The following is a 57671-nucleotide window of genomic DNA, read 5'->3' as shown; positions in this document are numbered from 1 at the left end:
TAATAACCTTTTAAACAAATACCCAATGAAAACAACAAAAATTATTTTTTGGACTACTACAATTCTTATTTTTTTATTTGAGGGCGTGATGCCAGCTTTAACTTCTCAATCAGAAATGGCTAAGGAAGGAATCAGACACTTAGGTTATCCTGAATATTTTGGAAATGCTTTAGTTGTGTTTAAAATTCTTGGAGTTTTAGCTTTAATTATTCCGCAAGTGCCAGGACGCATAAAAGAATGGGCTTATGCAGGATTTGCTTTTGACTTTATTTTTGCATCTATAAGTCACTTTGCTGTTGACGGAATAGGTTTTCAAGGTTTCTTTCCTCTAATCGTTTTTGCAATTTTAATAGCATCTTATGTAACATATCATAGAATACACCGTTATAAAAACATAGCGCTCTAAAAACCAAAACTTTATGATTGAAGTTTTTAAAACAAATGTTCAAGAAGAATCTCAATGCTCGATAATCATTGAGAAGCTTCTTGAACATTATCCAAACAGCTCGATCAACTTCGATTTAGAAGATTGCGACAAAATACTGCGCATTCATGCACCTACCTTTTCTAATACAAAAATTATAGACATTGTTAATTCGCACGGTTACTTCTGCGAAGCGCTTCCTTAAAAAATTAACACTTATCAAATACTTGATTTACAATATTTTAATATTTTTTATTGTATATTTGAAAGAGTATCATTTCCCCTAATTTCTATAAATTTAATTTCACAGATAATGCACTGAGGTTTTTAGCAAACCAATCGGTAAACACGAACTGTCGAATTTTCTATTTCTAAAATTAAAAAAAATGAAGAGCGCTATTCAAAATACCATACTTGAAACCTACAGTAAATTGCACGATTTAGTTTCTTCCTTTTCAAAAGAAGAAATCAATATTGTTCCGTTTGAAGGGAGCTGGACTGCTGGGCAAACCACTCAGCACATTATTCTGGCCTGCTCTGGCTTGACCATGCTTTTTGCAGGAAAAACAGAAAAAACAACCAGAGAACCCGATGAAAACGGATGAAAACGTAAAAACTCTTGATAATATATTTTTAGACTTCACTACCAAATACCAATCGCCCGAAAACATAAAGCCTCCTGATATTGAATATGAAAAAGGCACACTGCTGGCTTCCATCAAAAAAATACAAAATGATTTATTTGAAGCAGCAGAAACTTACGATTTAACATTGACTTGTTTAGATTCTAAAGTGCCTGGATTTGACTTTTTCACGATTTATGAATGGCTTCATTTTGCAATTGTGCATACGAAGAGACACACTCATCAGTTAAAATCGATTTATGAGCATATTAAAAAACAATAGATTAGTATTTAACTCAAAATTACTTTTATGAGATCAAAAGTTAGAACCATTATTTCATCTGGTTTAGTTGCAGGCACATTAGATATTACTGCCGCTATTTTGATTTATGCAGGAATACTACATAAAACAACAGCCGAAAAAATTTTACAATCTATTGCAAGTGGCATTTTTAAGAAAGAAGCTTATACAGGAGGATCAGAAATGACTCTCGTTGGGTTGGGACTTCATTTTCTAATTGCTTTTATTTTTGCCTGGTTTTATTTTAAGATTTTCCCATACATCCCTTTTTTCAAAATAAATACCTTATTATCTGGCATTTCTTATGGTTTCTTTATTTGGGTTGTAATGAATCTCTTGGTTCTGCCAATAGTATTTCCGGTTTTACCAGAGAAGAATTTAGATTTCCCGCTTTTGCTTTCTATTCTCATTGTAATTTGCTGTGTCGGAATTCCGATTGCTTTTATAACAAGAAAATATTATGCAAAATGGTATTAAATAAGGTACAAAGTTACAAAGGCTCAGAGTTGCAAAGGTTAAAAACTTTGAGCCTTTGAATCTTAAAAATTAAACTTTTCTTCTGCCTGTAATCAATGAAATAATAAACAGGACTAAAAAGATGAAGAATAAAATTTTTGCGATGCTTGCAGCTCCGGCAGCAATTCCGCCAAAACCAAAAATTCCAGCTATAATAGCAAGAATTATAAATATAACTGTCCAACGTAACATAATATTGATTTTTTAAGTTCTTAATACGACTGTTTTATAAGCCTTTTTTGTCTACTTCAAAGTTCTTTTATTCCTACAAATCCTGTTAACTCTATACACTTAAATATTATCCCAATAAAACCAAACCAAAGCTAGACTACGCGCCACTTTCACGATTATTTACCAGCCTTACAGAATTACCATGTTTATGCTTTTGAGTTAATTTTTTAATGGATTGCATTAATCATCGCTTCTATCTCAAAGTAATTTTAAATAAAATTTATACGCATAATGGAAGAAGCTAAAAAACATGGCGTCATTTTACAAAAAACAGATCGAACTTTTGAGGAATTAGGCGTTTTAAATCCTGCCATATATCAAGACGGAAATAATGTGCACATGTTTTACAGAGCGGCCAAAAAAGGAAACTTCTCTACTATTGGTTACTGTCGTTTAGAAGGACCGACAACTTTGGTAGAAAGACGTTCAAATCCGATTTTTCTTCCAGAATATATTTATGAAATTCATGGTGTCGAAGATCCCAGAATTACTAAAATAGATGATCTGTATTATATGACTTATGTTACTTATGATGGTCTAAATGCCTGTGGCGCTTTGGCTGTTTCTAAGGATTTGGTGAAATTTAAAAAGAAAGGAATTATTACACCGAGATTCATTCTAAACGAATTTACCAATCTTATTAGAAAGCATTTACAAAACCCCAGCATTGCAAGAATATTGGCGTTTAATACAGAGAGGAATTATCCGTTAACGGAAACAATGAAAGAACATTTGTATGTCTGGGATAAAAATGTAGTTCTTTTTCCGAAGAAGATAAATGGAAAATTTGTTGCTCTACACCGCTTATTTCCATCTATTCAAATTCTTACGTTTGAAAAGAAATCAGAATTAACAGAAGATTTTTGGAAAGAGTATTTAAAGAATCTTCCAGATCACATTGTAATGGAACCAAAATATGATCATGAAACTAGTCATATTGGTCCAGGAGCTCCTCCGATCGAAACGGCAGACGGATGGCTTTTAATTTATCATGCTGCCGAAAAAAGAGTAAAAGGTTTGGTTTATCATGCAGCTGCTGTTTTGCTGGATTTAGAAGATCCAAAAAAAGTAATTGGAAGATTGCCAAAACCCATTATTACTCCATCCGAATATTATGAAAGACATGGTTATGTCAATTACGTAGTTTTCCCCACAGGAACTGCCATTTTTGACGGCCAACTATATATTTATTATGGCGCTGCCGATGATGAGATTGCGGTGGCATCTTTGAACCTAAGCGAGTTATTAACCGAGCTAAAAAAGAATCCTCATGAAGACAATATCAAATAAATCAAAAATCGTTTTTTTATCAACTTTTCCGCCAACGCAATGCGGCATAGCAACTTATACACAAGATACCATCAAAGGAATTACAGATGTTTACGGTAAATCTATAAAATGCGAAATATGCGAACTGGTTACTGAGCCTATTGAAGAACCAACGCAAGCATTTACTTTAAACACAAAAAATAGAGCAGAATATACTACAGTAGCAGAAGAAATCAATAACGATGAAACTGTGAAATTAGTTCATATTCAGCATGAATTTGGTTTGTTTTCAGGAAATTATGGAGATCATCTTTTAGATTTTTTAAATGTTATTAAAGCCCCTGTCACTTTTACTTTTCATAGCGTAATTCCAAATCCGAATGACGAATTGAGAACGTTTGTAAGACTGCTGTTAAGCTACAGCAACTCGGTTTTTGTAATGACTAATAAATCCAAAGAAATTCTAATCAACGACTACGACATCAATGAAGAAATAATTACTTGCGTACCTCACGGAACCCACATTGTAATATATGAAACTCCAAAACAGGCAAAAGAAAAATTAAACATTGAAGATCGATTAGTGCTTTCTACTTTCGGACTTTTGGGCGAAGGTAAAAATATAGAAACAGGCTTACAGGCTTTACCAAAAATTATCGAAAAGGCGCCAAATGCTTTATATCTAATCATTGGCAAAACGCATCCAAACTTAATCAAAGATGGTGTTGATGCTTATCGTGACAAATTAGAAGGTATCGTCAAAGAATTAAACCTTCACAACAATGTTCGATTTATCAATCAATATTTAGATACCGATGAACTTTTAGAATATCTGAAAGCGACAGATATTTATATGTTTACCTCAAAAGATCCCAATCAGGCAGTGAGTGGCACTTTTGCTTATGCTATGAGTTGTGCTTGTCCAATTGTGGCTTCTAAAATTCCGCATACAAGAGAAGTATTAACTTCAGATTCTGGAATTTTGTGTGATATTGGAAATTCCGATCAATTTGCGGAAGCAGCCATTAAATTAATCGAAGATGAAAATTTAAGACATGAAATGGGTATTAGTTCATTTACAAAAATGAGAGCTTCTTCATGGGAAAATGTTGGAATTACTCAAATGAATACTTATCAAAAACTGATTAAAAATCCATCCGAAATTAAATACAGCTATCCTCCTATCCAGTTAAAACATATCAAAAAACTAACTACCGAATTAGGAATTATTCAGTTCAGTAAAATTTCTATTCCAGATTTAGATTCAGGATATACTTTAGATGATAATGCAAGAGCTTTAATTGCGTTTTGCATGCATTATAAACTAACTCAGGACAAAGATGATCTAGCATATATTTTAATCTATTTAGATTTTATTCAACGTTGCCAAAAACCAAAAGGAGATTTTATCAATTATGTCGATCAGGAAAACCGCGAGCATATTGAGCAAAATGCCGAAGTAAATTTAGAAGATTCAAATGCCAGAGCTATTTGGGCTTTAGGAACTGTCGTTTCAATGTCAGACATTCTGCCTGAAGCAATTACCAAAAAAGCTACAAGATGTTTATTGAATTCTTTAAAATGGGCAGAAAATATTCAGTCGCCTCGTTCAATTGGTTTTGCTACAAAAGGTTTGTATTTATACCATTCAACCATTCCTAATTTATACGTAGCAGCAATCATCAATAAATTGAATGCTAAACTTCTAGCAAATTATGAAGATACAGCAACAGAAGACTGGCAATGGTTTGAAAATTATCTGACTTACGGAAACAGCATTTTGCCAGAATCTATGCTTTATGCTTATTTAATTACCAATAAACCGGTTTACAAAAAAGTAGCATTAGATTCATTAGATTTCCTAATTTCTAAAACGTTCAAAGAAGGAACTTTCAAAGCCATTTCGAACCAAAGCTGGCATCATAAAGGTTCTGAGCCACATGAATATGGAGAACAGCCAATTGATGTTACATACACCATTCAGAGTTTAAATGCTTTTTATAATGCCTTTAAAACTCCAGAATATAAAAAGAAAATGAAAGCTGCATTTAATTGGTTCTTAGGTAAAAATCATTTGAACCAAATTATGTATAATCCTGTAAGCGGCGGCGGTTACGACGGACTTGAGAAACACAATGTAAACTTAAATCAAGGTGCAGAATCTACTGTTTGTTATCTGACTGCAAGATTATTAATGGAAAAACTAGCCATGTCACAATCACGCGTTATTCCGTTACTAAAATCTCGAAGCGGTATTGCCATAAATTTATAAGAAAAGATACTGAAGCTAACCAAACACTTCACTTTTTTAAACCCTGAAAATCCCTTTCTTAATGAAAGGGATTTTTTGTTTGCGGTCACTAACGTCAAACTGTTTTAATTATTGTGAGTTTATGAAAATTATATAAGGCTGCTAAAAAGTTGTGTAATATATTTTAACAAGTATTGAGCTAACTTTCCTATATCATTTAATGATTTGAAAAAAATGTTAAATAATTGATTTTCAATTCACATCATTCACCTTAAAAACAGAACATTTTGATCCTTGCTATTAAAAATACATTCGCCGAAATTGGAGAAACCACAATATTCGCCAAAAGGTTTTTTAAGGAGGTTTTTATTCCGCCTTATGAAACTCGAGAGTTCCTAAAACAATGTTATGTTATAGGATACAAATCTCTGCCATTGGTTGCTATCACCGGTTTTATTATGGGCTTGGTGCTTACGCTTCAATCTCGTCCGACTTTGGTAAAATTTGGAGCAGAATCTTGGCTTCCGGGAATGGTGGCGCTTTCGCTGATTAGAGAAATTGCTCCTGTAATTACAGCATTGATTTGTGCAGGAAAAATTTCGTCAGGAATTGGTGCCGAATTAGGATCTATGAAAGTAACTGAACAAATTGATGCTATGGAAGTTTCAGCTGTAAATCCATATAACTATTTAGTGGTAACTAGAGTTTTAGCCTGTACTCTGATGGTTCCTATCCTAGTATTTTTTGCTGATGCGATTGGAATCATTGGCGGATATGTTGGAATAAACATTCACGGAGATGTCAATTTTTACCGTTTTCTAACTCAAATCATTCAATCCTTAGAATTTCTAGATCTGTTTCCAGCAACATTAAAGACTTTCTTCTTTGGATTTATTATTGGAATTATTGGCTGTTTTAAAGGTTTTAACGCTTCGAACGGAACAGAAAGTGTAGGACGAGCAGCAAATTCTGCAGTAGTTACAGCATCATTAAGCATTTTTATAATTGATATGGTTGCTGTTCAAATAACCGATTTATTCTTTTAAAATGATGAAGGAAAAATTACATAAAGAACCTAAAACGAAAGAAAAAGATCTGACTCCGATTATTGAGATTAAAGATCTGCACAAAACTTTTGGAAAAGATAATGCCGTTTTAAAAGGCGTAAATCTCACTTTGAATAAAGGTGAAGATTTGGTGGTTTTAGGACGTTCAGGCTCTGGAAAATCGGTCACGATAAAATGTATCGTGGGATTGATAGAACCAGACAAAGGAGAAATTAAAGTTTTTAATGAAAACGTTCTTAATATTTCAAAAAGCGAGCTGAATGAGATTAGAGTCCGAATCGGATTTTTGTTCCAAAGTGGAGCACTCTACGATTCGATGTCCGTTAGAGAAAATCTCGCTTTTACATTGACTAAACACAAACGCGATCTAAGCAGTGATGAAGTTGAAAACGAAGTAATGGAAGCTTTAGAAAATGTAGGTCTTGCCGAAGCAGTTGACAAAATGCCTTCTGAGCTTTCGGGCGGTATGAAAAAGAGAATTGGTCTCGCAAGAACTTTAATCTTAAAACCAGAAATCATTTTATACGACGAACCCACAACTGGTTTGGACACGATAACGTCAAGAGAAATTAGTGAATTGATTTTAGATATCAAACACAAACAAAAAACCTCTTCGATCATTATCACTCACGATATGGCCTGCGCAAAAATGACTGCCGATCGAATTGTAGTTTTAAAAGACGGAGTTATTCATGCCGAAGGAACATACGAAGAATTAGAAAAAGACGAAGACGAATGGGTACGCTCATTTTTTGAATAAGCAAAATAAATAATAGAAATCATGAAAAAGGAATCTGGATATACTTGGAAGCTAGGAATGTTTGTAACAATAGGTTTACTGCTTTTTATAATGGCTGTATATTTCATAGGAAAACAGCAGAATCTTTTTGGCTCAACTTTTCACATTAGCTCTCAATTTAAAACGGTGAGCGGTTTAGAAGTCGGAAACAACGTTCGTTTTTCTGGAATTAATGTCGGCACAGTAGAGCAAATTCAGTTAAAAAATGACTCTATTGTTAGGGTAGTTTTGGTAATGAAAGAAGAGGTTCGAAAATTCATTAAAACAGATGCCACAGCCAGTATCGGTTCTGATGGTTTAATGGGCGACAAAGTTCTAACTATTTCTCCTGGCAACAAATCTCAAAAAATGATTGAAGACAACGGGCAGATTGCTTCTATTGACGGAATTGAAATGCAGGACATCATGAAAAGCGTGAAGAAAAGCGTAGACAATATTGGCGTGATTTCAGACGAAATAGCCATTTTCAGCCACAGCATGAACAACGGAAACGGAGCTTTGGCAAGACTGGTTAAAGATGATAAAATGGCAAACAGCGTTTCCAACACACTTTCTAATCTAGAAACAGGAACAAAAGGTTTCAGCGAAAATATGGAAGCTGCAAAAAGCAATTTCCTATTTAGAGGCTACTTCAAGAAAAAAGAAAAGGAGAAAAAGGAAAAGCAAGAAGAAAGAAAAGAGAAACAAGAAGAAGCTAAAAAAGAAAAGGAAGAGAAGAAAGAAGCAAAAAAAGAGAAGCAAGACGAGCAAAAGTAAGAGGAACAGCAAAAACAAGAAGAAGCTAAAAAAGCTGAAACTGAGAAAAAGTAAATATGTGTTAAATCTCAAATTCCAAATTCCAATTCTCTTTTGATGTCTTCCTGAGTGAAGTCAAAAAATAAGCATTAGAAAAAATCCAAATCCAGCATATCACAATTCACAACTCACAATTCACAATTCACAATTAAAAAAAGTATATGCCTAGTTCATTCAAACATACCGCCTTAAAAGTTTTAAAAATTACTGGAATTACGATTGCGGTAATTTTGTTTTTGCTGTTTATTATTCCGTTGCTATTTCCTGGAAAAATTGCTTCGGAAGTGAAGAAAATTGCCAATGAACGTCTGGATACCAAATTGGAATTTACTAAATCTAAACTTTCGTTTTTTACACATTTTCCTTCATTGACCGTTTCGTTAGACGATTTGTCTTTAACGGGATCTAAGCCATTCAGCAATGATACTTTATTAAAAGCAGATCAAGTTGCTTTTGGAATTGATATTAAAAGACTGCTTTTTGATAATGAAGTTAAAATCAATAAACTTTATGTTTCTGATGCTTTAATCAATGTAATGGTTAACGAAAAAGGTCAGGCTAATTATAATATTTATGTTGCTCCAGAAGACAGAAAAAATGAGAAAGAAGATCCAAATGCTCCAGAAGAAGGAACAGCAATTCGACTAGAACGTATTGATTTACAAAATTGTCATGTAAAATATAATGATCGTTCTGCAAAAATTCTAGTTGATGCAAAAGGCTTTAATTATATCGGAAAAGGAAATCTAAGCGAAGACATATTTGATCTTGCAACTGATGCCAAAATCGATAATCTTGATTTCTATTATGACCGAACAGGTTATTTAAGACGAAAAAAAGTGAGTGCAGATTTAATTACTCGAATCAATACGCATGCGCTTACTTTTATTCTGCAGAAAAACGAACTTCACATTAATAAATTGCCATTAAAATTTACGGGAATATTTAGCATTTTAAGAGATGGCTATAAAATCAATATCAAGGCAGCTTCAGAAAATACCACTGTAAAAGATTTACTTTCTGTAATGCCTCCTGAATATTTGACTTGGTTAGAAAAAACAGAAATTTCTGGAAGAAGCGATTTATTGCTTACTTTCAAAGGAGATTATAATGTTTCAAAAAAACAAAAACCAAACTTAGCTTTCAATTTAAAAATTAATGAAGGTTCGGTAAATTATAAAAATGCGCCAGTTCCTTTAACCGATTTTCAAATGGATTTGAATGCGATGCTTCCGTCTTTGGACACCGAACAATTGCTCGTTAATTTGAGAACCTTGAAATTTAAAGTAGGCGAAAAAGATTATTTTAATGCTTATCTGCACAGTAAAGGTTTAAGCGAAATGTCGATTAATGCAAGTATAAAAGGTGCATTGGATCTTGCTGTTGTTGACGCTGCATTAGGATTGGAAAATATTGATTTAAAAGGAATTGTAAAAACCGATATTCAGGCACGAGGAGTTTTTAGCACTTCTAAAAAATTATTTCCAAAAACGATCGGCGGTATTTCTTTAAGAAACGGATGGCTGAAAACGAAATATTATCCAAATCCTATTACCAATATCACTTTTATAGCCAATATGCTGAATAAAGCGGGAACCTATCAGGATTTGATTGTTGCCGTAGCGCCTGCTTCTTTTGTTTTTGAAGGAAACCCTGTCTATGTAAATGCTACATTGTCTGATTTTAGCGATCTGGCTTATAATTCCAAAATTAAAGGCGAACTGAATGTCGGCAGAATCTATCAGGTATTCTCTCAAAAAGGTCTTGATTTGACTGGTTACGCCAAAGCTGATCTTTCATTAAAAGGAAAACAAAGTTATGCCACAACTGGCCAATATGATAAACTCGATAACAAAGGGACTTTATTGCTAAAAAATATAAAAGCAACATCTGAATTGTTTCCTAAAGCTTTCTTTATCAAAGAAGGACATTTCCGTTTTCAGAATGAGAAAATGTGGTTTGAGAAATTTAATGCTTTGTACGGAAAATCAGATTTTGATATTAATGGTTATCTCTTAAATACGATCAATTACTTTTTAGAATCGAAAGGGACTTTGAGCGGAAACTTCAACCTAAAATCAAAACTAATTAATGTTGATGAATTTATGGCGCTTGAAGACGGCGAAAACAAGGATCGAAACCTAGAAGTAGAATATGCCAAAGAAGATCACCCAAAAATGAGCGGTGTTGTAATTATTCCAAAAAACCTTAATGTCAATTTAGATGCCAGTGCAGACAAAATAGAGTATAACAAATTGGTTTTTAACAAATTAAACGGAAAAATAGGAATAAAAAAAGAAGGATTTTACTTAGAAAACATTACCTTTAATATCATTGATTGTGTTTTAGGAATTAATGCATTATACAAAGACGAATCTCCAACTTCGGCACATTTTGATGCTCGTTTTACAGCAAAAGATTTTGATGTTCAAAGAGCATACAAAGAAATTCCGATGTTTCATGACATGGTTACTGCTGCTGAAAAAGCGCACGGAATAGTTTCTGTGGACTACAGTGTAAAAGGAGATTTGAACGGAAATATGGGACCAATTTATGAATCGATGCAAGGCGGAGGAACAATAAATTTGCGTGATGTAAAAATTAAAGGTCTCAAACTTTTTGACGGAATTAGCTCTAAAACAGGACAAAGCGGTTTGGACAATCCCGATATGAAAGGAATTGAAATTAAATCGACTATCGACAAAAACCTTATAAAAATTGAGCCATTTACTTTTAATGTAGCCAGCTTTAGGCCCACCATTAAAGGAACTACAAGCTTTGACGGACTTTTGGATCTTAGAATGCGCTTAGGACTTCCGCTTTTCGGAATCATAGGTTTTCCAATTGTAATTACTGGAACGCATGAAGCTCCCAAAATTAAAATATTCAGTAAAACTGGGCAGGAAATTAATCCTGCCGTTTATGATGAAAAAAACAATAAAGTAATTCGAAAAGAAAAAGTCAGCAAACCCAAAACAAAATAAAATGAATTCTATATCTCAACATAAAAGCAGCGCTTTCGAAAAGTTTGCTTCTAAAGTTTCAAAAGCTGCCGGAAGCACACCAGCCTTTATTGGAGCTCTTTTTCTTGTTATCGCGTGGGCTGCTTCGGGACCAATTTTCAATTATTCCGAAACTTGGCAATTGGTTATTAATACAGGTACAACCATCATTACTTTTTTGATGGTTTTCTTAATTCAAAAAGCGCAAAATAAAGATTCGCTTGCTATTCAATTAAAACTAAACGAATTAGTGGCATCCAACGATTTATCGAGCAATAGTCTTGTTGATATAGAAAACATGACTGAAGAAGAAATGATCATTATTCAGAAATATTACCATCACCTTAGCAAATTGGCAAAAAAAGACATCACTATAAGAACATCTCACTCTATTGCGGAAGCAGAAGAAGTTCATAGCCGTAAAAAAGAAAAAAATAATAAACCAAATAATACTAAAAAACCTGCCAAAAGCACCACTAAAAAAATAACCAAAAAATGAAACTGAGCTCTACTGAAACCTATTGGCCTTTAAAAAATGCCATAAAACAAAGTTACCCTTCAATAGATTCTGATATCCATACCGACATTTTAATCATCGGTGGTGGCATAACAGGAGCTTTAACAGCATATAAATTATTAAATGAAGGAAAAAAAATTGTTCTTGTAGACCGTCGCGATGTCTGCGGTGGAAGCACTTCAGGCAGTACGGCCTTATTACAGTACGAAATTGATGTTCCGTTGCATCAACTAATAAAACTTCGTGGTGCTAGATGTGCTATAGATAGTTATCAAAACGGAAAAAAAGCCATTTTTGATCTTCGAAACATAATTGATACTGTTGGTTGCGATTGTGGTTTCGAGTTTAAAAAAAGTGTTTATTTCACTACTTTAAAAAAAGATGTTCCCTATTTAAAAAATGAATTCAAAGCCAGAAAACAGCATGGTTTTGAAATAAGCTGGTTGAGCAGATCTGAATTGCAAAAAATGGGATTGAATGCAATTGCTGGGGTAGAATCTAAAACAGCCGCTGTTATGGATCCTTTTAAACTGGCAACCGATCTTTTATTTCATTGCCATGAAAAGGGAATGCAAATTTTTGACCGAACTAACATTGCTTCCATTCAGCATCAAAAAGGCAGAATTCTTGCCACTACAGATTCCAAACATACTATTACTGCCGATCACATCATACATTGCACCGGTTATGAAAGCACAGAAACTTTAAAAGAAAAAGTAGTCGATTTAAAAAGTACTTATGTTATCACTTCTGAAAGTCAGTCTGATCTTCCAGAGCATTTTAAAAACACTATTTTTTGGGATACCGCTTCTCCATATCATTACATTCGAACTACAGAAGATAATCGTATCATAATGGGCGGCGGCGATGAGGATTTTAAGGATACAACAAAACGAGATAAATTGCTTCCTAAAAAAGAAGCGTATCTTTTAAAGCAATTTTTTAAAAGGTTTCCAGATTTAGATTTTAAAATTGACTATTCTTGGGCAGGCACTTTTGGAGAAACCAAAGATGGTCTTCCTTACTTTGGAAAACCTAATCCGAGAAAAAATGAACATTATATTCTAGGCTTCGGAGGAAACGGAATTACTTTCAGTGTAATCGGAATGAATTCAATCCTGGATTCTCTCAATAACAAAAAAAATACAGATTTAGATTATTATCGATTTGGAAGATAGAAAAGATTCTAAGATACTGAGATACTAAGGTTCTAAGTTTTTTTTCTTAGAGTCTTAGTATCTCAGAACCTTAGCAACTTAAAGCACTAACTCCATCTGGATATTACATCTTTTGTACGGAGTTTCAAGACCGAAAACTTTTTCGAAGCCTAATTTATAATATAGGTTTATTGCAGGTTTTAAGATTGTATTACTCTCTAAATATATTTTTTTTGCTCCTAGTTCTTTTGCTTTTTCGGCAATTGCTTTTCCTAAAAGCCAACCAATACTTTTTCCTTGTGCTTTTGGAGAAACGGCCATTTTTGCCATTTCAAAATCATATTCGGAATTGTTCATTTTAATCAAAGCACAAACTCCTACAGGTTCATTTTCATATAAAGCCACAAGAATTTTTCCTCCTTTTTTCAAGATATAATCTTCAGGATTATCCAACGCTTTATAATCGGCTTCTTCCATTTCAAAATATTTCGAGATCCACTCTACATTCAATTCTCTAAAAGCTTGCTGATATTCTGGTTTATATTCTACAATTTTTACATCTTTGCTTTCTCTTTTTTTCTTTTGTTCGCTAACTCTTTTTATTAAAGATTTTTGCTCTAGTAAAAACTCCCATTCTTCCAATGCTGCCCACAAATTATGCTTGCTTTCAGTAATTATCCCTTCAATTGCAACATCAATATCTTCTAGCTGCTGCTTGATTTTCTTCGAAATTAAAATTCCTTTTTCAGTAAGTGCTACATTATTCTTACGCTTATCATCTGTTTTTGCGCTTTCTTGAATTAATCCTGCACCAATCATTTCCTGAATGATTTTGCTGACAGAAGGCTGAGAATGACCAATTTCATTGGCAATTTCAGTAATGGTTATTTCACGTTCTTCTGCCAATGTATAAAATACAGGAAACCACTTCGGCACAAAATCAACTCCATACAATTCATATATTTTCGCAGCATCATCGGTAACAATAGCAGTCATTAAACGCAAACGGCTACCTAATGCCGCTTTTCCAACTTTATCAAAAAATTCCATAACAAATAATTAATTATATAACTAGTTATGCAAATGTATAAATTTTTTAGATAATAAGAAACTAAGGTTCTAAGATTCTAAGTTTTTTTTGAAAACTATAGAATCTTAGAACCTTATTGTATATATAATGTGCTTTAGAGCTAGCGACAGTACTTTTTTTTTGAGATACTAAGTTGGTAAGATTCTGAGCTTTTCCAAAAACCTTAGAATCTTAGCGACTTAAAATATAATTATGCTTTTGAGCTAGCGACAGTTTTTTTATGCTAAACCATAAGTTCTCTCAAAAAAACTTAGAACCTCAGAATCTCAGCAACTCCGACCGCTAGGCCGTAATAGCCAAAGAATTCAAATTAAACTTATACTCTTTTGGGCTGCAGTTGAATTTTTGTTTAAATATTTTAGAGAAATAACTTCTGCTGGTGAAACCAATGCAATACACTATTTCTGAAATATTTAGATCGGATGTTCTGATTAGGATTTCGGCTTTAAGAACACGCATGTGTGTAATATAATCGTTGACAGTACGATTGTGAATCATTTTAAAGCCTTCTTGAAGTTTGTTTGGCGATAATCCAGATTTTTTACTCAAAGATTTGATTGAAAAGGCTTCTTCCGGGCTTGTTTTTATGAATTCTGAAAGTTCTTTTATTTCTTCCATTTCTCTCAAAGTCAATCCGTTTGACTCATTTGCAAAAGCATATAAATCATCAGAATGTTGTTGTATTTCCATTGCAAGAATAATTCTCATTATTCCTTCTTTCAACAAATTTCTAACAATTCCTTTTTGTGTAATAGAATTAAGCTGTTCTATTTTTTCTGCAATCTGCAAATTATATGATCCTATATAAAAGAAATCTGTTACTTGATTATTCTCAAAAAAAGTATCTTTTACTTGCTGACTTAAAGAATGGGCTTGATTGGTATCATCAATCTCAGTTCCGACAATAATTAAGGTGAGTTTTGTTTTTTTTCCTTTCTCAAAAAATAAAACATTATCTTGATTTTCTTTTGATGTTACTATTGCAGTCTGAAAGGTTTTCAATTTTCGCTCTTCTCCACTTAACCCAAAACTATGCGAAAGATTACCTTTAGAACAATAAGCAAAATAAATAGGTGACGATTTTACATTTAGAAAATCTAGTCTGACATCTCCAGAAAATGTCATATCAAACTGAACGTATGAGATATTATCATTAAAGGAAGCTCCAATAATAGAACCTTCTGCAAAGTCGTTTTCTACTTTAAGTGCATATTCGTCTAAATCAAAAGTCACCTTTCCGCCAAAACTAGTCTGAAGTTCATCAAATATATTTTGAGTTTTTTCTGTATTTATAGTAACAATTTTCATGGTTCGCCGGATTTTAAAATTCTATAATTCCTTAAACAGATTATTTGCTAAAAATCTGAGAATCAAAGTTCGCTTAAAGACAGGCCAAAAATGTTATATAATTTTTCAGTTTTGTTTTATAATTCCTTATAAATGTTTATTTTAACATAAGCCATTATTTATTAAAACATGAAAAGTTTTTCCTTTGCTCCTATTAGTTCTCCAAATTCTAAAATTCTGATTTTAGGCACTATGCCTGGAACAAAATCTTTGGAACTCAATCAATATTATGGTCATAATCAGAATAACTTTTGGAAATTAATGTTTCAGATTTTGGGAGAAGAATTTTCTAATGATTACGAAATACGAAAAAGCTTATTAATTAAAAATGATATCGCATTATGGGATGTCTTACAATTTTGCGATCGTATTGGAAGCTTGGACAGTGCCATAAAAAACGAAATCGCAAATGATTTCGAACATTTTTTAGCAACTCACTCTAAAATAGACAGTATTCTTTTTAACGGACAAAAGGCAGCAGCATTTTTTAAAAAATATGTTCACTTGACAAAGGAATATAAAACGTTTACACTTCCATCAACAAGTCCCGCCAATGCCGGCAAGACTTTTCAAGATAAATTAAAGGAATGGAGCGTCATTAAAACCTTATTATAAAGATTCTTTTTTATACAATTTAAATACGAATATTGAAATCATGTAACTTTTTCCTTTTAAAGTATAACAAAATTTAACCGCTCTCGATCTAATTTTACATCAAAGAAAAATAAGCCATATTGAAGATTTGAAAAACGAAATGGAAAGGCTTTCTTCTTATTAAAATTTACAAAGCAAACTGTAAAAAGTTTAGTCTATAAAGAGAACATTGGTTATGTTAGTTTATTTTTGGGAAAAAGCTACTCTATAGAAATATAGAGTAGCTTTGTTTTTATAGGCTGCCATTTAAACATAAAAACATGAAAATCCAGACATATTACAATCATATACGATTTTATACTCCGCACCATTTTATATATTATCCTGTTTTAATTTTATTTTTAATTGCTAGCGTTTATTTGGCTATTACAACAGAAGATCATTTAATATGGGGTTTTATAAGCGTAGCTTTTGTATTCCTTTTTGCAGTAGCCTACATGTTGCGACAGCATTATGCACTAACGCTTCAAAACAGAATTGTACGTTTAGAAATGCGTTACCGCTACTTTACCCTTACAGGGAAAAGATTTGAAGAATTTGAATACAAGCTTACAGATGATCAAATATTTGCGTTGCGTTTTGCGCCAGACAACGAATTAGTTCCACTTGTTGAAGACGTTTTAAAAAATAACTTAACTGGAAATGCAATCAAAAAAGCAATCGTACACTGGAAAGCAGATTATCATAGAGTTTAGTAAAAGTCTAATTGCAATAACAATGGCAAAATCAATTGAAAATTTAAGTTGATTTTGCCATTGTTATTGCAATTAGACCTTTTTCTTATTGAAAAGAATGTAAAACAAAAACAAAAAGATCCAAACTATCACAATTACAGCAAAGTAGATTGTAGTAATATTAGGATGCAAGTAATTTGGTTGATAAAATAATTTATCTAAAGTTGTAAATTTTTCTGCTAAAGCTTTTCTATCAAAATCATTTCGAATTCTATTTAAAGGTTCCCCGTGGTTATCTCTGTAATGATATGCATCTTGAGTCAGCAATTTCGGAATCAAATTTGTTTCTATATTGTATTTCTTCAGAAGTGTATCCAATTTCTGAAAAGTATATGTTAACGAATCTTTCTTTGTATTATATAATAATTTATATCGATCTACAGCGGCTTGATATTGCTGTTTGTCAATAGAATCTCCATAAACTGGATTAAACAAAGACTGGTTTTCTAGGAAAATACAAATATCCTCGTCGTGTTCTGGATGTACAGGAACACTTTTAAAAATAATGGCTGTGCTATCTCCTATAATCCTTTTTGAAATCATTCTTTTGTGCAGTTGTTCTTTATCAAAACCCATAATTTCAAAAATACTATCTGCTTTACTTGTTGTTTTATCAAAAGTGCTTGTTAAAACTTTTATGGTATCGATACTATAATAATTGTCTTCTGTAATAGGATATTCGCCAGGCTCGATAGTATCTACTTCTTTAATTACAGGATAAGGTTTTGGATATAATATATTCTCGTAATTGAACAATTTTTCAGAAGTATACGAAGTATATTTATATAAAAATGGATTTAATACATTCAAAAGTTTTTTGTCTTTATTAAAATCATTTTCAGATAATTCCGATTTCAATTTAGCATTCATTCCGAAACTATAGCTAACGAAAAATGAAAAGGTCAGAAATGAAATAAATAGTAGACAAATGCCAATTTTAAGCAAATTTCCTCCTTTGTAATTTTCTCTAGAATGGTTTCGAATTAAAAATATCAAGAATACAAGTAAAAACAAACCACTTACAAAGAAGTGCGAAATTGAAACGTCATCGTAAAATTTAAATCGATAAAATTCGGTGTAGATGTCGATTTTCTTTATGCCTTCAAAAGTAAAATAACCATATAAAAAGTAAGCTAAGTGAATTAAGGCTAATATAATAACAGATTTTACGAAATAACGCTTTAGATTTTTGGCCATTTTTAGAGTTGCTAAGTTACTAAGATGCTAAGTTTTTATTTACAAAGTTTGAAAGATACTGATTTTTTGTTTTTTCAATATCAAAAAAATGTAAGAAAAATTTAAAAAAAAGACGCATTAATATGCGTCTTCAAAAAATCTTAGAACCTTAGTGTCTTAACATGTCAGGAACTTTATTTAGAAATATCAAATCCTTCTTTAACAATTTCGCTTTCAACCTTATCAATCAATTTATTGGTTTTACCGGTAAGTCTTTCTTTCTTCCAATCTCCTTTTGCATAAATAATTAACGTAATAAGAGCGGTTAAAACAGAAGCTGTTGGAAAGGCCCACCAAATTCCGATTTTGCCTAAAGAAGTATTGTGAGATAAAATATAAGCCAATGGAAATTGAATTACCCATTGCGAAACCAAAGTTAGAATCATTGGCAATTTTGTGTTTCCTACAGCGCGAAAAACTCCTGTTAGGCACAGTTGCAATCCTAAAAATCCCCAAGAGAGACAAGTAATTCTTAGCAACTCTGTTCCTCCTTTAATAACTGCTTGATCATTTGGTACAAAAAAAGCGATTAAATATGGTGCAAATATATACGCTATGATTCCGAGACCAGTCAATAGTCCAAAACCTAGATAAGCTCCTAGTTTTGAAATTTCGGCAGCACGATCAACATTTCCAGCACCAATATTTTGTCCAACAAGAGTAGCAATCGCCATAGATAAACCTAAAGCAGGAATTAAAATAAGCTGAATTAAGTTGGAGCCCGCACCATACGATGCAACCGTTAAAGTTCCAAAACGAACAATTAAAAATGTAATAGCCATCATTCCCAACGCACGCATAGATTGTTCAATTGAAGAAGGAAAACCAATTTCAAAAGCTCTTTTTATGTGTTTATAATCAGGTTTAAAATCTGAAATGCGAAGATGAATTCCGTGTTTTCCTCTAAACAAGATTGCAAATCCAATTATAATAGCCAAAAGCTGTGTAAATAAAGTAGCCAAAGCAGCCCCTTTAACGCCTAAAGCTGGAATAAATTTCCATCCGTAAATAAACAGCGGGTCTAATGCAAAATTCAAAATAACCGTTCCTAAAACAATATAAACGGGCAACGTTACACGTCCAACTCCACGCATAATCGATTGAAAAATCATAAATCCGAAACTAAAAACTAAACCTACAAATGCTACACGCATAAATCCTAATGCATCAACATAAACTGTAGGCTCTACCTTTAACAGATATAAGAAATATGGACTGAGAATATATCCTACAATCGATAAGAAAATAGAAACGATAATTACCATTGACAAAGTCTGTGCCGCCACGTGATTAACCATTTTCTGGTTTCCTGCTCCAAAATATTGTGCAATTAAAATAGAACCTGCAATCGCCAATCCGGTTCCTAAAGCAATGGTTAAAAATATTACGGGTGTGCTTATCGAAACCGCTGCAACAGCATCGCCTCCTAAGCGTCCTACCCAAAAAGCATCAACTAACTGATACGCGGCTTGTAGCAAATTAGCAATCATAATCGGAATTGCTAATTTTAATAATGAAGAAAGGATTGGCCCTTCTAACAATTCATTTTTTTTCATTTATTCAAAATAATTATTTAAAAATCAGTTGATATATCAACTTTTTAAGTTTAAAAAAAATTAGAGCGTTTCTAACTTATCTGCATAAGACCTTACGGCATTCAATGCTTCTATTCTTTCTTTTGGCGAAAAAACAGACATTACCTCTTCTTCTGCTCTTTTCATCAGCAATCGGATGCTTTTTGCTAGTGAAATCCCTTCATCAGTAAGACTCACGATATTTTTACGTTTATCTATTTTGTCTTTTACCACCTCAACTAAGTTCTTTTTCTCTAAGGCTGAAATACTTCTCAAAATAGACGATTTATCACGCATTGTTTTGTCTGACAATTCTCTCTGAGAAAGGCTTTTATGATGCAAAACCATCAGTAATGGCAATTGCTCCAGCTGCAAGGTGATTCCCGCTTCTGTCATTAACGCATTAGTTCGTCTAAAAATTGCTCTTTTTATACGGTGAATCTGAAAGAAGAAACTATCTGATATTTCTTCTTTCCAAAAATTTGAAAAATTCTCTTTATCGGTATGTTTAATTTCCATGGGACAAAATTACAAAAAAGAGTGACATGTCAACTATTTTTTAAGACAAATTCTTATTTCACTGACAACCAACAACTTCATAAAAATAATTCGATCTTAAAAACAAAAATGAACGATTATTTTTACTAACTTTAATTGTTAAATATTACCTAATAAAAACTTAAAAAACTACTCTAATGAAACAATTATTTATTTTTTTGGTAATGATGCTCCTTTGGATTCCGCTAAACGCTCAAACAGTTGCGGAAACCAGCAAAGACGAAGACTTAACAACAATTGTAAAAACTGGAAAAGATGATTTCCAAGATACATCTTTAGAAGATTTGCCGTGGCACAATAGAAAATTTAAAGTTTCTGCGGGTGGATTTTTTCCTGTAAATAATACCCAAGTTCAGGTTGAAGGCAATAACGGAAATATAGGAACTGAAATTGATCTTGAAAATGATTTAGGATTTTCTAAGTCGACCGTATCATTTTTAGGAACATTTGACTGGCGTATATCCAAAAGATCTCGATTAGGTTTTGAATATTTTGTACTAGACAGAACTGCAACAAAAACGCTGCAAAGAGATATTAATTTCGGAGATCATACTTATCCAATTAACGGAAGTGTTCGTGGTACTTTTAATGTACAGATTGCTAGAATTGCTTATGGTTATGCTATTTTATCCAAACCAAAATATCAAGCGGGACTGTTAATTGGTGCGCATGTCCTTTTTACAGATTTAGGCCTAAAATTAAATGCGAATACGCAAAGTGTAGAATATCGTGATAGCTTTAATTTTACTGCTCCGCTTCCAGATGTTGGAATATGGGGAGAATTTGTTCTCGGAAAACGCTGGGGTTTATATGCCAACGTAAATTATCTTGCTGTAAAAATTAATGACACCGATGGCCGAATCATAAGCTATAATTTATCGGTTTTATATAATGTAGTAAATAACTTTAGTCTTACTGCGGGCTATACTGGCTTAAATTTTAGAATAGATACAATTCAAGAACGTTTAAACGGTTTCTTAAAATGGGGATACAACGGACCAACAATAACAGCGGTGTATACTTTTGGAAAACATGTTAAAGTTACTAAGTAAAGGTGCTAAGGTGCTGAGATTCTTAGGTACTGAGTTTTTTTTAACCGCAAAGAACACAAAGATTTACGCAAAGTACACAAAGGTATTTTTTGAAAATCTAAATAGAGTTTAAATAAAAAGTTCACAAAGTTTTGTTTTTAATAAAGCTTTGCGAACTTTTTATTTTTAAATGACTCTTAAAGAATCTTAGCTAACTTTACGTAAATCTTTGTGTTCTTTGCGGTAAAAATCATCCTCAAAGTTTCTCAAACCTAAAACCTGAAACAAAAAAATAAACCCGATAACTCTAAAGCTATCGGGTTTATTACCAAACTTAAACTTACTTAACTCAAAATAAAACTTTATAAACTTAGATTCTCAGAAGCTTAGAAACTCAGATTCTCAGCATCTTAGAATCTTAAAAAAACTATTTTTCGATTGGAGAGAATTTTACTGCTGTTCCTCCTCCAGCTGCCAATTTGATATTTAAAACAGTTTTGCTGTTTACTTTTTGTTTAGAGATTGTAACTGGATACGGATTGGTTTTATAATTTGCTCCAGGTCCGTCTGCATAGATTTCTGCTTCGTATTCTTTGTCTTTATCTAAAAATGACAAAGCTACTTTTAAGTCTCTTGCATTTCTATTTGTGATTGAACCTAAATACCAATTCTTCTCATCCCAATCTTTACGAGCAATTGTAGTGTATTCTCCAATTTTAGAATCTAATACTTTAGTATCAGACCAAGTACATGGCACATCTTTTACGAATTGAAATTCTGGTTTGCCTTCGTAATTTTCAGGTAAATCTGAAGCCATTTGCAACGGACTGAAAATAATCACGTACAATGCCAATTGATTTGCCAAAGTAGTCTGCACTTTTGCTCCAGATGGAGTTTTGTAATCAAAATTGAAGTTTCCAGGCGTGTAATCAAATGGTCCAGAAAGCATTCTTGTAAATGGCAAAGTTGTTAAATGCTCTGGTGTATTTCCTCCGTCTACAGACCATGCATTATATTCTTGTCCGCGTCCGCCTTCTTGAGACATAAAGTTTGGATATGTACGCTGTAAACCCGTTCCTTTCATTGGTTCGTGGTTATCGATCATGATATGATATTTGGCGGCAGTTTCGATTACTTTTCTGTAATGACGCGCTCCATATTGGCTATCATGCCATTCTTTTTTATCCAAATACTTGTTTACGTAACCTGTTTTTACTGAATTTACTCCCATTTTCTGATACAATTTAAACGCATCTTCCAGTTGGTTTTCGTAGTTTTTGGTTGCTCCAGCTGTTTCATGATGTCCTATTAAACGAACATTTTTCATCGCAGCATATTTAGTGATTTCTTCCAAATTAAAATCTGGATATGCTTTTACAAAACTAAATGCAGAACCATCTGCAGTCCAGTCTCCGTCCCAGCCTTCATTCCATCCTTCAACTAAAACTCCGTCAAAACCATTTTTCGCAGCAAAATCAATATATTCTTTTGTGTTTTTTGTTGTCGCACCATGTTTTGGCCCTTGTCCCCAAGTATATTTTTCTAAATGCATTCCCCACCAGATTCCAATATATTTTGAAGGAGTGATCCAAGATAAATCTTCAATTTTTGAAGGCTCATTTAAATTCAGCATAATAGTCGAAGTTGCTACATCTCCAGGAGTTTTACCCACAACAATAGTTCTCCACGGTGTTTTAAATGGTGTTTCTGCATATACTTTTACACCATCTGCCCACGGCACTAAATCACTTTTATACTGTTTGTCTGTAGTTTTTAAAAGCGTCATTGAAGCAAAATCTGTCAAGTTGGCTTCGTGAATGGCTACATACAATTTGTCTTTAGTTTCAAAAGTTGCAGGCGTATTAATCGTATCTGTTTTACTCATTAATGTTTTACGATATTCACTTTCGTAATAACTATTTTCGCGGTGAACTGGAATCCACCAAACTTCGTTATTATCTTTAAAAGTAAATTGCGTTACTTCATTAGAGATTTTAACTTTTCCTAAATGAGGCTGTTTTGGAAATTCATAACGAAATCCAACTCCATCATCAAAAACTCTGAATATAATATCAACTAAACGCTCCTCGCCTTTTGCTTCTTTTAAATGAACAATGAGTTCGTTATGATGATCTCTTACCTTTTTGAATTCTCCCCAAGGTTGTTCCCAAGTTTCATCTGCCGCTTTTTCTTCTGTAGAAACGACTTCAAAACCATCAGTCATTTTGGCCAAGCCTTGAAACTCAAATCCCATAAGAGAAGGCTCAATAACCGATTTTCCGTTAGAAGAAAAACTATATTGAGGCTGTCCAGTAGGCGTTAATTCAAAAGTTAATTCAGAGATCTTTTCAGGAGAACTGATTTTATACGTTTTTTTAGTACTGCAGGCCATAACCAGCATTGATGCTAAAGCCACAAGACAGTATCTATATTTTCTGTTTTTCATTATTTAAATTGTATTAATTACAGCTCTATTTAATTTCGCTCATTACTTGTTTTGCTTTAGCAGGTTGCATAGAAACAAAATAATTAAAAGCTTGATCGAGTTTTTTCTGGGCCTCGACATTTCCTTTTTTCTGTACGCGTAAATCATACAATTTGCTGATATCTGGAAATGTACTTTCTGTGTTTTTTACTCCAGCGAAAGTTTTTATTTTTTCAACAAAAGAATAACCAAACTCAACCGTTGGTTCAATCATGGTTCCTTCACCGAAATCATTCCACGTAATCAGCTGCAGGTAATTTACATTGGCGTTTTTTGCCAAAGTCAAAGTTTCATCAAGTGTCGCTCCGTTGTTATGTTCTATAGTCCATCCAATAGCAGCGCCGCCTCCGCCTGCGGCATAAAAATCTTTAAAACCTGGATAAGCGCTTCCCATTGCTACACCCAATTTTGGTTTTGTATTGGTATAAAAGTTTGTCAAATAACTATTGTCTTTGTATACCCAAGCATATTCTCCAGAAGCATTTTCTCCTGCCAATGAAGAGTGATCCCAAAGTGTCAAGAAAGTTGGTTTTGCTGTTAAAGTATTAAAGACATTTGTCCATTCAGCTGGGGTCTTCAAAACAATTGGTCCAAAATTCATTAACAGCGGTTTACCATTAATCTTAATATAATTAGCATCAGAAAAATAATTCTTTTCTACATATGCCAAATCTGTTTTTGCTGCACTGGTTACGGAAATTGCTTTTCCTGCATTTACAACATTTGTCAAGAATCGATCTTCGTATACAATGGCATATTCTAAACCAACTTTGTCGAGCATTTCAATTAACTGATCTGTGTTTTCTTTAATCATTCCGTAATCGTTTACATCGTAAGTACCGTACCAATCAATGAGAATTCCGTCAATTCCTGAATATTTCATCATCAATAAATGATTTTCAATCACATTTTTATCGCCTGAGTGATAAGGCCCAATCAGCGGATAATAGTACGATGCAATTTCTCTTCGGCCGTTTGCCCCTACGTTGTTCGGATTTTTGTTTGCCATTGTCCAATGATATCCCCATTTTTTATCGGCACTGCTTTCGTTGGTTTCAAACCACGGCATGTAGTGCATATAAATTTTGGTGCTGTTGGTTTTCTCAATCGCAACAGGGTTTGTTTTTTCTGGTTCTACTGGTTTGTCTGAGCCTTTGTCATCGCTGCTGCAACCGGCAACCATCACAATACTCATCAAAACAAAAGCCAACGATGTGATATATCTTTTCATATTGATGTACTGTTTGTTATTTTTATATTTTGCCACAGATTAAAAGATTAAAAAGGATTTTATTGTGATTAATTTATTTCACGCAGATTTAAAAAGATTTAAGCAGATATGCGCAGATTATTTTTTAACATTTAAAATAAAATCTGCCTTAATCTGCAGAATCTGCGTGAAACAAAATCTTTTTTTTATCCTCTAATTCGGTTTCTAATCTTTAGAATCTGTTACTAAAAAATTAAAAACATGTCAGCCTTCCACGACTAACCAACATGGAAGACTGACATTCTAGTAACCTAATTTGGATACCCAGGATTTTGTTTAAGATTTTTATTAGTAGTTAAAACGGTACTTGGAATTGGGAAAATTGCTCTGTATTTTTCCGTTGTGCCTTTTGACCACCATGGCTCGAAGAATGTTCCGAAACGGATGTTGTCTGTTCTTCTTCTTCCTTCAAATGTGAACTCTTTAAGTAACTCTTGATCAATAAATTTAAGATCAATTGTTGCTGGCAATTCTTCACCTGCACGAGACGCAACTTGCTCTAAAAATGGTCTTGCTAAATCTGGCGAACCTAAACGCACGTAACATTCTGCTTGCATCATTAAAATTTCTGAATAGCGGATTAAAACAAAATCATGATCACGTTCCCATTGTTCTCCTGCTTTCATTTCGTATTTATGCAAACGAACCCCTTCATTTTCTTTCGCATCTTCAAGACTTGTTAGGTTCTCTGTATAAGTAAGAGGTTCTCCGTTGCTCATAATGATTACACTTCCTGTCGCAAGATTGATCTGATCGCCTTCTAGCATACATTTTTTTCTCTTATCTGTATCTGCAAAAGAAGAATAAACTCCAGGTTGCGCGCACATTCCGTTTGCACTCCAAGGATAATTGTTTGGAATTGCAGAAATAGCTAGATTCTGATTGTAATGGCAAGACATTGAGTTCATGTAGTTTCCAACTGTTCCTGCTTTTGAATCGTAAGGAATTGCAAAAATAATTTCTGGCGAAGTCTGATTTTCTGTTACGAAATTCGAAAAGAAATCTGGTGTTAAGCTGTATCCTGTAACCTTTTGGCACATATTGATACAATCTTGCCAACGTGGCTGACCAATAAACGCTTCTGAATTAAGATACAATCTAGCCAAAATAGAATAAGCAACATTTCTAGTCATTTTAGAATATACCACATTTGGATTTAAATGCGGAATAGCATCTGTCAATTCTTTTTCAACAAAATCGTAAACTTCTTTTCTTGTTGAATTGGTTGGAAGAGATGTATCTTCAAAATTGGTTACAATTGGCACATTTCCGAACAAATCTAAAAGATTGTAATAGTAATACGCTCTAAGTGCTTTCAATTCTGCATAAATCGGTTCTTTTGATTTATCGCTAAGAGATGATTTATCGATTTGATAAATAATCGCATTGATTTTAGCAACTCCAGTATAATTGTAACGCCAAGCAGAAAGAATCATTCTATTGTCTGCTTTCCAAGTATGTTTTTGCGCGTCTTGGTATTGTCCTCCATCGTACCAGTTTGTACCTCTGGTCGGAATTGTAGCTTCGTCTGAAACTACTTCATTCAAAAAGAAAACATATTCGCAAGTTGGAAAATTATTTGAGATTGCATCGGAGAATCCTCTTAAAGAAGAATAAGCCCCACCTACCAGCGCATCAACTTCTTTGGTTGTATTTCCGAAATTTCCATCTTCTACCTGATCATACAGCTGCTCGTTCAAATCAGTACATGATACCGTAAAAAGCATGCTTAAAAGTATGGCTGCTGTTATTTTGATTTTCATTGTTAATATTTTATGGTTATCAATTCGCTTAGTTATTCAGCGTAAAATTTAATCCAACAGAAATAGTAGTTGGTCTAGGATAATTGTTGTATCTGTCAATTCCAGGAGCTGCCAAACCAGTTTTATCCATTACTCCAGTCTGATTGATTCCGTCTTGAGCATTTAAACCAATCTCTGGATCTACACCTTTGTAACCTGTTATTACAAATAAGTTTTCGCCCATTACATACATTCTAAATTTAGATTTCTTGTACTTCAATGGTAAAGTATAACCAAAAGTCAATGTCTGAAGTCTGAAGAAAGAAGCATCTTCGATCCAGTAATCTGAATATTTTGGAGGCGAAGTAATTCCACTGCTTAAGAAAGCATCTGGCACATTATAAGCTGGCAATCTAGTTGGATCGTTCAACATCATATTTGTTGCGTTTAAAGCTTTTTGTCCAAACATTCCGTATCCAGAAAATCCAAGATCAAAATTTCCATAAGTAAAATTCATTCCAATACCTAAAGTTAGATCTGGCTGAATATTTCCTAAATCTGTTTTATCAGCATCAACCAATGCACTTTCGTCAACAACTTGTCCTGCCGCGTTATAATATTGAATTTTTCCGTTTGCATCTAAACCAGCATTTCTGAATCCCCAGAAGGTTCCAACAGGATATCCTTCAGCAATAATTTGAGAATATTGTCCAGACATACCTGCCAAACCATGAAGAGATCCGCTGTAGATAACATCTGTTTTATAAGTTGGGTTAGAAAGTTTTTCGATTTTCTGAACGTTATGTCCAAGAGTCAAATTCGCATTCCAATTGAATTTATCTCCTCTAATAATATCAGCATTCAAAGTTAACTCTACTCCTTTATTTGACATTTCACCAACGTTAGCCAACATTGTTCCAACTAAATATGGAGGTTGAGGCACTTCGTATGTGTATAGTAAATCTTTTGTCTTTTTAGAATAATATTCGAATGATCCAGTAATTCTATTGAAAAGTCCGAAATCAAAACCAACGTTAACTTGTTCTGTAGATTCCCATTTCAAATCAGGATTTGGATTTTGTTTTGGAGAATAAGCCAAACTCCAAGTTTTTGTAATAGGATCATAGTAACTGTCGCTTCCAACTCCTAAAATAGAAAGCGATTTATACTCTCCAATTCCATCTTGATTTCCTGTAACTCCGTAACCAACTCTTACTTTTAAATTGTCTAACCATCCTTTTGTAGAACTCATAAATTCTTCGTTAGAAACTCTCCATGCCGCAGAAGCAGATGGGAAAGTTCCCCATTTATTATTTTCTCCAAAACGGCTAGATCCGTCGCGTCTTACTGTCGCAGTCAATAAATATTTACCATCGTAACCGTAGTTAGCACGAGCATAAAAAGACACTAAATTAGATTTTCCTTTGTATGAATACACATCGCCTAAACGATAGTTAGAACCAGCACCTAAGTTATTATAACTGAAAGCATCTGTTACGAAACCACCTCTTTGTGCTCCAAAACCTTGATAAATATTTTCAAGATAAGAATATCCTGCCAAAGCACCGATGGTGTGTTTGTCTATTACTTTGCTGTAATTTACATAAAGCTCACCTTGTGCATTTGTAAATTCATCATAAGTTCTTTGTGCATAACCGCCTTCAGTCTGTCCTTCCATAACTGCATAAGATGGTTTGTAAGTACCTCCTTTTACTGCATTATGCTCTAACGAAATATTTGCTGTAGCAGTAAAGTCGTTTAAGAATTTTACATCTGTTTTAAAGTAACCCAAAAGTCTATGTCTTTCGTTATCAAAAGTTCTGTTTGTTAAAATCTCAACAGGATTCTGATAAAGGTTTGCTACTATCGAACTGAAATTTCCTTCTGAATCATAAACCGGAATTGTTGGGTTTAAGTTATAAGCTCTTTCAAAAATTCTGTAATCGATTGGGTGCCATTTGTCAATGTTTGCAAATAATCCCATATCAAATTTTACTTCTTTGTTATCTCCAAGAAATTGGTAAGCACTAACATTTCCGCTTAATCTTTCTAATCCAGATTTTTTAATAACTCCCTCGTTATTTAAGTAAGAAAGTGAAGTTCTAAAACCACTGTCTGCTTTACCAGAATTGATACTTAAAGTATGAGATTGAGAAATTGCTGTCTGCTCGATTGCTTTTTGCCAGTTTGTATTTCCACCGTAATCTACCGCATCTCCAATTTGATTCTGGCGTACATATCCTCTCCATTGATTTGCAGAAAGAAGATCTAAGTTATTACTCACATAACCAATACCAGTTTGTCCGTTGTAAACAACAGAAACCCCTTTTGTTCCCGATTTTGTAGTAATCATAATTACCCCATTTGCTCCACGAGAACCATAAATTGCAGTTGCCGAAGCATCTTTAAGAACGTCAACCGATTTAATGTCTGAAGGCTGAACCACGTTAATATCAACTCCTGCAATACCATCTACCACAATTAACGGACTGTTGCTTGCTGTTAGAGAAGTTCCTCCACGAAGGCGAATTGTAGAACCTGCAGCTGGATCTCCAGAAGGACGTATAATACTTAATCCGGCTACTTTTCCTTGCAAAACTTGCTCTGTTGAACCAATAGTTCCTTTTAGCAATTCATCTGCACCAACGGTAGAAATCGCTCCTGTTAAATCTGCTTTTTTTACTTTTCCGTAACCTACAGAAACTACTTGTACTTCGGCCAATGTATAACCATCATTTTGCAGACGCACTTCAAGATTAGCACTATTTCCAGTAATCTGAATTTTTTGTGTTGTTGATCCGATGAACGAAACTTCGATTGCACCTCCTACGGCTACCTGAAGGCTAAATTTACCATCAAAATCTGTTGTTGTTCCGTTTTTTGTTCCTACTTCAATGATAGAAGCTCCTGGCAATACCGTACCAGTATTGTCATAAACGGTTCCTGAGATTTGCTTTTTCGTCTGCGCGAAAGTACTAGCAGAAAGAAAAAGCATAAAAATCATCAATACCGCTGCCTTAGCAGTCCACATTTGATGCAGGACGCTTTTTGTATTTTTACTATTCATTAGAATTGGTGTTTTAATTTAATAGTGATTATTTATCTAAAGTTTTTAGCGGAATCGTCGTATCCGAAATCGTTTTGTCTTTGTTGTCTTTTACCAAAACATGGATTTCGCTTAAACTTGGAACTCCATTTAATTCTGATACTAAATTGACAAAACCTTTAATTTCTGCAGTTCCTCCAGTAAACTCACCAGAAATTGTTTTTGGTCCAGCTGTAATCGTGTAGATCAATTTGTTTACACCTACCTCATTGTTTTTTCTTGACATTCCAAGAAAATCTTTTTGACTGATTTGTGATGGAAAGAAAGCGAAACTTGGTGGCGGTGGCGGAACAAATTCTCCTGCGTAAATAACCTGATCGCCAGAATTTGCTGTCCAATTCTCTGCTACCATCAGAAAGTTTATCTTTTCCATTACAAAATCATCCGGAGCATTAAAGTACTGCTTAGGAATAAAATCCATTTTATAAAAACCATTCCCTAAGTCTTTTAATTTTGTTTTTGCAGCAACATCTGGTTTTGCAGCTTCATACATTTGCTGAATAGCCCAGTCATTTAAACCTCCATGCATATGTACACTTGGAGTGCCCGCAAATGCTGGATTAAGATTTGCATTAAACAAAATACTTACCGGTTTATCGATTAATGGTTTTGTTGGATATGATCTAAATAATTCACCTGAAGTGTAAAAAGAAGAAAAATCAACATACGCCATATTTGCAACATCACTTTGCTTAGATCCGTTTTTGTTTTTTAAACGGAACCAAAATCCATCACTCGCAGCAATTTGTTCTGGAGTTTTAGAAAAATAAAGAGTTGGAGTTAGCGTAAAACTCCAGATTTTATTTCCCTCGTATTTCAGTTTTGCAAAATCAGACGAGTTTTCCCAGTGTCCAGCATCTGGTTCAGATGGAGACCAAATCCAGATATATAAATCTTCTGTTTCAGCAAATGTCGATGCCGACATATCAAAATACCAAGTAACTTGTTCATCATATTTGTAAACAGCAGGATACGATGACATTGCCCCAACAGCTCCAGCAGCTTCCTGTGCCTGAATAAAATTAGGAGCCATCAACAAGGCAAGTAAAATTGTATATATAAACTTTTTCATATTACTTTTTAATTAATAGCATTTAATTTAAACACATAAGACAAGAAATCTACACCGCCAGAAGAACGTACCAATTGAATCTGCATTTCTCTGGTTTTACCTGGAACCGAAACTAATCTCAATTCATCTATTTTCTGCGTTTTCTGTGCATCGCTGTACAGATAGATTTTTGTTCCAACACCAGTGATAGACGATTGAAATTCTGAGCTAAGTGCCCAATATCCCTTAGGAGCAAATAACGGAGGGACATCTCCTGTTACTTCATAACTTGTTGGATTGTTCTTTTCATCTACGTTAAATTTGATTTTAAAATCTTCGTAGTTAAAATAAGTACTCAAGTTTTCTTCGTTTGGCTGAATATTATTTGCTTTCGCAACTTCATCAACCATTTTCAGATTTGTTAATCCCCAATTCCCGTTTACTTTTTCATAAAGAGTAATTGGTGCTACATAGCTTCCGTCATCTGTGTTATCGCATCCGATTGCAAAAAAACACATCATAAAAGCTAGCCAATAAAGACTTTTACATTTCATAAATTTTTGGTTTTTGTTAGTTTGTTATCCCCTTCAAAAGGATACAGCGAAACTAGACGTTAAATAAATCCTAAAAAAAAAATCTGATAAAAATCAAGATGAAATTCAAACAATAAAAAACACAACTAATTAATAATCAATATTTTATATTTTTACTAACAAGTAAAAAATCAAGATGCTGTTTAGATGAAAATCGGCTATTTTTTAATGGTAAAAATGACAATATGTAAAATAATCATGATATTTTTTCCACTATGCATATATATAACTAGTTTTTATTGTATAATTGCAAATAAATTACCTGTTTTTAACATTTACAGCTTATTTTCACCCAGAAAATCCCCTTTCAAAGCTATCTTATTAAACAATTTACAAGATTCTAAAAAAACAGGTTTAGCTTAATCTCAAACTTATTCTTAATTTTAAATCGAATTAACTAACTATATCAATCAACCAATCTTTTCCCTAAACCAAAACAAAATCATGCGAAGAATATTGATGCTGCTTTTCTTCTTAGGAGGTTTTTCTCTTGCTGCGAAAGAGAACAATCCTTATTTAGAAGAATTAGATCAGGTTCTCTTGAAAAAAGACATTTACCTGAAACAGAAATATCGAAAAATAGAAGCTTTAAAGAAAAGCGTATCTAAATTTACCCTTAGTCAAAACAACGAAGAGCTTTATAATTGCTATATGTCATTGTTTGATGAATACAAATCTTTTAAGTACGACTCTGCATATTATTATTTAGAGCAGTCCAAAATCAAGGCTAAGATTCTAAAAGATCCAAAGTTTTTATCTAAAAGCCGAATCAAAGAAGGTTTTGTGCTTTTGTCTTCTGGACTTTTTAAAGAAGCAATTGACACGCTAAATGTTATAGACGATACCAAACTGGATCAAAGAAATAAATTTGAATATTATAACATAAAAGCTCGTGCTTACTACGATTTAGCCGATTATAACCGTGATCAGCGCTTTAATATTCATTATGTACAGCAGGGAAATCATTTCTTAAAAAAAGCACTAGAATTAATCGGAACCAACACCAATGAATATTGGGCTGCAGAAAGTTTGAAACGTCTAAAACAGCAAGACTGGCGCGGTGCCGAATTTGCTTTCAGTTATTGGATTAACAACTACAATCTTCCGCCAGATTATTACGGAATTGCAACTTCGAGTCTCGGATATATTTATTCTGAACGGGGTTATACCAAAAAAGCCATTCAATATTTGGCTCTTGCCGCCATTGCCGATGTTAAAAATGCGACGAAAGAAACCGTTGCACTCCGAAATTTAGCCAATGAACTTTTTAAAATGGGGTATTTGGATAAAGCAAACGAGTACATCAATATTGCAATGGATGATGCTACGTTTTATAATGCAAGACATCGAAAAATTGAGATTTCGTCGATTTTACCTATTATCGAAAAAGCGCAATTAAATAATGTAAAAGACAAAAATGACAAACTAGAGAAGATTATTATTCTTTTGACGATCTTAACGGTTATCATTTTCGTTTTCCTTGGCATAATTTTCAAACAATTAAAAGAAAAGAACAAAGCCAGAAAAATTATGGCCGATTCGTACTTGCAGTTGCAGGAAATGAATGTGAGTTTGAGCGAAGCCAATGCCATTAAAGAAGAATATATCACCTATTTTATTAAGGCAACATCGGCCTTCATTAATAAAATAGACCATATACAGAAAAGTACGTTGCATAAAATCATCACTAAAAAAACAGATGAAGTTATTGCGAGTTTAAAACGTTACAATGTAAAAGAAGAACGCGAGAATCTTTTCCATCAATTTGATGAAATCTTCTTGAAATTGTTCCCTACATTCGTAACAGATTTTAATAAATTATTCCCGAACGATCATAAATGCATTGTCAAAAAAGGCGAACTTTTAAATACCGAATTGCGAATTTTTGCTTTATACAGATTAGGAATCCAAGACAGCAATCAAATGGCCGAATTTCTTGAACTTTCTGTAGCTACAATTTATACATACAAAACGAGAATTAAAAGTAAATCCGACTTTAAAGATACTTTTGAACAGAAGATTATGGAAATTAAGACAATCTAAGTTGCTGAGATACTAAGGTTCTAAGATGCTAAGTTTTTTTGCTGCGTGCAAACGATAACTAGTATTACAGCTCTGGAGGAGTGGCATATTTATAGAATGCAATTTAAACGTCCATAAAAAAAGCCCTAGCGGGGGACATATATATTTATGTCACCCCGCTGGGGCTTTTCTACATCTGCAAATATCTTTTTTATAAATATTTCGTCCCTCTGGGACTATCTTATTCTGTTGTTTCTAATTGCAAAATGGTATTCTGATAAATCGTACTTAATGAAAACAGTTGCTCTGCAAAAATCATTACGGCAATCGGAACAAAGAAAAATGCTATTAAATCTTCTTCATATAGAAAATAAGTTGAAATCAGGGCTAAACGAGCATATTCTAGATAATAAATCCATTTTCGTTGTTCTAACAAAGCACCACAGTTTATTAAAGTTATAATAACTAGCGAAAGCACAAATATTTTATCGTAGCGCTCTAAATAATCAAAATAATAAGTGAAAATGGTTAAAATAAACGTACAAAACCCTAATTGAATATAAAGGTAATTCTTAAACCGAAGTCGTTGGTTTGGAGCTGTTTTATCCTGAAGAAAACGTTTTTCTAAAGTTGGTCGAATATCCTGATCCATATCAGCTGGACTTCCGAAGACAGCATTCCATCTGGCTTTAAATCCACTAGAGCGTTTCCATAATTCATAGATTTCGAAGTAATAATGAAAATGTTGCCACAAGAAACTGTAGCTTTTCAAAGGATGCGTCAATCCGTATTTTGGTTTTTCTTCTTCCGTTTGGAAAGTTCCAAAAAGGCGATCCCAAAAAGTGAACATGTCACCGTAATTTTTGTCCAAATATTTTTCATCAGAAGCATGATGCACTCCATGAACAGAAGGTGTTACAAAAACATATTCTAGCCATTTTATTTTTCCGATAAGTTGTGTATGTGTAAAGAAAGAATAAGCACCGTGAACAATCAACATTGTAATAACCATTTTAGGATGAAAACCAATTAAGGGCAAAACACACCAAAATCCTGTTCTAATAATGGCTTGAAATGTCGTAATTCTAGCTGCAGCTGTAAAATTAAATTCTTCGCTATGATGATGCACAATATGCGCAGCCCAGAAAAAATTGACTTCGTGTCCTAATCGATGGTACCAATACCAGACAAAATCGGTAGCTAGAATTAGTGCAAACCAAACTAAAGCATTACTCGGAATCTCAAATATTCTATAATCATCATAAATCAAATAATACAATTGGTAAAAACTCGCCGCAACAAATAAGTTAATCAAACGCTCTGCAATTCCGATGGAAATATTGGAAACAGAACTTTCATAATTAAAAATTTCAGGCCTTTTTCTGCGTTGAGCAAGCTTATATTCCAAAAACAAAAAAAGAAAAAAGGCCGGCATGGCAAATGCTAGAAAATTGATGTTTTTCATTTTGTATGATACTTTTCGATTCTAAAAATTATAATTACTAGTTCAAACGAAAAAGACACTTCCATCAATTACGTTTTTAGCAGACAAAAAACGTAATCAACGAAAATGATCTTTTACGAAATAAACCTGATTTTAATTCTGCTTAAATAAAGGAGCTTCGAGCGCCACTTCTTTTACCGACTGTGTTTCGGCCACTTTTTTCAAAGCAATAATATAAGCAGCAATACGAGGCGTTACATTGTGTTTTACTGCAACTCTAAAAACAGTTTCAAAACCTTTCTCTAAAATATCTTCCAGACGTTTGTTAATCTGGTGAATTCTCCAAGACTCCAAAAGCGAATTCTGAAGCCATTCGAAATAAGAAACGGTAACACCACCAGCATTGGCTAAAATATCAGGAACAACTAATATATTTTTATCATGTAAAATTTGATCTGCATCTGAAGCAACTGGACCATTTGCGCCTTCAACGATAATTCTCGCTTGAATATCTCCAGCATTCTTCTGCGTAATAACATCTTCTTTTGCAGCCGGAATTAAAACATCAACATCTAAAAGCAATAAATCTTCATGTTTAATCGCTACCGAATTAGGATATCCTTTTATGGTTTTGTTATTCAGATTATAATACAAGATCAATTCTGGAATATTAATTCCGTTCGGATTATAAAATGCTTCTGAAACATCACTTACAGCTACAATCTTCACTCCTTTTTCATGAAGAAACAAAGCAGAATGCAATCCAACATTTCCAAAACCTTGAATTGCTGCCGTAGCTCTTGCTGGTCTGATTTTTAGTTTTTGAAGCGCCAAAAGCGTAATAATGCTTACTCCCCTTCCAGTAGCTTCTACTCTGCCTAAAGATCCGCCAGAATGAAGATGCTTTCCTGTAACTACAGCATGAATTGGTCTTCCGTGCAATAACGAAAATTCATCCATTAACCAACCCATTTCGTCTGGGCCAGTTCCCATATCTGGAGCAGGAACATCCTTTTCTGGTCCGAAAATATCGGATAAAGCTTTGGTATAAGCTCTTGTGATTTTTTCTAATTCTGTTTTAGAATGATTTCTCGGATCGCAAATAATGCCGCCTTTAGCACCACCAAAGGGAATTCCAGTTACAGCAGATTTCCAGGTCATCCAGGCGGCAAGTGCCTTTACTTCGTCCAAGTTTACAGCAGTATCGTAACGAATTCCACCTTTTGAAGGACCTAAAGCTGTATTGTGAATTACGCGGTATCCTTCGAAGTTCTGAACATTTCCATTATCTAATGTAATAGAAAAATTTACTGTGATTTGTTTTTCTGGGCGTTGCAATTTTTGTCTGATAGAATCATCTAAATTCAAAATATCTGCAGCGATATTAAAGCGATCAATCATCGATTGAAACGGATTGTGTTTTATAATTTCTGAACTCATAATATATAGTGTTAGGTTTGGGTTATCTTTTTATTTTTATTGATCTTCTTCTCTTTTGAAGACGCGTTCTCTTTTATTATTCAAATTCGATGCAACACGGAATCTTGATTAGGCAACGGCGCATCAAAATTTTCATATTTCTGTTGGTTCTCATATCTTGATTTTTTAATGATTCAAAAAAAAGCCTTTCATGGTGCAATGAAAGGCTAAAAAAAAAATAACTAACAAGTACTTTCTCTATTAACGCCATTTCAAAACGTGATTCATCATGCAGCACATCGCAAAGCAGCATGGAAAAGACGTTCTTATATTTTGACTATAGTTTTTCATTGTTGAGACAAAGCTACAAAAATATATTTATAAATTCTATAGAATTAGTAGGGTTAATTTAAAAGATTTTTAATTTACTTACAAAAGCAACTGTAAATTAAAGGTTTATGAACTAAAAAAAATTACTATAATTGTGATAAAAATATAAAAACAACTGCTATAAGAGCCAAAAACAAACCTAAAATATTAATTTTTGAAAGTTTCTCTTTAAAGAAAAAAGCTCCGATAAGAGTTCCTAAAATAATTACGCCCATATTCATTCCTGCAAAGACCGTTGACGGATTTTCTGCAAATGCTTTATGAGCCTTTAAGTAGAATAATATATTTCCGAAGTTAAAAACGCCGACCAATATTCCAAAAGGAATGCTTTTTAAAACAAACTTTTCTTTTGCTATAAAGAACTTGTAAATCACTATAAGAATAGAAACAGCAAAAGCAATTAGAAAGACAAAAAACAAAGATGTTGTATAAGGAACGACAGTATATAAGGCTATTTTCTTAAAAAGAATATCTATAACTCCAAAACCAAGTAAAACTGTTGCTGGATAAATCCATTTGTTTTCTGCGTTGTCTGACGGCTTTTTTAAGATGAATAAAAGTGCAGCAAAACCAACTAGAACTCCTATAACTTTATAAGTATTAAATCCTTCATTAAACAAGAGCCAAGCTGCCAGAATAGGAATAAATAACGACAATCTTTGCGCTGCATCTGTCTTTGCAATTCCCATATACTTTATAGAAAGTGCTAAAAACAGAAATAAAATCGGAAGTAAAATTCCAACAGAAGTGTAGATTTCTAATGGTGCTTTATTGTCTAATGCATTTAGATCTGGCGCAAAAGTAAAGTAACAAAGCGTAATCGCAGCGATATAATTAAACGAAATAATTTGCGACGGATTAGCATTATATTTTCTAGAAATTTTGAATATAACACCTACAATAACACTGCAAAGAATACTTAATATAAGAAATAACATAAATTTATTTTTGGATTGTAAAAGTAGCTATTGTAAAATAAAAAAGTCCAGCCGGTTTTAAAAAACCAGCTAGACCAGATTATATTTTAATCTTATGTTTTTAAAATTTACTAATATAACTTCCGTAAATATCTCTAAACTGACTTCCTTTTGCAAAACGGTCTTTGCTCAGTTTCTTATATTCTACCAATCCCCAAAGAATAAATTCTTTCATAAAATATACATCTTCTTTTGCTAATTGAGGCTGGTATTTTTTCAATAAATCATCTAAAGGAGCCACTTCATCTAGAATGCTTTTATACTCTTTATCAGAAGCATCATCTAACAACTCGAAACCGCTCTCGGCAAAAAACCATTCCACAAGATCTGAGTATGGTGTTTTTTCATCAGGTTTTTCCAATTTTTCGATTTTAGGAAAATATTCAGGGAATAAAGTTCTGATTGCAGAACCAATTAAGCTTTCAGCCACAACATCGGCTCCCTCCTGCTCTCCTTCATAAACTAATTCTACTTTACCTGTAATGGCTGGAATAATTCCGATAAAATCAGATAAACGTAAAGTCGTTTTATCGACACCTGAAATCAATGCGCGACGCTCAGCTGTACTTATTAAATTTTCAAACGCCGTAATGCTCATTCTGGCACTTACACCACTTTTATTGTCAATATATTCGCTTTCACGAGCTTCAAAACTAATTTGCTCTAAAATATCTCTCGCTAAACTCGGAACATATACAACATCAGTCTGATTTTGATCTAATTTAGACTCTTGCTCAGTAATCGTTCTGGCAATCTCGATACTTTCCGGATAATGCGTTAGAATTTGTGAACCAATTCTATCTTTTAAAGGCGTTACAATACTTCCTCTGTTGGTATAATCTTCTGGATTTGCAGTGAAAACAAATTGCATATCTAAAGGCATTCTCAATTTGAAACCTCTAATCTGAATATCACCTTCCTGCAATATGTTGAATAACGCTACTTGAATTCTGGCTTGCAAATCTGGCAATTCATTAATAACAAAAATACAGCGATTCGCTCTCGGAATCATTCCGAAGTGGATTACACGATCATCTGCGTACGACAACTTCAAATTTGCCGCTTTTATCGGATCGACATCACCAATTAAATCGGCAACGGTTACATCTGGCGTTGCCAGCTTCTCGAAGAAACGTTCGCTTCTGTGCAACCATGAAATCGGTGTTTCATCTCCTTTTTCAGCAATTAAATCCTTTGCAAAACGAGAAATTGGATTTAACGGATCATCATTAATTTCTGAACCTTCCACAAACGGAATATATTCGTCTAATAATTCTACCATTTTGCGAGCTAAACGCGTTTTTGCCTGACCGCGAAGTCCTAATAGATTAATATTGTGACGAGATAAAATTGCGCGCTCCAATTCTGGAATTACGGTATTCTCAAATCCATGAACGCCTTCAAAAACAGGTTTTCCCGATTTGATTTTTTCACGTAGATTATTTCGCAATTCATCCTTAATGCTTGTAGTTTTATATCCAGTGGCTTTTAATTGACCTAATGTCTTTATAGTATTTATTTCCATTGTGTTGAAATATAGTTTGTTTATTTATTTTTTAATGACAATGCTTTGTGTCATTACTGTGCTTAGACGCACTGCGGTGCGTCTCTACAATATACGCAACGTTTATATGCGTATGCAAAGAAACCTTAGTATCTTAGCGTCTTAGAACCTTAGCAACTTACTTAATCCTCTTCTTCCTATTTGCTTCGTAATCTTCAAAAATCATTTCACCCAAACCTTTTATTCCGGTATAAAATGCTTTTCCTTGATTAGCTTCTGTAAACTGATTCACAAAACGCTGTAAATACGGATCTCTAGCAATCATAAAAGTCGTAATCGGAATATGGAGTTTTCTTGCCTGTTGTGCCTGAGTGTAGCATTTATCGACAATGTATTCGTCTAAACCATTACTATTCATATAATAAGAGCCATCACGCTCACGAACGCAACTTGGTTTTCCGTCCGTAATCATAAAAATCTGCTTGTTGGTATTTCGCTTTCTACGCAAAATATCCATCGCCAATTGCAAACCAGCAACCGTATTAGTATGATAAGGACCAACTTGTAAATACGGTAAATCTTTAATCGGAATTGTCCAAGCATCATTCCCGAAAACCAATATATCTAACGTATCTTTTGGGTATCTTGTTGTGATTAACTCTGCCAAAGCCATGGCTACTTTTTTGGCAGGAGTAATTCGGTCTTCTCCGTATAAAATCATACTATGACTGATATCGATCATCAAAACCGTACTCATTTGCGCTTTGTATTGGGCGTCTTCTACGATCAAATCATTTTCAGTAAGCATAAAACTATCGACACCGTTATTAACTTGAGCATTTCGAAGGCTTTCGGTTAAAGAAATTCTTTCTAAACTGTCGCCAAAATTATATTCACGGAATTCTCCCGTATGCTCATCACCACTTCCCGCATATTTTGTTTTATGATTTCCGCTCCCAGATTTTTTCAAGTTTCCAAAAATCTGATCTAAAGCTTGCTGTCTAATGGCTCTTTCGGTTTTTGCAGTAATTCCGAAACCAGAACTTCCATCTCCTTTTACTTCATCTCTAATGTATCCTTTCTTCTTCAGATCTTCAATAAAGTCGTCAATGGTATAATTTTCGTCTGTAAGTTTATATTCTTTGTCCAGTTCCCGAAGCCAGTTTATTGCTTCATCAAAATCGCCCGAAGTATGGGTGATTAGCTCTTTAAAAATCGTAAAAAGTTTGTCAAACGGAGACTGAAAAGGAGCTTCGTAAGTCTTAAAATAAAAGCCTTTTTTAAATTCGTTTTTCATAAATCTAAAATTACATCTTTTTAGAATTATGAAAAACGAATCGTTTATTAATTTTTAGTTAAAATATTTAACCAAAATCCGCAGCTAACAGTGTTAGATATAATAATTATTCAAACTTTCCGTCTACATAATACCAAGCACCATTTTCGAATTTAAAAGTAGAGAATTCGTAATGTACTTGCGGATTATTGTTTGAATCTAAAAAATAAGCTTTGAATTCGACTGTATTTTCAGTAAAACTCAATATTTCTAGTTTCTGCCATTTATTAGAAACAGCCCATCTTAAAATTTCAGCTTTTGAATAGTATTTTCTTTCAGAAACATGAGTTGTTTCCATAAGATAATCGGCATTATGAGTTGCATACGCCGAATATCTAGATCGCATTAAAGCCAATGCTGAAGGGGCTTTTTGATTACCACTTAAATACAATTCACAGCAATTTTCAAAAAGCAATCCTGTATCGCAAAAACATTTTTTATTCTCCATCAACTGGTTCTTCTCCATTAATTTTTACATGAAGCTGATTCAACAAAACCTGATAACGAGTGATTTCTCTCACCTCTTCATCTTCTTCAGCAAAATCAATCATTTCGTCAAGTGTTTCGCTTACTTCCAATAATTTATTGTTTGCTTCTCTATCGTTTTTCGCAGCAATCAAATCAATGATTTCCTGTACGTTTGCTTTTAGTGTTTCGAATTTACTATTCATTACTTTTTTTTGTTTCAGGTTTCAAGTTTCAGGTTTGCTCTGCTAACTTGTAACATGAAACCTAAAACTTGAAACTATTTATTTACTCTTCGTTTTTACTTTCGTTGAATTTCTTTACGATTTCCTTTAATTTTTCTTTTCTTGCAATTTCTGCTTGTTTGGCTTTTGCCTGGGCTTTATGCAATTTATCGTTGTGCTTTTTGATGTTCCTCTCGTTATTACGTCCCATTACACTTCTCTTTTAATTTGTTCTAACGTTTTTTCAGTAAAAATCAATTCGTTGATAATTTGTTTTCGCAAATCAACAATATCGTCATAGTCAAAATGTTTTGCCCAATTGGTCAGCTGCTGTAGGTTTCTAATCTGTTTCAACCGTTTTGTGGTTTCAGAACTCGTTCTTAAAACTGCTTTTCCGTCATATTCAGGATTATTTTTGTGCTCGTAATTGGCAAGGTTGTTTTCAAAATCGGCTTTAATATAGTAGAGCTTTTCTTCGGCATTATCAGGATAAAATTCTTCCCACTTTGCAAAACCAATTTTAGTTTTTGATTCCGTTTCTGGATTTCGGGCAATTAAACGCCATTTACTATTGGCTAATCTTCCCCAATGATTCGAAACGCGATACATTCCTTCTTCTGTATAATAATAGGCGCTTCCTGCTTTGCTTTCAAATTGTTTTTTCAATCCTTGAATTGAATTTGCAAGTACTTCATTAAAAGCACAAAACGTATTTTTAAAAGAATTAGGATGTGGTTTAAAGTTTTTTTGCATGTGCAAATATACTCAGATTACAGCGAACTCCCTAAAACATTAATTGCTTACCTTTGTTCCTTTAATTCAAAACAAAAAAATCATGTCTAAAGATTTAGAACAAAATATGCCTCAAAAAGGAGTTTTTACTGGCATTATCGAAAAAGATGAAAATAATAATTATTTCTGTGGCGTATATCTTTTAGACTACAAAATGGTTCAAGCTAAATTTAAAGAAGGCGATTGGATTACAATAAAGTCTGTTATTGAAAACCCAAGCGACATGAGCTATGATAAATATCCTAAAAAATCAAGAAACTTCGATAAAGCGAATCATAAGCCGGAATAGTTTTTTGTTTCAAGTTTCAAGTTTCAAGTTTTTTGTTGAAATGGTTAAGTTTTTAACGCAAAGAACGCTAAGTTTATTTTTTCCGAGTGTTATAAGATTGAGAATATTTAAGTTCGCAAAGCTTTGTGTAGACATAGCTTTGTGAACTTTTCATTCTAATGAATCTCAAAAAAATCTTTGTGTGCTTTGCGTAATTCTCTGCGTACTTTGCGGTTAAAAAAATCCTTGTGCACTTTGGGGTAAAATAAACTTACAGTTAACTTTTTTCAATATTTTTTCGATCAAAACTGAAAAGTTAAAAAAAAGTGTACCTTTGCAAAAAATTTGTCGATTTGAACTAAAACAAAACGATTTCAAACTAATAGACAAGTAGTTACCTTTTATTTATGAAAAAAATAGTTGAATACCGCAAGTTACTAAACGTAGAAAAAACTGCAGAGTTAAAAGATTTAAAGACAATTTATCGTAATGCGATGAAAGAATCTCATCCTGATAAATTTGTGGGAAATGAAGCTGGTTTAAAAGAAGCAGAAGAAAAAAGTAAAACGATTATCGAAGCTTACCACTTTTTAGTAAGTATTCACCCTGATACTATCAAACTTAATTTACCTGAGTACACAGAAACAATTTCAACTTGTTCTATAACAGATTATAAATTTGTTGAAGGTCGTTTAATTATTGACTTTTCTAACGGAAGTGTTTACGAATACATTAGTGTTCCAAAAGCAACTTACGTAAAAATGGTAAATGCAGATTCTCCAGCAAGATTCGCTAAAAGACATATATTAAACTCTTTTACTTGGAGAAAGAAAACAAATCAAGAATAGTTTTTATTCTACTATATTTTACAAAAAAGCACTCTATTAAACGAGTGCTTTTTTTATGCCTAAAATTCAAATATTTGAACACAGATAGTCCAAATAAGTTTCTTATTAAGAGTTTTTGATCAAATTAGACCAACAAACATGCTGATTTCATGCATTTTAAGACAAAAAAAACTATAACAAAATTTTAGGTTACAAAATTCTGTATGTTTTATAATTTTAGATACTTTTGTTGCACAAATCAATTAACTAATTAATTTTTTATAATGAAAAAAATACTTTTTGTACTTACAGCTTCTGCAGCTATCATTTCTTGCAGTAAAGTTAAAGATGGAGAATACCTTATTACTGGTACTGCTACAGGAATTGAAAATGGAAAAACTATTATCTTGCAAGGTCAGGATCCTGCTACAAGAATGCCAGTTTCTCTTGATACAGTAAAAGTTGAAAACGGAAAATTTGAAATTAAAGGAAAAGTTACTGAACCAGCTTTCCATACATTAATATTACAAGGTGCTAACGGACCTATCCCATTTATCTTAGAAACTGGGGAAATTAAAATTGCTATTGATAAAGATAGTATCCACAAATCTAAAATTTCTGGAACTTACAACAATGATGAGTATGTAACTTTCATGGAAGAAATGAACAAAACTCAAAAAAGTTTAATTGATTTCCAGAAAAAGAACAACGACAAAATGAAACAAGCTCAACAAGCTCAAGATACAGCAACTATCAATGGCTTGATGAAACAGTACATGGAAATCCAAAAAGAAGTACAAGACGGTAGCAAAAAGAAATATTTAGCTTATGCTGAAAATCACCCAAAATCTTTCATTACAGCTTTAATTATTCAAAGTTTATTGAATGATCCAACTGCTGATATGAAAAAATTAGAAGGTCTTTACAATGGTTTAGATGAGTCTATAAAAAATACTGCTCCAGGAAAAGAAATCAAAACTAGATTTGGTCAAGCAAAAATGCCATCAGTTGGTGCTACAGCTCCAGCGGTAGGTAGCGGTAAATGAAGAGCAGATTTTTCGGCTCCGAATCCAGAAGGAAAAATGGTTTCGCTTAAAGAAAGTCTAGGAAAAGCAACTATTGTAGATTTCTGGGCATCATGGTGCGGACCATGCAGACAGGAAAATCCGCATATTGTGGCTTTATACAAAGAATTTCATTCTAAAGGATTAAACATTATCGGGGTATCTCTTGATAAAGATGCTGCAAAATGGAAAGAAGCTATTGCAAAAGATGGTTTAACTTGGACTCAGGTTTCTAATCTAAAATTTTGGGATGAACCAATTGCAAGACAATATAATGTTGAAGCAATTCCTGCAACTTTTATTCTTGATGCATCAGGAAAAGTAGTTGCGCAAGATTTAAGAGGCGATGAATTAAAAGCAAAAATTCAAGAATTGCTAGCAAAATAATCTTCTATTTAAAATAATAAAAAATCTCCCTCGTGGAGATTTTTTTGTTTTATGGCATATTGCCTTAAAAACAGAAGCTCGTCTTAAAAAACGTTATTTACAATGACAATTTTTAAACTGCCTGCTTTTTTTCGATTAGAAAAAGACAATTACAAATCAAGATTAAATTAGAAATTATATTCTCAATATTCCGTCTAAGACATCAATAAAAGTAGTACCTGACAACTTTATTGAAGAAAAAACCCAAAGTAAAAACAATAGACAACACTTAAGAATATTCTTTCTTTTGTGAAAATTTTTAAAAAAACTCAATTTAGCTTGTTTTTATTTTATTCAATTTCAGATAATTAAAAAATAACTTTAAAATAACTTAAAATTAAGTCGTTTTTTTGTTTGGAAATGTAGAAAACGTTGCTATCTTTGCCACCGCTAAGAATAACAAAGCACAATAAGCTGAGATCGGGGAGATACTCAAGCGGCCAACGAGGGCAGACTGTAAATCTGCTGTGTGAACTTCGCAGGTTCGAATCCTGCTCTCCCCACGGAAAGGCCAAAAAGGCGGAAAACTTAAAGTTTTCAATCTTTTCAAAAAGCCACAAAAAATGTCTGAAGACCTGCAAATTCAAGGATTTGCAGGTTTTTTTTATTTTAGGCCTGTTTTCAATATTTACAAATCCTCACAAAATTAAAGGTGCAGAATCGGTGCACTTTTCGGCGCGCTGAAAAGTGCACCAGAAATAGTAAAAATCCCTTATATCATAGGGGTTAACGAGATTAACGACTTGATTTGGCAGTAATATTATTCTACATTTATTAATTTAAAAAGTAGGATTATGTTGGAAAGCAGTTTTGGTTTGGGATTCTTTTTAAAAAGACCCAAAATAGAAAGTAAAGAATGGATCGTATATTTCAGAATAACTGTTGACGGTATCCGTAAGGAAAGCTCAACTAAAAGAAAATGGGATAATACTCGATGGGATCAAAGGTTCGAAAGAGCGGTCGGCTCAAAGGAAGATGCAAAGTCGCTGAACTTCTTTTTGGATTCGCTGACTTTAAAAATCAATGAAATCAAAACCGAAATGATGTACAGCGGCAAAACCATAACCGCTGAGAAAATTATGAACGAGGTTCTGGGAAGGACCGCGCCAAAGATTAAGGTTCTCGAAGAATTTCAAAAGCATAATGATGAAATGGAGGCGCTTCTTGGAAAAGGCTATGCAAAAGGCACCCTTGACCGGTTTACCATTACTAAAAACCATTTGACTGCGTTTATAAAATTCAAGCTTAAAAAGCACGATCTTGAATTTGCGGATTTGAATCTTGAGTTTGTAAAGGACTTCGAGTTTTACCTTAGAACTGTACGCGACTGCAGCAACAACACCACCCTTAAATACATTGCAAATTTCAAAAAGATTGTAATCCGCGCCATTGATAAGGAGTTAATCACCAAGGACCCATTTAAGAACTTTAAGGGACGTAAAACAAAACTGGTAAAAAAACCACTCACCGCACAGGAATTGTACGAACTTGAAAGTCATTATTTCACAACTGACAGGCTCAATGTCGTAAGGGATGTATTTGTCTTCCAATGCTACACTGGCCTGGCTTACATAGACGCTTATCAATTAAAGAAAACTGATATCAAAGAAGGCATTGATGGAAATCTATGGATTATGTCCGAAAGGCAGAAAACAAACTCATCATTTAATGTCCCTCTTCTTCCCCAAGCACTGAAAATAGTTGAAAAATATAAAGAGCACCCGCTGTGTATCCAGCGTGGAACCGTGCTTCCTGTTTCATCCAACCAGAAAATGAATGAGTATCTAAAAGAGGTGGCAGTCTTGTGTGGCTTTCCTTTTACATTAAACACGCATATGGCCCGCCGTACTTTTGGAAGCACTGTGACATTAAATAACAACGTCCCTATTAATGTAGTTAAAGAACTGCTGGGTCATGCATCGGTAAAACAGACTGAGGCATATGCTATAACTGAGCAGGCCACAATCGGACGTGAAATGTCTATTCTCAATAAAAAACTCAATAAAACTGGGTCCAAAATGTCTAAACCTGATTTGGCGGTTCTCAGCAGGCTCGAAAAGGAAATTCAGGCAATCAAAAAGAAATACAACATTTCTTCGTGATAAATAAATTTCAAAATATATTTAAAATTAAAAGAGGCTATCTCAAATATTTTGAGATAGCCTCTTTTTACACAACCTAACTTCGCTTTTATATCCTGGATGATAAGATGGGGTGTACTTAATGTATCCTAAATCCTGAAGCTGTTTAAAATACTTATGATAAGTCGGTAACGTATTCACATGTGACAGCTCCATAATTTTACTGCGGCTGACTTTAATCCTTCTTCTTTGTCCCTGCCTATAGCCTAATCCCAGTATTGCTGTCAAAATTGATAGATGCCAGACATTTAGTTTAGGATCATTACTATACATTGACAGATAACTCATTATATAGCTTTCTTTTAATCTTTTAGTGTTTATCATCATCAAATAGCTTTTGAAGATCTTCTTTATTGTAGTAATACGAGCCAAGCACTTTTTTGAAACGGACTTTTTCGCTTGTTCTAAGATTCTGTACTGAACCTGCTGAAATATCAAGCAGTTTTCTCACAGACTTGCTTTTAATCCACTCTGGTTCCAAAGTTTCTTTCCGTCCAGAATCCTTATCTTTAAATACAGCCTGTATTTTATCTACTAGAAGAAGACCAAACTGTCTCAGATCTTCCTTGGTTACAATTTCATTCATAGTACAATTTCATAAAATTATTAATTGCAGAATCTTTAGATGTCCGCATCAGCTGAAAACAAAAAATATACTTCACTTCCACGATTTTTTTTAAAAGATGGTCTATACTTTATGTATCCATACTGATGAAGTTCCTGGACACATTTATGATAAGTATTTGCTGAAGAAACTTTAGCAATAACAATAATCTCCGAGCTGAATACAAAAATTGGATTAATAAAGCCATTAACGGATCTAAATTGTAATAGAGCTGCATAAATGGCAATATGCATTGGACTAATCCGGTAATCATTCTCTATTGCGGTGAAAAAATCCGATAAAGGCTTTAATTTTTCCATAACTTTTAAAGTGAAGGAGTTTTTCTTTTCTTTACTTTATTATCTTTCCTCCCTGAATCACCTTCATCAGAATCTAGATTTTTTTTTTGATCTTTAGATACTGATTCTTTTTGAGATTCAGCCTTTTTTTCTTCCTTGCTCTCTCGATGATTAATTCTTTGTAAATTTTCATCGTAAACATTAACAGTCTTGAACTGGGGATTTGCCTCCACAAACATTTTACTTTCAGTACCGCCGACAACAAAAGTCGCCGACTGAAGGTTTCCTTTCTTTAGCGAATTCAAAAGGTCTTCTTTATACTGCGGAGTATTGAGCTCTTTGATTGAATGTTTTGCCAGACTTGCTTCCAGATCATACCCATAATTCTGATGGTATTGGTTCAGCTTAAAATTACCATTGTCAGATTGTTTAAAGTCGATTTTCAGCCAGCAATTATAGCTCTCCCCTTCTTTGTTTTTAAGATCTTTATTGACAGATCTGCCTTCCATCAAATTATAAGCCTCTTTCATTGTAATGCTGGCGCTGTCTTTGTTGATGTAGAAGGTCTGTTCCATACCAGGTTTGCTTTCTTCTTTCTGAAGATTGACATGATAGGAATTAAAAAAGTACATATCTGTCTGCTCAGACCTTTTGAAATTTAATTCTACAGTTAAGGTATCCTTATTTGGCAGACCATTGTTCATAATGCCGGTGTGCATAATTTTAAAATCCTTATCTCCCTTCATTATGTTCTCTCGCAGTTCAGCATCGAACGTTTCTCCAAATCCAGTATATTTTAACTGGTCTTTCAGGTATTCTAAATTTTTCTCATTCATTGCGTTTTCATTTAAATTATTTTCTAAAATTTCTCTCCTATCTATTTCCCTTTTGGCAAATCCAGTAAGTTCTATTGCTTCATTTTCGGAAGTATCTGCCCCGCTATTCAAAACTGCTCGCAAGTCGTCGATAACTGATTCAATCGGCAGGCTCTGAAAATAATTCGCATCATTGTTCATAACCAGACAGTACTCCTTCGCATCCAAGGGATTTCTAAAAAACTCAATTGTGTCGGTATCAGTCACCTCATCGGTATTAAAGGCGGCAAATCGATGGCCGTTATAAGCCATTTCCTCAGCAAATGACAGCATCATTTCAGTGTCAGCTAAATTGATTATCATAATTTATTTTAAAGCTTAAAATGTGTCACTGCTTAATTTTGTAATCGGAATTACCTTATCAGTCAGATTATTATTAATATCCACTTCCAAATGTCTTCCGCCGTTTTTTTCAATCATCTGAAGTGTCAGATACTTATTCTCCGGGATGGTAAATTTCTCCAGAGCATAAACTTTTATTATTTCAGATTTATAAGGAATTACAGAAGAAGATGAAGTCGCGTACAAAGGCTGCAGTTCAATTTCCTGTGACGCGGTACGTTTTGACTTCTTCTGGTCTCTGATAAAAAAACGGAGCTGATCAATATCGTAGTTAATCTTTGATTTGTTTTCAAAAACAATACGCAGATACAAAACATCCTGCTGGATAAAGATCCCGTTCACCTCCAGTCTGATCTGATACTTTGATTTTTTTAGACCACTGATTTTTTTCTTTTTTGAATATGCAGCCAAAGCACACTGTTCAATTCTTTTCTGATTTTCGTTTTCTAAAGAAAACAGCACATTCCTGCTTGCAGCCACTGCATTTTCAGCCTTAAAATTTAAGTCAGGGCACGAATCGTCATAATTCAGTACAAAAACGTACAATTTCCCGTCAGATGTTATAACTGTCAGATTCGTCTGAAAAAAATGCTGTTTAGCAGCTTTTACAAGCAGTATATTCTCAACTCCTTTTGCTTTTTGTACAAGCACTTCTGCACTTCCTTTATCTATGCTCTTGATTGTATAAGGAAAAATAATGCTTGTGGTTTTAGAAAAACCTACTTGTAGATTTTTATACTGGTCTTCGTATAAGACAGTTTCCCTTGCGTTTGACTGTGGATTAACTGAAACACAAACCAGCAGCAAGCTGATTAAAAACAAATAATTCGCTCTTTTCATATTTTCTCTCTTTTAAAGTTTTAAATTCTTTTGTTTTTCATCATACAGCAGCACCTGATACCCTGCCTTTACAACCACTTTTATGAGTTTTACCTTTTTGCTCATCAGACTTTTGGCTGCCTCGATGCCCATACCTGCGGCCTGTGCTCCCCATGAATCCGAAATCCCGGTAAGACCGAGTGTCTGGATAGAACGATCGGTAGATGCTTTAGCCACATCCCTGTTAATCGCTCCGGGAATATAGATACCGTCAATCCCGTCCAAATCATAGACTGCCAGCTCGACGGGAAATATCGAATTATTGTACTGGATGTTTGTGATTTTTACCTCCAGCCTCTCTCCTTTTAGAGCCGCCATGCCATACAGAAAAGTATTTCTGGGTATAATTGTTCCTTGGAGAAAAATATCATTGGTGAGTCTTAATTTAACCACCGAGCCATTGACAATAGTCTGCGTCTGATGCACAACTGCTTCAATAGAATTTTGTATTTCTTCAGCAGGCTGTGCTTCGTCCAGAGAATAAAATTCATTTGTTTTCAAAGAGGTCTGCCAATCGGCATTCCGCTGAAGTGAGCTTATGTTATTCTCTGCTTCTTTTTTCTGCACTGAATATATTTTGCCTTTTTTGCTCTCAGATGTTTGTTTAAGCCTTTCCTGCACGCGCTGCGGATGCTGTATATCCAAAATATTTTCCAGCATACCGCCTAATTGCTGAAGTTCCGGATCAGGTTCCTGCGGTACGCTCATCGTCGACATTAGCCCTTCAAGTTTTTTAATCTCTTCCGATTTTCCACGAGAAGTGCCGTAATTTTCAAATTCCCTCATGTCCTGGCCATAAGTCGGGACAGCAGGCTGGCTGATTATGTTTTCAAGAGCCCTCAGCTTCTCATAAACTTTCTGTTCATTGCGGTCCTGAAAAGACTGAGAATTAAAAGCCGATCTGTTTTTTGGAAGCATGCGGGATTCAAAATCACTTGTGGAAAAAGAATCTGCTTCATCTTCCGAGACTTTATTATCATTATAGTTAGGATCTTTTTTTATCTGCTCTCGCAGTTTTATCGAATCAACTGCCGCCTGATCGTAATAGCTCATCTTATCCAGTGCTGAATCTTCTTTAAATTTAGGCAGCGGCAGATTAAAATTGAATCCTTTCCTTTCATCGTTCCCTGCCATCTTGGATTCCATTCTTCCGCCGCCTAATGAATAAAATAAGAATGTGAGAAATGGAAATGTTATAAGAGGCAGCATTAAAAGCATCTTTCTCTTTTTAGATTCCTTTGGAGATAATGTTTTCTCTTGCATAATTTTAGTTTTTTAAATTGATTGTCTTAATTTTTGAAGCTGTTGAAACCTCAGCTTGTTTATAAAATGTCCTATACAGGTTATAAATTAAATAACCCGATGTCAAAACCGTAAAGAACAGAAGTCCCCAGATCAGTTTTGTTTTAGAGAGCCCATCTGTGACTCTCTTCATTTTTTCTGCCCATCTTTTCTGCAATAGCAGATAATACTTGTGATACACAAAAGGCTCAGTCTGTCTTGTAAAAAAGGATTTCATAAATCTCTATTTTCTGGTTTCTGCGGAAATATCTTTGTTTTCAATCGTATTAAACCGCTCGATAAGAAAACCATGCGGATTATTATCGCTTCTTGATACATTGCGAAGCGCACCTTCTGTAAGCAGGCTTCTTTTCAAAACACTGGTAGTACGGATAATGTTCTGTCCGGCATAACATCTAAAACGGTAGGGATATTCACGGATATCAATACTCACACTGTCAATCTGGATGGTCTGGCTGATATTTCCTGATATAATACCCGAATAAAAATTGTTTTCCTTCAGGTCATCATAAATCCGCTTTGCACTGTCGTCTGCCAGATATAGCGCTTTTGTGATATTCGTTTTAATGACCTTATCATCAGGATCAAGGGTAAAGAAAAACTTGTGAAAGGTTTTCACATGGTCCCTTGCTTCAACAGCAATGTTATCTTTTCTTTCCGAAGCGTAAGCTTCCAGCGCTTTTCCATTTGCCAGAATATATACTTTATCCTGCATAAGGCTCACTGTCTGGAAACTTTTATAGACAGTATAGCAGCTTATTATGATGCAGCCTGCAATTACAAGCATCGTGAAACCTCTCACATATCTAAATGCCGTATCAATGTTCTTCATTTTGGTAAACATATGCTTCTGTTATTAAGTCTGTTTAGAATTTCCTTTAAGCCTGTCATTCATATAGTTACCTTTATCAGTAAAATAAGGACTTCTTCCTGCTGTCGCAGCCATGCTGCTGGTCATTCTCCGATCCGCATCTACCATCGCATCAGCAGTCATTCCAACCGCATTTGAAGAGGTTCTCATAACAGAACTAGCTGAATTTCCAAACATGCTTGTCACCTTATGACCCAAGGCTCCTCCTCCGCCTGCATGAACTATATAATTGGCAACAGAAGGCACGGTAAAATATCCTATGATACCTATTATCATGAAAATTAAATATGACATATCGGTCCTGCTGAAAAAAGTGTCACCTGTTGCCTGCACCTGCGAGAGGTCCAGCTTGAGCATGAGTTCCTGAATCTTTCCTATAATACTTCCGAATATATTGGCAACAGGAAGCCAGAGGTAAATATTGATATATCGGGCAAGCCAGACAGTGAGCGTATGCTGGAAACCGTCAAATACTGCGATTCCAAATACCAGCGGACCTAAAATGGAAAGCACCACCAGCTGAAATGTCCGAAGGGTGTCAATGCATAAGGCGGCCGCCTCAAACAAAACCCTCAGCACCTCGCTCAGCCATTCCTTGACCGAATTTCGAAAACTGTAAGAAGCTTTTTCCATCGCAAATTTGATATCATTGCCTATGCCTGCGAGCATGCTCTCATCCGATGGATCAGCACCCTCATGCGTATACTTATACCATCTGTCACGATCACCCGTACCTACAGTCCCGACATACATCTTCCATGGATCGGTTTCTTTAATTGCTTTTTCTTTCTCTTTAAGCAGAACAGCAACTGCATTGTTAGAGCCTGTTACCATAGCTGCAGTAGCTGTAACAGTTGGTTTCATAACTCCGTTAATAAGTGCCAGAACCGACGGAAAAATCATAATGCAGAATCCTATAACAAAGGGACGGAAGAGCGGATAAAAATCAATGGGCTCGGCACTTGCTATATGCCTCCACACGCGTGAGGCGATGTACCATATAGTTCCAAAGCCTGCTATTCCCTGCCCTACAGCAATTAGGTTAGAACACAACGGCATCATTTCATCATAAAGCTGGTCTAAGACCCCATGAAGACTATCCATCTCGTCCCCTAGTCCCTGTGCTATTATTCTGCAAGGAAGCAGTAATACGATAAGCATCACACAAACTGCTTTTTTGTTTAATAGGCATTTCATACTCTACTCTTTAAATTCCTGAAAACTCTTTGAGACATAAACATCATTTTTCTCTTTTGATCTCTGAAGAGCCAGCACATTTGACGTGGTATTAAAGTTTCTTAAGAATAGCAGCTTATCCTGCATCTGCTCATAGATATCGTCAACGGCCTTTAGCCTCTCATCATCCGACATTCTGAGCTTATCCGCAGTTATGACCATCGTAAGTTCATCGAGATTTCGCAGGCTCTGATTAAGCAGGTTTCCATAAACTTTCTCAAAGTAATTTATTTCCTGTCCGCTGAAATTTCCGCTTTTTATAAATCGGTTCATTCCGTTGCGGCTTTCCTTAATTATTGAAATCTGATATTCTACTATCTCTGCTACCCTTTTGTAATTCTTTACCGCTGGACTTACCTGCATAAGAGCATCTAGAAAAGTTTTATGCAGGCTGAAGTTTCCTTCAGTCATATCTTTCACCGTTTTGTATCCACCTGAAAGCAGCTCATATCCCTTTTTCATATCACTAAGAATTTTCTTGAACTGGGATAGCTTTTCGATATTCAAAATCAGCTGCTGAATTTCTGCTGACTGCGCTATTGATTTATCCGGAGTCAGAAATAGGCAGATAACTGCCATAAACAATAATATCTTTTTCATCATTGCAAGTTTATAATCCGTACAATTCACTTAATCCTTTAGAATCCTCTTTGTCAGCAGTTTTTGAAATCGACAGCAGTCTGGCTTCATTGCTGAAAGAAAGACAGAAATTATAATCCTCCAGCATAGTTTTGTGCAGGAGATCAATGCGCTCAAGTCTCTGATCATCTTTTAGTTCCAGTTCTGCATCGGTGGTAATAACAAGCAGCTGCTCGAGAGTCTGACTGCAGTTCTGAAGAAGTTTCTCAAAAGACCTCTCTATATAGTCCAGTTCATTACCATGAAACAAATCAACAGTCTTAAGATCTGCCAAAGTCTTTCTACAGAGTTTCATTATTTTAAACTGCATGGAAATGATCTCAACAGTTTTATAATAATTCCGAACCTTTGGATTAATTTTTAAAAGTGAGTTAAAATAATCAATGTGAAGGTTGACTTCTCCTTTTCTGGCATCCCCAATAAAATTGAGTCCCTTTGATACTGCCGAATATCCTTTCTTTGCATAGTCAATATAAACCTGAAGTGCCGCTATTTGAAGGATTAGTTCCTTCCTCTGCTTTGCCTGCCCGCTCATACTTTGATTAAAAACACAGAGCGCTACTAGTAGTACAGCTATCTTTTTCATGTTTTTTTTATTGAATTATGGAATTCCGTAAAATTGTTTCACTTGGTTTACATCTGCTTCTGTTTTGGCCCTCTGAAGACTCAGCAGTATGTTCTGCTGGTTAAACATTGTAAGGTCGTCGTAGTTCCCATCAATCTGATCAGCGGCCTTGTTGATGATTTCAAGACGTTTGAGATCGCTCATCTGGGTGGCAAAAGAATCCAGAATCAAAAAAATCTGGTCGATATTCTTCACACTTTCCTCGAGTATTCCTGTATATACGCGCTCCATATACTGGATTTCGCTGTCTTTAAAATGGGTATCCTGCTTGAAAAGATTCCAGGCTCTTTCATATTCCTGAACAAGCTGTGTCTGCTTTTTGGTAATCTCTTTTATCCTCTGATAGTAGGTAATAATTGACTTTACTTTTGCGAGTTCTTCATAGTAGCCTTTGTAAAGATCCTTCTGTTTCTGAGTCCAGTCCGAAATCTCATCGAGCTTCAATTTGGAAAGTACATTTTCCACCTGCTTCTGTGCATTCTGAAGCCAGATCGTTTTATTCTGTAGCCGCTGGATTCTCAGGTCAATGGCTTTAATTACCTTTTTCGTAACAGCTTTTACAATTTCCAGTATCGGCAGTACCGCAACTTTTTCCGCAGGTCTTGCCGAGGTGCCGACTAGCAGCAGGCAGACCATCAATACTATTAATTTCTTTTTCATTATTCCTTTTCATTTAATTCCATTTCTCATATCCTGAGCCATTGCGGCTATTCCTTTCTTTATGTCCCCGCCAAACTTCTTCGCGTAGGCATTCATTTTCACTTTCTCGCTTTCCTCTGTCGTGTACGCCAGATATTCCTCGAGCGAAACTTCGGTTCTGTAGACCTTTGAAAGCATCCCTCCCAAGGAGATAAACACTTCTTTGTATTTCCTGGCTGGATCATTGGATTTATTTACAGAAAGTACAAGTGCCTTTTCTTTGTCTGTAAGTCCCAGCAGCTCCTGAATCTGGTCAAACTTATTCTGATATTTGCTCTGGTCCAGAAGGATCTTGCAGTCGCTGTTGTTGATAATAGCCTGCTTGACCACAGGTGAAGAAATAATATCCTCCACCTCCTGAGTTACCACTATTGCTTCCCCAAAAAATTTACGCACAGTCTTAAAAAGATACTTTATGTAATCTGCAAAACCTTCCTTCATTAGTGCTTTCCATGCTTCCTCAATAAGTATCATTTTTCGGATACCCTTAAGTTTTCTCATCTTGTTTATAAAAACTTCCATTATTATGATGGTCACTACTGAAAAAAGAATTGGATGGTCTTTGATATTATCCAGCTCGAAGACAATAAACCTTTCGTTTAGAAGGTTCAGATTTTCTGTCGCGTTCAGCAGATAATCAAACTCGCCTCCCTTGTAATAAGGCCTGAGCACATAGAGAAAATTATTGACGTCAAAGTCCTTTTCCTTTACTTTATCGCCTTCCAAAATTGAGATAAAATTCTCTTTCAGGAAATCATAGAAGCTGTTAAAACAGGGAAATATCTCTGCATTAATATCCAATTTCTCGTAATACAGCTGCAGGGCATTTGAGAGTGCTACATACTCGCTCCGGTTAAAGGTTTCGTCGTCTTTTTTCCAGAGTGCAAGCAGAAGCGTTTTAATGCTCTCTTTTTTCTCCGTATCCAGACTGTCTCCTTCTGAAATATAAAATGGGTTAAAACGGATAGGATTCTTTTCATCGTAAGTGAAATAATACCCGTTTACCATATCGCAGAGCCCTTTATAGCTGTGCCCAACATCCACCAGCACAATATGCGTTCCCTGCTCGTAATAGCTTCTCACCATATGATTGGTAAAAAAGGACTTGCCGCTGCCCGAAGGTCCCAATATAAACTTATTGCGATTAGTGCAGATTCCCATCTTAACAGGCTCATCGCTGATATCAACATGAACTGGTTTTCCAGTCAGCCTGTCTCCCAGCCTGATACCGCAGGGACTCAGCGAAGATTTATATCCCGTTTCCATATTCAGAAAGCATACCGCCTGTTCCGTAAAGGTGTCGAAGGTGTCATTCATGGGAAAGTCCGCAGCATTTCCCGCCATTCCAGCCCAATAGATCTGAGGAGCTCCGACAGTTTCCTGCTTCGCTGCCGCATCCATCTGCGCAAGAGCTGATGAAACTTTATTTTTAATCTCTTTTAGCTCTTCCTTATCCGTGCTCCAGGCCAGTACATTAAAGTGGGCTTTAACCGGAAGCCTCTGCTGTGATACTGCCTCGTTCAGGAAATCATTTGTCGCATCCCTGGCAATCATATTCTCGCGGCTGTAGGCAGAGAGTGACTGCAGTCTGAGTCGCTTGCTTTCCAGCTTTTGGATGGTTTTCTGTGAATCCTCAATGAAGATATACTGATTGTAAATATGATTGCAGGATAAAAGCTGGCCAAGGGTTGAAGCAAAACCAATGCTGAATTTGGTTTTATCAGTAGAATAACGGTCAAAATTAATTCTTGATCCGCATAATCCGGGCAGATCAGCCGCATCACCAAGCGTAAAGAGCTGGCAGTGTTTATCCCCTACTGCTAATCCTTCATCAAACCTGATATCCTTAAAAACAAATGAATCTTCACGCTCTGATAAAAAACAATACTTTTCCACCAGCCCGATTCTTCTGCTCTCGCTTCTAAGCGATTCATTTTGCAGACGCTCCAGCTTTATAAATCCGCTGTCTTCCATAATTCTCTTAAACTGGCCACAGGTATCTGCAAAATCCTGCAGAAGCTGGGGTTTTAAGGTTTCCTCGGGTACTATGGAACTTCTAAGCAGATTAGAAAACAATGAGGTTGCATTTCTTCTTCCCGCCGGTTTCTTGGTCAGCATGATATAACAGGAATGATCCAAAAAAGGTCTCTCGTTAAAGAAACGCTCGCTGCTTCTGGTCAGAAAACTGCTGTCTTCACTTAAAAAATCAGCTTTATAAGCACTTTCTAAAAACCAGTCCTGTTTATGAAAAACACAAAACTTCGGCAGCACCTTTAAAGCCTTTATCCACGATTGGTGGAAAGCTTCATACTCCTGGTCTGACAGCGTAAAAATTTCAGGCAGTTCTGCCTTAAAAACTATAGTTACATCGCCCTGTTTTGATAAAATACAATCATGCTCCACTGCCATAACCGGCAGCAGATCTTCCATCCTCTTCTCCATCCTCTCTCCATTATATCATTAACGCTCTACAGCTATAACTTCATAAAAACTGCTCTGCTGTAAACTTTAATCCACTTCGGAATCTGTTTTTTAGCCAGAGCCTTCATCATGCCGTATTCTCCGTAGGTATTACTCA

At 34.5% G+C, this 57671-nt stretch carries 54 protein-coding genes, 1 tRNA gene and 1 pseudogene (1 of these 56 only partly in view); 23 read left to right on the top strand and 33 right to left on the bottom strand.

The genetic code is table 11. The annotated features are described in order from the left end of the window. Window positions 1–25 precede the first annotated feature (25 nt). From JC605_RS20395 to JC605_RS20380, 5 genes are all read left to right on the top strand, one after another. Window positions 26–406, top strand: coding sequence for a DoxX family protein (locus JC605_RS20395; RefSeq protein ID WP_198857939.1), 381 nt, complete (start codon window positions 26–28; stop codon window positions 404–406). Between the two features lie 13 nt (window positions 407–419). Continuing rightward, window positions 420–629, top strand: coding sequence for a hypothetical protein (locus JC605_RS20390; protein WP_198857938.1), 210 nt, complete (start codon window positions 420–422; stop codon window positions 627–629). A 181-nt stretch (window positions 630–810) separates the two neighbouring features. Beyond that, window positions 811–1029, top strand: a complete 219-nt coding sequence (locus JC605_RS23805; RefSeq protein WP_233074183.1) for a DinB family protein — start codon at window positions 811–813, stop codon at window positions 1027–1029. Next, window positions 1016–1330, top strand: coding sequence for a DinB family protein (locus tag JC605_RS23800; protein ID WP_233074182.1), 315 nt, complete (start codon window positions 1016–1018; stop codon window positions 1328–1330). The genes JC605_RS23805 and JC605_RS23800 overlap by 14 nt, the downstream gene beginning before the upstream one ends. 27 nt (window positions 1331–1357) lie before the next feature. Continuing rightward, window positions 1358–1825, top strand: a complete 468-nt coding sequence (locus JC605_RS20380; protein WP_198857937.1) for a DUF1440 domain-containing protein — start codon at window positions 1358–1360, stop codon at window positions 1823–1825. Between the two features lie 69 nt (window positions 1826–1894). On the opposite strand, the gene JC605_RS20375 is transcribed toward JC605_RS20380, so the two are convergent. Beyond that, window positions 1895–2056, bottom strand: coding sequence for a DUF1328 family protein (locus tag JC605_RS20375; protein WP_129747735.1), 162 nt, complete (start codon window positions 2054–2056; stop codon window positions 1895–1897). A 270-nt stretch (window positions 2057–2326) separates the two neighbouring features. Here JC605_RS20375 and JC605_RS20370 point away from each other — a divergent pair, with 270 nt between their 5' ends. From JC605_RS20370 to JC605_RS20335, 8 genes are all read left to right on the top strand, one after another. Continuing rightward, on the top strand, window positions 2327–3385 hold the full coding sequence (locus JC605_RS20370) for a pesticidal protein Cry7Aa (RefSeq protein WP_198857936.1): 1059 nt from the start codon (window positions 2327–2329) through the stop codon (window positions 3383–3385). Further along, a complete protein-coding gene (locus JC605_RS20365; protein ID WP_198857935.1) occupies window positions 3366–5636 on the top strand; it encodes a glycosyltransferase in 2271 nt (756 codons plus the stop codon). Before JC605_RS20370 ends, JC605_RS20365 begins: the two co-directional genes overlap by 20 nt. Before the next feature lie 266 nt (window positions 5637–5902). Next, window positions 5903–6661 carry an ABC transporter permease gene (locus JC605_RS20360; RefSeq protein ID WP_198857934.1) on the top strand — a complete coding sequence of 253 codons (759 nt, stop codon included), beginning with the start codon at window positions 5903–5905 and terminating at the stop codon, window positions 6659–6661. A 4-nt stretch (window positions 6662–6665) separates the two neighbouring features. Next, window positions 6666–7442 carry an ABC transporter ATP-binding protein gene (locus tag JC605_RS20355; RefSeq protein WP_370569080.1) on the top strand — a complete coding sequence of 259 codons (777 nt, stop codon included), beginning with the start codon at window positions 6666–6668 and terminating at the stop codon, window positions 7440–7442. 21 nt (window positions 7443–7463) lie between these two features. Beyond that, a complete protein-coding gene (locus JC605_RS20350; RefSeq protein WP_198857932.1) occupies window positions 7464–8237 on the top strand; it encodes an MlaD family protein in 774 nt (257 codons plus the stop codon). Window positions 8238–8437: 200 nt separating this feature from the next. After that, the gene (locus tag JC605_RS20345; RefSeq protein ID WP_198857931.1) at window positions 8438–11260 is read left to right on the top strand and encodes an AsmA family protein; all 2823 of its coding nucleotides are present in this window, start codon (window positions 8438–8440) and stop codon (window positions 11258–11260) included. Window position 11261: 1 nt separating this feature from the next. Then, complete coding sequence (locus tag JC605_RS20340; protein WP_198857930.1) at window positions 11262–11777, top strand: low affinity iron permease family protein; 516 nt, start codon at window positions 11262–11264, stop codon at window positions 11775–11777. Next, complete coding sequence (locus JC605_RS20335; RefSeq protein WP_198857929.1) at window positions 11774–12973, top strand: FAD-binding oxidoreductase; 1200 nt, start codon at window positions 11774–11776, stop codon at window positions 12971–12973. The genes JC605_RS20340 and JC605_RS20335 overlap by 4 nt, the downstream gene beginning before the upstream one ends. Before the next feature lie 78 nt (window positions 12974–13051). Here the strand turns inward: JC605_RS20335 and JC605_RS20330 are convergent, their stop codons facing one another. Together JC605_RS20330 and JC605_RS20325 are read right to left on the bottom strand one after the other, a co-directional pair. Further along, window positions 13052–14002, bottom strand: coding sequence for a bifunctional helix-turn-helix transcriptional regulator/GNAT family N-acetyltransferase (locus JC605_RS20330; RefSeq protein WP_198857928.1), 951 nt, complete (start codon window positions 14000–14002; stop codon window positions 13052–13054). 322 nt (window positions 14003–14324) lie between these two features. Continuing rightward, window positions 14325–15350 carry an AraC family transcriptional regulator gene (locus JC605_RS20325; RefSeq protein ID WP_198857927.1) on the bottom strand — a complete coding sequence of 342 codons (1026 nt, stop codon included), beginning with the start codon at window positions 15348–15350 and terminating at the stop codon, window positions 14325–14327. A gap of 168 nt (window positions 15351–15518) precedes the next feature. Between JC605_RS20325 and JC605_RS20320 the strand changes: the two genes are divergently transcribed. Beyond that, entirely contained in the window at window positions 15519–16004 is a 486-nt protein-coding gene (locus JC605_RS20320) for a DNA-deoxyinosine glycosylase (protein WP_198857926.1), read from the top strand. A 299-nt stretch (window positions 16005–16303) separates the two neighbouring features. Then, window positions 16304–16738 (top strand): DUF6526 family protein, encoded by a 435-nt coding sequence (locus tag JC605_RS20315; RefSeq protein WP_198857925.1) that lies wholly within the window; start codon window positions 16304–16306, stop codon window positions 16736–16738. 72 nt (window positions 16739–16810) lie between these two features. Here JC605_RS20315 and JC605_RS20310 read toward each other — a convergent pair whose 3' ends face one another. From JC605_RS20310 to JC605_RS20300, 3 genes are all read right to left on the bottom strand, one after another. Next, window positions 16811–17974 (bottom strand): hypothetical protein, encoded by a 1164-nt coding sequence (locus tag JC605_RS20310; RefSeq protein WP_198857924.1) that lies wholly within the window; start codon window positions 17972–17974, stop codon window positions 16811–16813. 173 nt (window positions 17975–18147) lie between these two features. After that, the gene (locus tag JC605_RS20305) at window positions 18148–19569 is read right to left on the bottom strand and encodes an MATE family efflux transporter (protein ID WP_198857923.1); all 1422 of its coding nucleotides are present in this window, start codon (window positions 19567–19569) and stop codon (window positions 18148–18150) included. Window positions 19570–19629: 60 nt separating this feature from the next. Further along, entirely contained in the window at window positions 19630–20106 is a 477-nt protein-coding gene (locus tag JC605_RS20300) for a MarR family winged helix-turn-helix transcriptional regulator (protein WP_198857922.1), read from the bottom strand. 176 nt (window positions 20107–20282) lie between these two features. Between JC605_RS20300 and JC605_RS20295 the strand changes: the two genes are divergently transcribed. Further along, the gene (locus JC605_RS20295; protein ID WP_198857921.1) at window positions 20283–21197 is read left to right on the top strand and encodes a hypothetical protein; all 915 of its coding nucleotides are present in this window, start codon (window positions 20283–20285) and stop codon (window positions 21195–21197) included. Window positions 21198–21603: 406 nt separating this feature from the next. On the opposite strand, the gene JC605_RS20290 is transcribed toward JC605_RS20295, so the two are convergent. From JC605_RS20290 to JC605_RS20265, 6 genes are all read right to left on the bottom strand, one after another. Next, a complete protein-coding gene (locus tag JC605_RS20290; RefSeq protein WP_198857920.1) occupies window positions 21604–23622 on the bottom strand; it encodes a glycoside hydrolase family 97 protein in 2019 nt (672 codons plus the stop codon). 25 nt (window positions 23623–23647) lie between these two features. Continuing rightward, complete coding sequence (locus JC605_RS20285; protein WP_198857919.1) at window positions 23648–24892, bottom strand: glycoside hydrolase family 71/99-like protein; 1245 nt, start codon at window positions 24890–24892, stop codon at window positions 23648–23650. A 290-nt stretch (window positions 24893–25182) separates the two neighbouring features. Then, window positions 25183–26694: a RagB/SusD family nutrient uptake outer membrane protein gene (locus tag JC605_RS20280; RefSeq protein ID WP_198857918.1), complete on the bottom strand. Its 1512-nt coding sequence runs from the start codon at window positions 26692–26694 to the stop codon at window positions 25183–25185. A gap of 28 nt (window positions 26695–26722) precedes the next feature. Then, entirely contained in the window at window positions 26723–29740 is a 3018-nt protein-coding gene (locus JC605_RS20275) for a TonB-dependent receptor (protein WP_233074181.1), read from the bottom strand. Window positions 29741–29768: 28 nt separating this feature from the next. Next, window positions 29769–30851 (bottom strand): hypothetical protein, encoded by a 1083-nt coding sequence (locus tag JC605_RS20270; protein ID WP_198857917.1) that lies wholly within the window; start codon window positions 30849–30851, stop codon window positions 29769–29771. An 8-nt stretch (window positions 30852–30859) separates the two neighbouring features. Beyond that, entirely contained in the window at window positions 30860–31384 is a 525-nt protein-coding gene (locus tag JC605_RS20265) for a DUF5004 domain-containing protein (RefSeq protein WP_198857916.1), read from the bottom strand. 483 nt (window positions 31385–31867) lie between these two features. On the opposite strand from JC605_RS20265, the gene JC605_RS20260 reads away from it, so the two are divergent. Next, window positions 31868–33466 carry a DUF6377 domain-containing protein gene (locus JC605_RS20260; protein ID WP_198857915.1) on the top strand — a complete coding sequence of 533 codons (1599 nt, stop codon included), beginning with the start codon at window positions 31868–31870 and terminating at the stop codon, window positions 33464–33466. A gap of 220 nt (window positions 33467–33686) precedes the next feature. Here JC605_RS20260 and JC605_RS20255 read toward each other — a convergent pair whose 3' ends face one another. The 9 genes from JC605_RS20255 to JC605_RS20215 all read right to left on the bottom strand — a co-directional run bounded on the left by JC605_RS20255 (window position 33687) and on the right by JC605_RS20215 (window position 41957). After that, the gene (locus JC605_RS20255) at window positions 33687–34910 is read right to left on the bottom strand and encodes a sterol desaturase family protein (protein WP_198857914.1); all 1224 of its coding nucleotides are present in this window, start codon (window positions 34908–34910) and stop codon (window positions 33687–33689) included. Window positions 34911–35042: 132 nt separating this feature from the next. Next, window positions 35043–36329: a Glu/Leu/Phe/Val dehydrogenase gene (locus JC605_RS20250; RefSeq protein ID WP_198857913.1), complete on the bottom strand. Its 1287-nt coding sequence runs from the start codon at window positions 36327–36329 to the stop codon at window positions 35043–35045. 455 nt (window positions 36330–36784) lie between these two features. After that, window positions 36785–37636 (bottom strand): EamA family transporter, encoded by an 852-nt coding sequence (locus JC605_RS20245; RefSeq protein ID WP_198857912.1) that lies wholly within the window; start codon window positions 37634–37636, stop codon window positions 36785–36787. A gap of 100 nt (window positions 37637–37736) precedes the next feature. Next, the gene (locus JC605_RS20240) at window positions 37737–39200 is read right to left on the bottom strand and encodes a magnesium chelatase (protein WP_198857911.1); all 1464 of its coding nucleotides are present in this window, start codon (window positions 39198–39200) and stop codon (window positions 37737–37739) included. 157 nt (window positions 39201–39357) lie between these two features. Beyond that, window positions 39358–40476 carry a VWA domain-containing protein gene (locus tag JC605_RS20235; RefSeq protein ID WP_198857910.1) on the bottom strand — a complete coding sequence of 373 codons (1119 nt, stop codon included), beginning with the start codon at window positions 40474–40476 and terminating at the stop codon, window positions 39358–39360. Window positions 40477–40582: 106 nt separating this feature from the next. Next, window positions 40583–40981, bottom strand: a complete 399-nt coding sequence (locus JC605_RS20230) for a YchJ family protein (protein WP_233074180.1) — start codon at window positions 40979–40981, stop codon at window positions 40583–40585. Next, entirely contained in the window at window positions 40953–41186 is a 234-nt protein-coding gene (locus JC605_RS20225; RefSeq protein WP_111289368.1) for a hypothetical protein, read from the bottom strand. The genes JC605_RS20230 and JC605_RS20225 overlap by 29 nt, the downstream gene beginning before the upstream one ends. 82 nt (window positions 41187–41268) lie before the next feature. Continuing rightward, complete coding sequence (locus tag JC605_RS20220) at window positions 41269–41415, bottom strand: hypothetical protein (protein ID WP_095931643.1); 147 nt, start codon at window positions 41413–41415, stop codon at window positions 41269–41271. After that, a complete protein-coding gene (locus JC605_RS20215; RefSeq protein WP_198857909.1) occupies window positions 41415–41957 on the bottom strand; it encodes a hypothetical protein in 543 nt (180 codons plus the stop codon). The genes JC605_RS20220 and JC605_RS20215 overlap by 1 nt, the downstream gene beginning before the upstream one ends. A gap of 82 nt (window positions 41958–42039) precedes the next feature. Between JC605_RS20215 and JC605_RS20210 the strand changes: the two genes are divergently transcribed. The 6 genes and pseudogenes from JC605_RS20210 to JC605_RS20185 all read left to right on the top strand — a co-directional run bounded on the left by JC605_RS20210 (window position 42040) and on the right by JC605_RS20185 (window position 46683). Next, the gene (locus JC605_RS20210) at window positions 42040–42285 is read left to right on the top strand and encodes a hypothetical protein (RefSeq protein ID WP_198857908.1); all 246 of its coding nucleotides are present in this window, start codon (window positions 42040–42042) and stop codon (window positions 42283–42285) included. A gap of 386 nt (window positions 42286–42671) precedes the next feature. Next, complete coding sequence (locus JC605_RS20205) at window positions 42672–43112, top strand: KTSC domain-containing protein (protein ID WP_095931645.1); 441 nt, start codon at window positions 42672–42674, stop codon at window positions 43110–43112. Window positions 43113–43375: 263 nt separating this feature from the next. Next, a complete protein-coding gene (locus JC605_RS20200) occupies window positions 43376–44137 on the top strand; it encodes a DUF4369 domain-containing protein (RefSeq protein WP_198857907.1) in 762 nt (253 codons plus the stop codon). A gap of 18 nt (window positions 44138–44155) precedes the next feature. Further along, window positions 44156–44542, top strand: a pseudogene (locus JC605_RS20195) (TlpA family protein disulfide reductase); the annotation flags it as partial. Window positions 44543–45003: 461 nt separating this feature from the next. Next, a tRNA-Tyr gene (locus JC605_RS20190) sits at window positions 45004–45084 on the top strand. Between the two features lie 291 nt (window positions 45085–45375). Then, entirely contained in the window at window positions 45376–46683 is a 1308-nt protein-coding gene (locus JC605_RS20185) for a site-specific integrase (RefSeq protein ID WP_198857905.1), read from the top strand. A gap of 349 nt (window positions 46684–47032) precedes the next feature. On the opposite strand, the gene JC605_RS20180 is transcribed toward JC605_RS20185, so the two are convergent. The 12 genes from JC605_RS20180 to JC605_RS20125 form a co-directional block, all read right to left on the bottom strand. After that, window positions 47033–47308 (bottom strand): DNA-binding protein, encoded by a 276-nt coding sequence (locus JC605_RS20180; RefSeq protein WP_198857904.1) that lies wholly within the window; start codon window positions 47306–47308, stop codon window positions 47033–47035. Between the two features lie 35 nt (window positions 47309–47343). Beyond that, window positions 47344–47646 carry a hypothetical protein gene (locus tag JC605_RS20175; protein ID WP_198857903.1) on the bottom strand — a complete coding sequence of 101 codons (303 nt, stop codon included), beginning with the start codon at window positions 47644–47646 and terminating at the stop codon, window positions 47344–47346. Window positions 47647–47651: 5 nt separating this feature from the next. Further along, window positions 47652–48803, bottom strand: coding sequence for a hypothetical protein (locus JC605_RS20170; RefSeq protein ID WP_198857902.1), 1152 nt, complete (start codon window positions 48801–48803; stop codon window positions 47652–47654). A 15-nt stretch (window positions 48804–48818) separates the two neighbouring features. Continuing rightward, entirely contained in the window at window positions 48819–49682 is an 864-nt protein-coding gene (gene traN, locus JC605_RS20165; RefSeq protein ID WP_198857901.1) for a conjugative transposon protein TraN, read from the bottom strand. A gap of 12 nt (window positions 49683–49694) precedes the next feature. Further along, window positions 49695–50984: a conjugative transposon protein TraM gene (traM, locus tag JC605_RS20160; RefSeq protein ID WP_198857900.1), complete on the bottom strand. Its 1290-nt coding sequence runs from the start codon at window positions 50982–50984 to the stop codon at window positions 49695–49697. Between the two features lie 262 nt (window positions 50985–51246). After that, window positions 51247–51855, bottom strand: coding sequence for a conjugative transposon protein TraK (traK, locus tag JC605_RS20155; RefSeq protein ID WP_255562402.1), 609 nt, complete (start codon window positions 51853–51855; stop codon window positions 51247–51249). 24 nt (window positions 51856–51879) lie between these two features. After that, entirely contained in the window at window positions 51880–53091 is a 1212-nt protein-coding gene (gene traJ, locus JC605_RS20150) for a conjugative transposon protein TraJ (RefSeq protein WP_198857898.1), read from the bottom strand. A 3-nt stretch (window positions 53092–53094) separates the two neighbouring features. Continuing rightward, window positions 53095–53730 carry a TerB family tellurite resistance protein gene (locus tag JC605_RS20145; RefSeq protein WP_198857897.1) on the bottom strand — a complete coding sequence of 212 codons (636 nt, stop codon included), beginning with the start codon at window positions 53728–53730 and terminating at the stop codon, window positions 53095–53097. Between the two features lie 10 nt (window positions 53731–53740). Next, entirely contained in the window at window positions 53741–54355 is a 615-nt protein-coding gene (locus JC605_RS20140; protein ID WP_198857896.1) for a hypothetical protein, read from the bottom strand. Between the two features lie 15 nt (window positions 54356–54370). Beyond that, window positions 54371–55054: a conjugal transfer protein TraI gene (locus JC605_RS20135; protein WP_198857895.1), complete on the bottom strand. Its 684-nt coding sequence runs from the start codon at window positions 55052–55054 to the stop codon at window positions 54371–54373. A 9-nt stretch (window positions 55055–55063) separates the two neighbouring features. Further along, on the bottom strand, window positions 55064–57535 hold the full coding sequence (locus JC605_RS20130) for a TraG family conjugative transposon ATPase (RefSeq protein ID WP_198857894.1): 2472 nt from the start codon (window positions 57533–57535) through the stop codon (window positions 55064–55066). A gap of 32 nt (window positions 57536–57567) precedes the next feature. Beyond that, a protein-coding gene (locus JC605_RS20125) for a DUF4133 domain-containing protein (RefSeq protein ID WP_198857893.1) crosses the window boundary here: on the bottom strand, window positions 57568–57671 show its end. 211 nt of this gene lie beyond the right edge of the window; the window shows 104 of its 315 coding nt (coding positions 212–315); its start codon lies beyond the right edge, outside the window; its stop codon occupies window positions 57568–57570.

The sequence above is a fragment of the Flavobacterium sp. IB48 genome, assembly GCF_016405855.1.
Classification (GTDB): Bacteria; Bacteroidota; Bacteroidia; order Flavobacteriales; family Flavobacteriaceae; genus Flavobacterium; species Flavobacterium ginsengisoli.
Note: the sequence above shows the minus strand (reverse complement) of the source record. Positions and strands in the feature narration are given on the sequence as shown.

Coding starts and splice junctions, on each gene's coding strand:
- JC605_RS20305 (WP_198857923.1), bottom strand. CDS start 19,569: ATGAAAAAAAATGAATTGTTAGAAGGGCCAATCCTTTCTTCATTATTA.
- JC605_RS20270 (WP_198857917.1), bottom strand. CDS start 30,851: ATGAAAAAGTTTATATATACAATTTTACTTGCCTTGTTGATGGCTCCT.
- JC605_RS20290 (WP_198857920.1), bottom strand. CDS start 23,622: ATGAAAAACAGAAAATATAGATACTGTCTTGTGGCTTTAGCATCAATG.
- JC605_RS20340 (WP_198857930.1), top strand. CDS start 11,262: ATGAATTCTATATCTCAACATAAAAGCAGCGCTTTCGAAAAGTTTGCT.
- JC605_RS20245 (WP_198857912.1), bottom strand. CDS start 37,636: ATGTTATTTCTTATATTAAGTATTCTTTGCAGTGTTATTGTAGGTGTT.
- JC605_RS23800 (WP_233074182.1), top strand. CDS start 1,016: ATGAAAACGGATGAAAACGTAAAAACTCTTGATAATATATTTTTAGAC.
- JC605_RS20315 (WP_198857925.1), top strand. CDS start 16,304: ATGAAAATCCAGACATATTACAATCATATACGATTTTATACTCCGCAC.
- JC605_RS20205 (WP_095931645.1), top strand. CDS start 42,672: ATGAAAAAAATAGTTGAATACCGCAAGTTACTAAACGTAGAAAAAACT.
- JC605_RS20285 (WP_198857919.1), bottom strand. CDS start 24,892: ATGAAAAGATATATCACATCGTTGGCTTTTGTTTTGATGAGTATTGTG.
- JC605_RS20335 (WP_198857929.1), top strand. CDS start 11,774: ATGAAACTGAGCTCTACTGAAACCTATTGGCCTTTAAAAAATGCCATA.
- JC605_RS20390 (WP_198857938.1), top strand. CDS start 420: ATGATTGAAGTTTTTAAAACAAATGTTCAAGAAGAATCTCAATGCTCG.
- JC605_RS20300 (WP_198857922.1), bottom strand. CDS start 20,106: ATGGAAATTAAACATACCGATAAAGAGAATTTTTCAAATTTTTGGAAA.
- JC605_RS20320 (WP_198857926.1), top strand. CDS start 15,519: ATGAAAAGTTTTTCCTTTGCTCCTATTAGTTCTCCAAATTCTAAAATT.
- JC605_RS20180 (WP_198857904.1), bottom strand. CDS start 47,308: ATGAATGAAATTGTAACCAAGGAAGATCTGAGACAGTTTGGTCTTCTT.
- traM (WP_198857900.1), bottom strand. CDS start 50,984: ATGCAAGAGAAAACATTATCTCCAAAGGAATCTAAAAAGAGAAAGATG.
- JC605_RS20140 (WP_198857896.1), bottom strand. CDS start 54,355: ATGAAAAAGATAGCTGTACTACTAGTAGCGCTCTGTGTTTTTAATCAA.
- JC605_RS20225 (WP_111289368.1), bottom strand. CDS start 41,186: ATGAATAGTAAATTCGAAACACTAAAAGCAAACGTACAGGAAATCATT.
- JC605_RS20260 (WP_198857915.1), top strand. CDS start 31,868: ATGCGAAGAATATTGATGCTGCTTTTCTTCTTAGGAGGTTTTTCTCTT.
- JC605_RS20325 (WP_198857927.1), bottom strand. CDS start 15,350: ATGAAAATTGTTACTATAAATACAGAAAAAACTCAAAATATATTTGAT.
- JC605_RS20170 (WP_198857902.1), bottom strand. CDS start 48,803: ATGATAATCAATTTAGCTGACACTGAAATGATGCTGTCATTTGCTGAG.
- JC605_RS20295 (WP_198857921.1), top strand. CDS start 20,283: ATGAAACAATTATTTATTTTTTTGGTAATGATGCTCCTTTGGATTCCG.
- JC605_RS20395 (WP_198857939.1), top strand. CDS start 26: ATGAAAACAACAAAAATTATTTTTTGGACTACTACAATTCTTATTTTT.
- JC605_RS20145 (WP_198857897.1), bottom strand. CDS start 53,730: ATGAAAAAGATATTATTGTTTATGGCAGTTATCTGCCTATTTCTGACT.
- JC605_RS20355 (WP_370569080.1), top strand. CDS start 6,666: ATGAAGGAAAAATTACATAAAGAACCTAAAACGAAAGAAAAAGATCTG.
- JC605_RS20380 (WP_198857937.1), top strand. CDS start 1,358: ATGAGATCAAAAGTTAGAACCATTATTTCATCTGGTTTAGTTGCAGGC.
- JC605_RS20255 (WP_198857914.1), bottom strand. CDS start 34,910: ATGAAAAACATCAATTTTCTAGCATTTGCCATGCCGGCCTTTTTTCTT.
- JC605_RS20370 (WP_198857936.1), top strand. CDS start 2,327: ATGGAAGAAGCTAAAAAACATGGCGTCATTTTACAAAAAACAGATCGA.
- JC605_RS20185 (WP_198857905.1), top strand. CDS start 45,376: ATGTTGGAAAGCAGTTTTGGTTTGGGATTCTTTTTAAAAAGACCCAAA.
- JC605_RS23805 (WP_233074183.1), top strand. CDS start 811: ATGAAGAGCGCTATTCAAAATACCATACTTGAAACCTACAGTAAATTG.
- JC605_RS20365 (WP_198857935.1), top strand. CDS start 3,366: ATGAAGACAATATCAAATAAATCAAAAATCGTTTTTTTATCAACTTTT.
- JC605_RS20250 (WP_198857913.1), bottom strand. CDS start 36,329: ATGAGTTCAGAAATTATAAAACACAATCCGTTTCAATCGATGATTGAT.
- JC605_RS20135 (WP_198857895.1), bottom strand. CDS start 55,054: ATGAAAAAGAAATTAATAGTATTGATGGTCTGCCTGCTGCTAGTCGGC.
- JC605_RS20175 (WP_198857903.1), bottom strand. CDS start 47,646: ATGGAAAAATTAAAGCCTTTATCGGATTTTTTCACCGCAATAGAGAAT.
- JC605_RS20265 (WP_198857916.1), bottom strand. CDS start 31,384: ATGAAATGTAAAAGTCTTTATTGGCTAGCTTTTATGATGTGTTTTTTT.
- JC605_RS20235 (WP_198857910.1), bottom strand. CDS start 40,476: ATGAAAAACGAATTTAAAAAAGGCTTTTATTTTAAGACTTACGAAGCT.
- JC605_RS20280 (WP_198857918.1), bottom strand. CDS start 26,694: ATGAAAATCAAAATAACAGCAGCCATACTTTTAAGCATGCTTTTTACG.
- traK (WP_255562402.1), bottom strand. CDS start 51,855: ATGAAGAACATTGATACGGCATTTAGATATGTGAGAGGTTTCACGATG.
- traJ (WP_198857898.1), bottom strand. CDS start 53,091: ATGAAATGCCTATTAAACAAAAAAGCAGTTTGTGTGATGCTTATCGTA.
- JC605_RS20130 (WP_198857894.1), bottom strand. CDS start 57,535: ATGGAGAAGAGGATGGAAGATCTGCTGCCGGTTATGGCAGTGGAGCAT.
- JC605_RS20220 (WP_095931643.1), bottom strand. CDS start 41,415: ATGGGACGTAATAACGAGAGGAACATCAAAAAGCACAACGATAAATTG.
- JC605_RS20230 (WP_233074180.1), bottom strand. CDS start 40,981: ATGGAGAAGAACCAGTTGATGGAGAATAAAAAATGTTTTTGCGATACA.
- JC605_RS20210 (WP_198857908.1), top strand. CDS start 42,040: ATGTCTAAAGATTTAGAACAAAATATGCCTCAAAAAGGAGTTTTTACT.
- JC605_RS20215 (WP_198857909.1), bottom strand. CDS start 41,957: ATGCAAAAAAACTTTAAACCACATCCTAATTCTTTTAAAAATACGTTT.
- traN (WP_198857901.1), bottom strand. CDS start 49,682: ATGAAAAGAGCGAATTATTTGTTTTTAATCAGCTTGCTGCTGGTTTGT.
- JC605_RS20200 (WP_198857907.1), top strand. CDS start 43,376: ATGAAAAAAATACTTTTTGTACTTACAGCTTCTGCAGCTATCATTTCT.
- JC605_RS20375 (WP_129747735.1), bottom strand. CDS start 2,056: ATGTTACGTTGGACAGTTATATTTATAATTCTTGCTATTATAGCTGGA.
- JC605_RS20310 (WP_198857924.1), bottom strand. CDS start 17,974: ATGGCCAAAAATCTAAAGCGTTATTTCGTAAAATCTGTTATTATATTA.
- JC605_RS20345 (WP_198857931.1), top strand. CDS start 8,438: ATGCCTAGTTCATTCAAACATACCGCCTTAAAAGTTTTAAAAATTACT.
- JC605_RS20275 (WP_233074181.1), bottom strand. CDS start 29,740: ATGAATAGTAAAAATACAAAAAGCGTCCTGCATCAAATGTGGACTGCT.
- JC605_RS20240 (WP_198857911.1), bottom strand. CDS start 39,200: ATGGAAATAAATACTATAAAGACATTAGGTCAATTAAAAGCCACTGGA.
- JC605_RS20350 (WP_198857932.1), top strand. CDS start 7,464: ATGAAAAAGGAATCTGGATATACTTGGAAGCTAGGAATGTTTGTAACA.
- JC605_RS20330 (WP_198857928.1), bottom strand. CDS start 14,002: ATGGAATTTTTTGATAAAGTTGGAAAAGCGGCATTAGGTAGCCGTTTG.